Origin of the sequence: Rhodococcus sp. NPDC056743 (assembly GCF_042790355.1) — a bacterium.
Classification (GTDB): Bacteria; Actinomycetota; Actinomycetes; order Mycobacteriales; family Mycobacteriaceae; genus Rhodococcus_F.
On record NZ_JBHTZI010000006.1, the window covers coordinates 342614 to 399588 of the forward strand.

Sequence of the window (56975 nt, forward strand, 5' to 3'; positions counted from 1 at the left end):
TCGGATCTCCTTTCTCGCGAACCGCTCATAGGCTCGCAACAGGTCTTTCGGTTCGTAGAGTGCGCGCGCGACACCGAGCCGCCTTGACCGACCGAAAGGAAACACGGACTCATTCTCCGACACTGTCGATTCGGCATTTCACCGCACCGCTCGAACCCCCGATACAGTCGGTACGGCCATGTCCGAAAATTTCACCGGAGTTGATCAATGACACGCTGGGCCCAAACCGTCGTTTCCCGAAAATGGTGGGTGCTCTCGCTCGCAGTTCTCATCGTGCTTATCAGTGGCGTGTGGGGTCTCGGAGTATTCGGAAAGCTCAGCCAAGGTGGATTTGTCGACCCGGGAAGCGACTCCGCGAAGGTCGCAGCAATCGTCGAGGAGAACCTCGGACCACAAACCCCGGACATCATCGCGATCTACACACCGACCGAAGGCAAAAGCCTCGACGACATCGGCCCGGCCGTGACAGCCACAGTCGACGAGTTCACGGCCAACGTGCCGACTGCCACCGTGAAGTCGTATTGGAGCGCCGACGCCGCGACAAAGGCAAATCTGGTCTCCAACGACGGAACGATGGGCGCGGTCGCGATCACGTTGGCACCGGACTCCGGAATCACCGCCGCCACATTTTCCGATCTACTCCCCACGCTCGAAGTGGAAGGCGCGCAAGCACAATTCGCCGGAAATACGGTGGTGGGTGTCGCCTTCAACACCACGCTGGAGAAGGATCTTATTGTCGCCGAGGCGATAGCCATCCCGATCACCCTCGTGTTGTTGGTCTTCATCTTCGGCGGGCTTGTCGCTGCAGCCGTACCGGTTTTTGTCGGGGTCCTGAGCGTACTGAGCGCATTGGCCGTCCTGCGAGTTCTGACGTCGATTACCGAGGTCAGTTCGTTCTCGATCAACGTGGCCTCACTACTGGGGCTCGGCCTCGCCATCGACTACGGATTGTTTGTCGTCGGTCGATTCCGAGAGGAACTGAACTCCGGTTCCGAACCCGGCGCCGCAGCCACCCGCACAGTTCTGACGGCCGGTCGTACCGTGATGTTCTCAGGGCTGCTGCTGATCTGCGCGTTCAGCGGCATGCTCGTGTTCCCACAAGCTGTGATTCGTTCACTGGGATTCGGTGCCATCGCCGCCGTGCTGTGCGCTGCCGTACTGTCGTTGACCGCGGTGCCCGCCTTGCTTGCCATCCTGGGCCACCGCATCAATTCGTTGACGTGGCGTAAGGGCGCGGCCCAACGCGGAGAAGAACGTTCACAAAGGTTCTGGGGCCGCGTCGTCTCGTGGGTGATGAAACGACCTGTTGCCGTGTCCATCACGATTGTCACCCTGCTTCTCGTGCTGGCGTCGCCGCTACTGGGCGCACGACTGGGCGAACTCTCGTACACCGCATTGCCGGCCGACGACCCCGCCCGTACGGCAATGGACACGCTGGTCAACGACTTTCCCCAAACCGGCAACGGCGCGACATTGATCCTGCAAGCCGAGGGCGATACCGTACTCACCCCTGCCGAAGGCACGGCAATAGCCGAAGCCGCCGGCGAAGTCGAGGGCATCGCACAGGCTACCGTCGTCGCGAGTACCAATTCGCTGATCGCAATCCAGGCGTTCTACAGCGAAGGTTCCACGTCGCAGTCCCAAAGTAGCGCCGTCACCGATCTTCGCGAGATACCGGCGCCCGACGGTGCCGAATTGTTGGTCGGCGGCGGACAAGCCACCGTCGACGACGGCAACAACGCTGTCCTGCACTGGCTGCCGGTCATGATTCTGATCATGGTCGGTTCGACGCTGATCCTGCTCTTTCTCGCGTTCGGATCAATTGTGTTGCCCATCAAGGCCGTACTGATGGCTGCCTTGAGTTTGGCAACCACCTTCGGCGTCCTCACCTTCGTCTTCCAGGAAGGCCACGGCGTCGAACTTCTCGGTGTCAGCCAGACACCGCTCGAAGCAACATTTGTCGTCCTGATCCTGGCTGTTGTCTTCGGATTGTCCACCGACTACGAAGTGTTCCTCATGTCGCGCATGGTCGAAGCCAAGAACGACGGCGCGACAACGGAAGAGGCCGTCAAGTTCGGCACCGAGCGAACGGGCCGCATCGTGACGGCCGCAGCACTACTCCTCATCGTCGTGACGGGTGCTTTTGCGATGTCAGGTCTGGGAGTGATGAAATTCCTCGGAGTCGGCATGATCGTGGCACTGATCGTCGACGCGACCATCATCCGCATGCTCCTCGTTCCGTCCCTGGTGAAGCTCATGGGCGAAGCAAACTGGTGGGCGCCGGCGTGGATGAAGAAAATCCACGCGAAAGTCGGCATCGGGCACTGATCGCTCCTGGTTTCCCCTGATCGGGTAGTCATCCTCCGGGATGACTACCCGATCGCGTATATCGATCCCTGGGGCGATGTTCTTCGAGCCGCGCGTTGTCAGACTTGGAGCATGACAATTTTCGAGTGGATCCTCACTATCCCCGCCGTCGCCGTTGGCGGGGCATTCCTGTTCTCAGGCATCGTCACGGCGGGACTGGACTTCGATGCCGACGACGGAATCCTGTTGAACTGATGCACGATTCCGGCTAGTTCAGCATCAGGCCCGAACCCAGTTCACGAACGGACGTGGCAACAACGGGCCGAACCGGTTTGGGATCCGCCCCACAACTGGGTGGACGCGGAGCCAACTCCGACGTCCGCGTTTCCACTTCCCAACTCCGGCCGTCGGTGTGCTCGACAATGCACAGTTGACCGCCCAGATCTTCGACACTCAGATCATCGACGCCACAGGGAATGTACTGTCGGACAGCAATTTCCGCGACCTGGCCCACCGAGTTCCACTGACTCCGGCCCCGCAGCCCCGGAAGATGAACTTCACCGCGAACCGCCGACTCCGCCGCCGCAAGGCTTTCCGCCCCGGACAGCCGGCCATAGGTATAGCCACTGGGCAACAGGATCATGGACGGCGCAAACCGGTGACCGCCGGTATGCGAGCATTCCCACACGTTCTCGCCGAACGACGGAACCAACTCCGCTGCAATCGGCCTGCCCAGAACCGCGCAACACTGATCACGTTTTCCGTGCGCGCACACCAACACCACCGGTTCCTCGACCCTGACGCCCAAGCCTGGGGCCGGCCCACCGAGCAGCGCGAAGTCGATGTCGAGAAGATCGAACGGCGAATCGATCTGCAATCGCTCGCACCACGAATCGTCAGGATCGGAACGCGCAAGAAGCACCGTGTGACCGGCAGACAACGTCTCGTGTCGACCGGGATGCCTGATGAACATCACGCGCACGTCTGCAGCGTCCGCGCGCCGACTCAGTTCAGTGGCAAGCTCCTCCCCGAGAGCTGTGCCGTCGAGAACATCCCGTCCCCAGGCACCGACAAACTCGAGGCACACCCAACCACGCACAACGGCCGCTGTGCCTTCCAACGGTTCGTCGACGGCAGACAGCGCTGAGCAGGTCTTGGCTTCGGTCACGAGTGCCATTGTGTCAGCCCACGTCAGTGAAACTTCTTGCCCTCCTCGAGTTGGCTGATGAAGTTCTGTATCCGGCGGGTCCTGGTCTCGGGACGCTTCGCCTCCTGCAACCGATAGAAGATCGTGAACCGATTGGTCGAATTCAGCGTTTCGTAGAAAGCTTGCGCCTGCGGATTCAAGGCCAATGCGTCGAGAAAATCCTGCGGCACCTCGGCTTTCGCGGAACCTTCGTACGCGCGTTCCCATCTGCCGTCGGCCTTGGCTTTCTCGATAGCCGCAACGCCCGCGGGCTCGAGCAATCCTTCGCTCTCGAGCCTCGCAACAATCTCGACATTACGTTTCGACCACGGGCTACGAGGCGTACGCGGTGAGAACTTCCGCAGAAAGAAGTGGTCGTCAACCTTCCTCGGCAGGCTGTCGATCCAGCCGAAACACAGCGCGACATCAAGTGCCTGGTCGTAGTCGATGGACGAATGGGGTGACGTCTTCTTGGCCATTTTCAACCACACCCCGGGACTCACCTCATGGTGTTCGGACAACCACCGACGAAATTCCTCACCGTCCGCGAAGTATTCGATATCCAGTTCCGCCGCCATCAGTACTCCTCATCGTCGAGTTATCAATACCGAGTTATCCATACTCTGACAAACCCCTGCGACAGATATCCGAGAGTTCCCAGCGCAAGCACCCATTTGCTGATGCTCACCGCTGTGGTGAGCCGCACCGTCGTATCGGTGATGCTGCCCCGGTTGTCGAGCAGATGCAGTCCGACAACGTTCTCGACGTAGTCACCGGCAGCGGACAGTACCGGCGCCACCGCAAGGGCCTTGCGAACCGTCGGCGAGAGCGGCGTGCGCTCCCCCAACCTTCGGCCGGCGGCGCGCAATGCCATCGCGTAGATCGCCGGATGGACAAAGTCCGGGTAGTAGTGACTGCGGAACCGCCCCGTCTCCGCGCCATCCATCTTCGCCAGAACCTCGTGGTACCGACGTGCGGAGAATGCTGTCTGCACCTCCAGGACCCGCGGACCCACCGGCCCCAGCAGTCTCACGATGTTCGCCTGGGAGAGAACAAATACCGCGGACCAGACGGCCATGGATCGCTGACTCGAGGTTCTGAACATGTCGGCAATCTTGCCAGCTGCATGGCTACGGCGTCGTCGTCGACGTACCGGGTGAATGAGTTGAGCAAAATTGGGCATCCCCTGACGATCAGAGCTGATCGATCACAGGAGAACACATGCCCACTGCCGCCAAACCGACGGTCCTTTTCATCCACGGATTGTGGATGCATCCCAGCGCATGGGAGCCCTGGACCCAGGTCTTCACCGAACGTGGGTACGGCACCATGGCACCCGGATGGCCCGGCGACGGCGCCACTGTCGGAGAATCCCGAGAACACCCGGAAGAAATCGCAGGACACGGAATCGACGAGATCACCGACCACTACGGCAAAGTGATCGCCGATTTGGATACTCCACCGATCGTGGTCGGTCATTCCTTCGGCGGACTTATCGCACAGAAGCTTCTGGGGCAGAACTTAGCCTCCGCTGCAATTGCAATCGACCCCGCACAACCAAAAGGTGTGCTGAAACTCCCCCTCGTGCAACTCCGCACTGTCCTCCCGGTCTTGTCCAATCCCGCCAACTACCGGAAGACTTACTCGCACACCAGAGATTCCTTTCACAGATCCTTTGCCAGTGCGATCACCAAGAGCGAATCCGACGCACTGTACGAGCGGTACGTGATTCCGGCACCCGGGCAACCACTCTTCGAAGCTGCACTCGCCAACTTCAATCCCCACAGCCCCGCACACGTCGACTTCAATGCCGAACGCGGCCCGCTGCTGATAATCGGCGGCGGAAAAGATCGAATGGTCCCGAAAGCCAGCACGGACAGCTCGTTCAAGATGTATCACAAAGCGCCAACAGTCAACGAGTACAGGGTATTCGACGACCGTGGCCACTCCCTCACCATCGATCACGGTTGGCGTGAAATTGCGGACTACAGCTTGGCATGGTTGAGCCGCAACACAGCAAGCACTCAGAACGGTGGCGGGTCGTTGCCGTAGTCGACGGGTTTGTGGGGCGCGTGTTTTCGGGGTGTGGGTCTCGCGCGAGTTTTCCGTCGTTTGCGTTCGGCCCGGATGCGGGCAGCCTTGTTCTCGAGTCGAGTTCGCCGTCGGGTGCCGCCGTCCGGTGGCGGCGGTTCCTGCCTTCCGGCGAGTAGTCCGGCTGCTCGGGTTCGGTAGCGATGCCCGGTCTGTGAGGTCAGGGTGATGCTGCGATCCGGATTCGGGGCGAGCTGCCAGGATCCGGAATGCTTGAGGCGGTGATGGTTCCGGCAGAACGCACTCAGATTCGACGCCACCGTCAGCCCACCGTTCGCGGGATCGGTCTGGTTGAACGGAACTCGGTGGTCGAGGTCGCAGTTCCAGGCCGGGACATCGCAGTGCGGCCACTGGCAACTGCCCGCGAGGACGCGTAGCCAGGCATCGAGGGCGGCGCCGGGACGGTACACAAACGCCGACACGGTCTCAGGTTCGGGTGTTTCCGGTACTCGCACTTCCCGCACCTGTGCATTCTTGGCGATGTCGCGGGCATGCTCGGCGCTGATCACGCCGTACCCGTCCAGATGGGCCGGCTCATCCGAGTCCGTATCCAGAGTGGTTTCGTACATCACCACATGCACCAACGGCCGACGCACAACGATCAGACCACTGCGGTCCTGCGGACAATCATCCCGGCCGCAATCACACACCAACACCGTCGACCCACCCACCAGCACACCCAACGCGTCAGCCCGGCGCTGCTCATACGTCCGTGAATCATGGCGGCACACCGACATCGCCAATTCCCGCAACCGTCCGTCGAACGCCCTTGCTTGTTCGGCCGGGATGCTGCCCAGGATGCGGGCCATGCCGTCCTCGGCGGCGCTGACCCCGACGAACCTGTCGGCGAGGGCGCGGCGTCGGCGTTCCCGCAGTCCTTCCGGGTCGACGCGGGCGACGATCCGGTCGATCGCCGCCGTCAACCGCCGCCCAGTCAACCCGGTCCCACCGTCCACGGGCGGGGCCAACACTTGCTCGAGGAGTAAGCGTTCGACCTCGTCGATCAACTCGTCACCGACATTCGCCGTCGCCGACTCGATCAACGACACCCGGTAGAAGTCGAGTTCCCCGCGCGCCATCGCCGCCCGTGTCCGATGCAACCGCGTCCTCAAAGCAAAACCCAACCCGATGAGCTTCCCCGCCGCGGCGCGCCCCATCGTGAGCACCGCGCCGACCTCGGATTCGGCCAACTCGTGCGCCGACGACGACCAGGCTCCGCCCTCGACATGCCCGGCGCTACGGCGGGTGAAGAACTCCGCCACCACCGCCAGCTTCCGCTCGACCAGCATCGCCTCACACGCATGCAGTTCGGCCATCAAATCAACGAGGGCACAGTCGGTTTCGGTACCACTCAGCTGCGCCGAGCGACCGAAAATCCCCACCCCCGGATCGAACATTCCCCAACTCTATTCGAAACTATGTTCGGAGACAACGGTCACAATCAAATCGGTCGGAAAAGTCCGAATACTGACGGAAAATTTTGGGCGGCTTAGCTTTTGACTCTAGCTACCGGCTTCACTCATCACCGCCGCGTCTTCAGCCCCGAATTTCTCCTCGAGAGTCTCGGGTGAGTAGTCGAGGTCGATCTCGGCCACGTCACGCCCACGCGCAGACTCGATTGCCGAAAGCCTCCGCTGCGCACGATCAGCCGCATACTCGAGAAACTCCTGGTTATCGAGGCCAAAGGGCTGGACTTCGAATTGATCGTTGACCCAGTTGATGAGACCAAGAGCCATCGGCATCAGCTCACCCATGCGTTCCTGCACGACATCCCACAGGGCGTCGTCCGCAGCCACGTGCCGACGGCACGTGAAAGTCCCCCATGCCATGTGGCGCCGCTCGTCGTCGCCGATCTTTTTGATCAGCTGCTGCATTCCGGGCAGGATTCCCCTTGTGGCACATACCTTCTGCCAGGCGTAGTAGCCTGACAACGCAAGGCTGCCCTCGATGACATGGTTGTAAGTGACGCTCGCCCGCACTTGGTTGACCGGACTGGGGTCGGTCTGGAGAATCCGCAGCGATGCCGGCAACTCCTCGTAGAACAGTTGTCGGTAATACGGATTATCGGCGACGTAGGAATGCAGGTCGTCAGTGAGCCCGACCTCATCCATCCACAGCCGGAAAACCTGAGTGTGCTTGGCTTCCTCGAAGCAGAATTGGGTCAGATACATCTCGTCGCTGAACCGGCCTTCAGCGGACATTGCCTGCATGAACGGTTGGATATCCTCTGTCACTGCTTCTTCACCGGCGATGAACTGCGCGCACAGATACGTTGCGCTGCGCTGCTGCTCGCTGGTCAACTCCTGCCAGTCCCGAGCGTCTTTCGAAAAATCGAGGTCTGCCGGGTTCCAGAATTTGGCATTTCCTTTTGTGAACAATCTGAGGGGAAAACAATCCCAGTTCAACCCTCCCGATCGGAGGGAACTGAATCCTTCTCGCCCCGGCGAGGTGACGGTCATGACAATCCTTCTTCCCGAAACGAAGACATATGTCCATCAAGAATGCCCGGAGAACCGCACCCTGAATCAGTTTTGCGGAATATTGCTCGACTCGGCCAGCGAAACACCCTTGGCGTCCATCGTGGCAAAGAGTTTTGCATTCATCTCTGCGGCTTTTGCGGGTTGGTAAGACTCGGAATTGAACGGGTTGGCCAGGTTGTTCGTCTCCAGGGGATCAGCATTAAGATCGTACAGTTCGTATTGGGGCGCAGCACTTCCCGCCGGATCGAAGTACATCGTGTACTTCCACCGACTGTCCCGAATGCAGCGAATATGGTTCGGCGCCCTGACGATGTTCTGGCCATCAGGCGTCGCACAGTTCTGATCGTCGTAAGTGAAGAGAATCGTGTCCTGAACCTGCATGCTCGGCGCGTGTGGATACGCCGCCGCGTCTACGAGCACGGGAGTGAGATCGGTGCCGAGAAAGTTCCACGACGCACGGTCCGGCACCTGCGCGAGGGTTGCGAGCGTGGGCATCACGTCGATCAACGACGCCAAGGCGTCCGTCTGAACCGGTTGCGGGAACAACAACGGATTGCTGATCACCAGTGGGACGCGCAGAGTTTCCTCGTACGCGTTGAATACCTTCTGCCTCAAGCCTCCGTGCGACATCCCCATCTCACCGTGATCGGACATCCGCACGATGACGGTGTCATCGAGCAACCCCGGTGTGGCCTCCAAGGCGTCGAGAACGCTACCGATGCGCTCGTCCACGACCTTGTGCATGTAGGCGTAGAAGTTGATGTACTTCCTCGCCTGATCGGGTCCGAGTAGTGGGCCGAGTCCGGCGGCGAGCAACAACTCCGACTGCACCTGAGCACTCGGTTTGTAATTGAAGGCAAGGATTTCGTCATAGGTCGGCGGCAGTTCGATGCCCTGCTCGAAAGCGCCAGGCGCATCGGACCCGTAGTTGTCGCACGTACCGCTCATCGCATCCCACGACTGCGGGTACGCAAGGACGTCGTGCGGATTGACAAACGAAACGATCAACGCAAAAGGCTTGCCCCCTTTCGCATCCGGACCGGTGAGAAATTCGACGGCTTCCTCGGCAGCGCGGCGGTCGTGATCGGCACATCCGCCGCCGAAATGGTCGGGGTTGGTGTCCTGCCCGGCATCAGGTGGCGTCCACCCGCCGAAACCGAACGCTGCGACGTCGTCACTGGACGGATCGCCGCCGGACGCTCCCTTGCTCAGATGCCATTTCCCCCGGTACTGAACGTTGTACCCGGCGGACGCCAGCATCTTCGCCATGTTCTGTTCCGACGTCTGCAACTGTGGTTCGGTGGGAGAAACCGTGCCGCCCTCGGTCAGGGTTCTGGTCACGCCATGTTGCGCGGGATACAACCCGGTGAAGAACGTGCTCCGACTGGGAGAACACATCGCCGTGTTGCAGACGGCTTGGTCGAAAGTCAGTCCGTGACGCGCAATGCGTTGGCGGTGAGGAAGATTCCGCTCCGCCCACCCCTGCGGCCAGAACATCGGCCGCCGCTCCTGATCGGTGATGATGACCACGATGTTGGGCTGAGCGGGAAACGAATCACTGGGCGCTGCCCGCGAGGGCGTGACCGCGGCACCCGCCGACCCGATATCTGTCATTCCGGCCAGAGCCAGAGCGCCCATCCCACCCAAGAACATCCGACGCGGTAATCCGTGGCTGGACTGCGGGACGTTCGCGGGTTCTGGGCTCACGTGACGACGTCCTCTCGGAGTGTGTCTGCACAGAGTTGACCGTCGGCAGGTTCTCTACACATCTGGACGCCCGGTTTACGAAATAAAGGGCACCACTGCCGCCTCGAATTCACGGTAACCGTCACGATGCACGCTGTGACCGGTGCGAAATGACTTGACCTCGCAACGCTTGACCGTCGCCGTGACCTCACGAAGCCGGTCGGGATCCACCATGCCGCCGAGGCCACCGCGCAGGAACAACGTGTCCGCTTCGATCAGCGGCAACGATTCCCACCACAGTTGGTCCGGTTGACGGAACTGCGTCAGCGCCGATCCCGTCATCGACTTGTCGAAGGCCAGAGCAGCCCGCGGATGACGCACCAAACTTGTTGTTGCGTGCCACAGCTCGGACATACTCGGCAACGTGCGGGAAAATACCTGCTCCGGATCGCCCGGGCGAAGTGGGAGCGGTGCTTCCTCGATGACCAGCTTGCGAACGCCGCTCGTCCGCCGCTGCGCGATCAACGACGCCGCGTGCCCGCCGAGTGAATGCCCCACCAGATCGACGTGATCGAGCTCCAAGTGATCACACACATCCATGATGTCCTCGGCAAATTCCTCGAACAGGTACGACGACGCCCGAGCGCTGCGCCCGTGTCCACGAAGGTCCACCGAGACGACGCGCCGATCGCGTGACCGCAAGGCTCTGGCGAATCGGTCCCACGTGCCGCTGTCGCCGCCCATGCCGTGCACGAGGACGACGGGAGGCAGTTCGGTACTCCCGGAACCAGCCCCCGAATCGCGGTAGCTGATCTTGATTCCACCGGCACTGCGCACGTTAGCGATACTCACGATATTCCAGATTAGCCGTACTCACTCGTACACACCTTCCACAGACCACTCGCCACCCTCACAGATCATCAACAACGCGCGTGATTGTTCCAACAACACCTGCGCCCGCGCCGCCGTTCGCGCCGCGGCCGTATCCCACCATCGCTCGTCGACCGGCCACGGACCAGCCCACCCCTGCACCGCCCATTCCTTGCTCCCCCATTTCAGCCTCGCCGGATTCGAGCTGAACACTCCACGTTCCGTGACGTACACAGCTTTGCCCGACGCGTCTCCCAGCCACACTCGTGGATTGTCGACATACACCGATCCCGGCGACGGTTGCGGCAGCCGCCCCGGCCACGGAGCTTGCGGGTCATGCGCCGGCACCCGTTCATCACCCAAGGGCACCAGCGTAATTCGCTCTGATGGCCCCCTCCCGCCACTGAGGACACCCACCTGGACCGACTCACCGCCCAAGAGCCCCTGCACTCGTACCAGCGCTCGCTTCGCCCGTTCGTCCTCGTCGCCCACCCCGCCCCAGAGACCCAATTGCAGGGCCCCGGCATTGACCACCTCCACCGGTTCCAGACGCAGCACGGTAATTCCCGCCGTGGGCTTGTCCTCACTGCGACCGGTAAGCCATCCGTCGAGTTGCCACCGCACCCGATCGGCCGTTCCCTCCGACGTCAGCGGCTCGGCGCAGCGCCACGTACGGGACAGGTGCTCGCCGTTTCCCGTGCTCGCCGATATCAGCAATCGTGTGCAGGCGACGCCGGCAGCAGACAACGCGCCATGCAGAAGAACCGCCAGGGCGCGCCCGGCAAAGGCTGCGGCGTCCACTCGTTCGATGGGCGGATCGTAATGCTGCTCCACATCGAGATCCGGGGGCAATGCCCGGGCCGACGGTGGTCGTTCCGGTTCACCGCGCGCCGCCCGGTGCGCCAGCACGGCGTCGGTACCGAACCGCGACGCCACGTCGACGGCCGGCAAGTCCGCAAAGGCCCCGATGGTTCTGATCCCGAGTCGGCGCAGCAAATCCACCAGCTCACCACGATGCGGCGCGGACAAACTCGGCTCGGCCGCCAACTCCGACATCGGCAGCGGAGCAAGAAACCGAGCGCCCGCACCGAGCGGTACCAGCGCAGCTCGTCGTGCAGCAATCACCGCCGTCGACAACTGATCGGCCACCCCGATCTGGCATTCGACTCCCACGGCAGCAACCTGATCAACCAACCGCTCTGCCGCGGCCTCCTCACTGCCGAAATAGCGACTGGCACCGCGTGAACTCAGCACCAACAGCCCCGGACGAAGCACCTCCACGCCGGGTGCCGCCGCATCGACAGCCGCGGCAACCGGCTCGAACAACCGGGCATCCCGCTCTGGATCTGCCACCGCCACATACAGTTCCGGGCACCGCGCCTGCGACTCGCGTCGGCGCAGCCCACGACGAACCCCTTCCGATCGGGCCGTCGCGCTGCACGCAATCACCCTGTTGCCGGACGTCACCGCAACCGGGTGGGTAGCCGGAAGGTCGGCTACAGCAGCAGCTGCCACTGCCGGCCAGTCCGGACACCAGAGCGCCAGAACCCTACTCACAGCGCCACCACCTGAGCTGCACTCACCTCGCGAGCAGGCTTCCATTCCACCCGTCCCGCTGCGCTGCAGATGTCCAGACGTGTGGTGCGAGGCTGGAACGAACGCCCACGGGCACGCACGGCAAGGCTGAGCGATTCGAGTCGGCCCCGCCCCAACGCGCGTCCGCACCCGAAGCCACCGTAACCGTTGACCTGCGCCTCCAACCGCACCTCCACACCGTCCCAATGACCATCCGTCACAACAAGAGTGGAACCTTTACTGCGCGCGCGGGCCACCACTGCCCGCGCGCGCGACGGCGGCACAGACGCGCCCGCCAATCCCAGAATCACCAGATCCATACCGTCGAGCAGCACTGCGGCAACTTCGACCGGATCCGGCCCTGGATCCGGGACAAACGCGAGACGCTCCAACTGTGCACCCATCTCGTACGCGGCCAACACACCCAACTGCGGCTTGCCGACAACGGCAACATGCCCGCCTGACGCAGTCACCGTCGCCACTAACCCCACCAGCAACGACGCGGCCCCGGATACGGACACCACGGTTCCCCGCACCAATCCACCCTGCGGCAGCAACTCGGCGATACCGGCAGGCACGGGCAGGATTCCCGCCTTCCCGGCTCGGTTCTCGACCACTCCCTCCGCGGCCTCCCCCACTGTGACCCCGAGGGGCACCGACGACACAACGTGCCCGTCACCACGAGCAGGGATGGAGGCCATCCGGCTGCGGAGTTCCGCCAACCGATCCTGACGGGACATACCTGCCCCGTCGAATGAGGTCTCCACTACTGAGGTCTCCACTACTTCGGTCACCTCGTGCACATCCCCGTTCCGCGACATTTCCGTGATATTCGGAAGCCGGCAAACCACGGGGAAGTCGTGGTCTGACACACATCGAACAGACAACAGTCGAACATATTTTCGATTCGTTTCCCAGTAAAGCCTGACCCTGAGGACTCGTCAAGTAGCGACAAAAGTCCCAGTTCACACAAACCTCGAGGGTCACACCCGTATCAATCCTCTAACCTGGATACGTGACATCTCGAGAGCAGACAGGGCGGGGCATCGGCCCCGAATACCTGCTGGCAGGGCGGTACCGACTCCGATCCAAAATCGGCGGCGGCGGCATGGGCGCCGTCTGGCTGGCCCGCGACACCCTCCTCAGCCGCGACGTCGCGGTGAAACAGGTCACAACCACCGCCGGCCTCGACAACGAGAGCGCCGAGGAGATCCGCGCTCGAACACTTCGTGAAGGCCGAAACGCCGCCAAACTTTCACACCCCCACTCCATCGGCATGTACGACGTCGCTCTAGAGGCCGGCGAACCGTGGCTGGTCATGGAGTACTTCCCGTCCCGCAGCCTCGCGCAGGCCATGAACCTCGCCGACACTCTGCCGCCCCTCGAAGTTGCCCAGATCGGTGCTCAGATCGCCGCAGCACTCGCAGAGTCGCATGCCGCCGGAATCGTCCATCGCGACATCAAACCGGGCAACATCCTCATTGCCGATCGCGGCGACTCCCTGGGCATCGTCAAGATCAGCGACTTCGGAATCGCGCGCGCCAAGAGCGACGGATCGGACCGCCAAGACGAAGTCATCACCGGCACCCCTGCCTACTTCGCCCCCGAAGTCGCCCGCGGCGACGACCCCACCGAAGCCAGCGACGTCTTCTCCCTCGGCTCGACGCTCTTCACGGTGATCGAAGGTCAACCCCCCTTCGGAATCGACTCCGACGCAATTGCATTGCTGCACCGAGTCGCCAAAGCCGAGATCTACCGTCCCACCAAATCCGGACCGCTCACGGATGTCCTGCTCCAGCTTCTCGAACCGGATCCGACGCGCCGGCCCACCATGGCACAGGCCCGCGACGCACTCGCCGCGGTGGCAACCGGGGGCGGTTCCGTGGATCAGCTGATCGACATCCCCGTCTACTCATCCGACGGAGCGGTTCCGGCGTGGGCACACCGCACGACCCAGCTTCCCGACCCGCACCGACGCAATCGTCTGGTCGGCCCCACGGTCACCGGACTGCCTGCAGTGCAACAGAACACGCCACTCGGCTCGGTCCCCAGCCCGCTCGATCTGTTTTCGTGGCCGCCGCGGATACCCACCGGACCCGCCGACGCGAGCACCCGCGACAAAGTGGTCGCCTGGGCGCCGCTGGCCATGACCGCGATGGTGGCGATCATCATCGCGGCAATACTCATCGTGCTTGTCCTGGTGTTCACTGTCTAAGAGTCACCGGTCAAGACTCACTGTTTGAGCGCCGATGCAGCCGGCTGGATATTGGCGTTGAGATGAAACACGTTGTCCGGGTCATACTGTGCCTTGATCCGGGACAGGCGCGCGTACTTGCCCGTTCCGTAGGAGCTGCGAACCCGCTCTTCGTCCGCGTCGGTCATGAAATTGACGTAGCCGCCAGGATTGGTCGACAAGGGACGCAACGCTTCCCAGAGATTCCGCACCCACGTTCGATCCAGCTCCAGAGTCCCGGCATCCGTTGCCGTGGCCGTCATGTTGCACACGTAGTGCGGGGAGCGGGAACCACCGAACGCAGTATCCTCGTCGCCGACCGCGGTGAAGGCGCCCTGCAGCGGGAAGATCGGGATGAAGGACATCGGTGACGACTTCTTCACCGCATGTTCGGTCAGAACGCCGATCACCTCATCGGAGAGATCGCCCAAGTCCAAAGCCTTCTCGTACGCGTACGCACCCCACGGTTCGGCGTCGTCGAGCATCGACTGCAACCCCGTGTACGGGAGCGGTGTGACGAACTCGAACAACGGCGGCAATGCTTCCCTGATGGGCGCAATCACCTGTGCATGCTCCTGCGCGGAACCGAAACCTGCTACCAGCAAGGCATATCCGGGATGAAAGTGGAATTGCTCCGGCACAAAAGCCGCCGGCGGCGCGGACAGAGTGGAGGCAATCAACGCACCGACGTTACGGGGCAGAGCAGGCACCACGTCGCGGCACAAACGCAGCGCATCCGGCCCGTCGTCCATCCCCCAGAAGAAGAAACCGAGATGCACTTCCGGTCCGATCGCGCTCAGCCGATACTCGAACTCGGTCACCACACCGAAGTTGCCTCCCCCGCCCCGCAACGCCCAGAACAAATCGGGGTGGTCGTCTTGCGACGCGCGCACAACCTCACCGTCGGCAAGCACCACCTCCGCCGACGCCAGGTTGTCGATCGACAAGCCGAGTGTTCGTGTCAGCCACCCCATGCCGCCGCCGAGTGTCAGACCGCCCACTCCGGTATCGCTGATCACCCCACCGGTCACAGCCAGGCCATGCTCCTGCGTCGCGGCATCCAGGTTTGCCAAGGTTGCCCCGCCACCTGCTCGCGCCGTACGAGCCGACGGATCCACACTCACGGTGTTCAGCGCACTGAGATCGATCATCAGACCGCCCTCGCACACCGAAGCCCCACGATACGAATGCCCACCACCGCGCACAGACACCTCCAGATCGTGTTCTCGCGCATACCCCAGCGTCGCAGCCACGTCCGCCGGCGAGAGGCATCTGGCGATCCCAGCCGGTCGGTGATCGATCGAGCCGTTCCAGATGGCCCGAGCGTCGTCGTAGCCCGAATCTTCCGGGCCGAAAACCGGGCCGGTGACAGACGATCTCAACGGCTCGATATCGATGCTTGTCATGACGTACTCCTGACACCTGTGACGAGTAAGTACTCCCAGCCCATGCCGGGGGAATCCCCTCCTACCATGTACCTTCGAGCCAAGTCGACAAGATCCCGGTCGAGGGCCTCCGTCTTGGCGTCGTCGTCGGCAATGTTGCGGTAGACGGCGATAGTCGGCCCGTAATTCTCCTTGAAAAAGTCGCGGAAGTCCTCCGGATCGCGGAACCTGCTCACCGGCAGCACTTCTCGTCGCGTCGTCAGGTCGCGAACCCGATCACCGAACAGCTCACGAACATGACTCTCCTCACCCCACAACGGCGGCGGCTGCGAACCAGGGGGCGGGGCCGGTGCATACGGCTTCATAGCCTTGAACATCTCTCCGATGAAACCTGTTGGCGTCCAATTCAGTACAGCAATTCTCCCGCCTTCCTTGCATACTCGAACAAGCTCATCCGCTGCTCGCTGGTGATGCGGCGCGAACATGACCCCGACGCACGAGAGCACCACATCGAACTCACCGTCTGCAAAAGGTAGATCCTCGGCATCAGCCTCCCGCCACTCGAGTTCGACACCCAAGCCGGACGCCATCTTCCTTCCCACATCGAACAATTCGGGAGTCAAGTCGGTTGCCACCACCTGCGCTCCGAGCGCCGCCGCGGGAATAGCCACATTGCCGGAACCCGCCGCAATGTCGAGAACCCGATCACCGGCGCGCACGCCACCGGCCGCCGCTACAACAGGGCCGAGTTCCGGGATCACCTCTGTTGCCACCGCCGGATAATTGCCCAACCCCCACATCACTCTGTGCTTGGACTTGAGGGCTCGATCCGCCTCCACTGATTCAGATTGTGCTGCCTCAGTCATTGTCGTTCTCCTCCATCAATTTTCGAAGTACCGATTTTTGCTCTGACCTCGACGTTACGACCATCGAGCGTCACCGATCCAGTACTGGATCTGTACCGGCCCCACCTATCGGCCTACGATTGACAAGTGGGGTCGTCGTACCGCCAGTTCTGCCCCGTCGCCAAGGCGATGGAGCTACTCGACGAGCGCTGGACGCTCCTGGTTCTGCGTGAACTCATGATGGGAAGTACCCATTTCAACGACCTACGACGCGGCCTCCCCCGTATGTCGCCGACATTGTTGTCCAAACGTCTGCACCAACTCACTGCCGCCGGAATCACCTACCGAGACAACACCGACGGAGCCGTCACGTACCGCCTCACGGATGCCGGGCGCGAACTCCGCCCCGTTGTCGAAGCACTGGGAATCTGGGGCACCCGCTGGATCGGCGAACTCGGCGATCAGGATCTCGATCCCAAGCTCCTGCTGTGGGACATGCATCGACGGGTAGATCACTCCGCTGTACCCGACGGAAAAACAGTGGTCCACTTCATCTTTTCCGAAATCGATCGACATTCACGAAATTGGTGGCTGGTCATCAACTCCGACGACGTCGAGGTCTGCGACCTCGACCCGGGATTCGACGTCACCGTGTCCGTATCTGCCGGGCTCAGGCCACTGACGGAGATCTGGCGCGGCGACCTGACGTGGTCCGACGCCATCCGATCCGGTGAGGTCACCATCTCCGGGCCGGAGTCTCTGCGTCGCAGCCTGCCGTCGTGGTTCGAACTCTCCACCTTTGCCGCAACTCCCCGCCCCGCCTAGCGCACGCCCCACCAGCCCCGTTCCATCTCGTTACAGAGTTGTTGCACACCGTGACACCGTCGACGAACAGTGACCACCTGCCGGTGACACTGACCGAGCAGTCTCGTGTGCATGCCCAGCCACCGCGGAATCATCCGCATCCTCGCACTCGGTTCAGTCGTACTCGGGGCGCTCACGCTCAGCGCGTGCTCGTACACCGAATCAGCTGAACCCAGGCGCGGTAACTACCTTGCCACTCAGCCTGATTCAGGGCCCTCCGGCGGTGAGATCGAAAACGGTGTCAGCGTGGAGGACACTCATGTACCTGCTCTGGCCCGTCTCGATTCCGCGCTTCTCACAGCGCTACAGTCAGCGGCAGTCGATGCACGGGAGTCTGGGGTGGACATGCACGTCACGTCCGGGTGGCGATCCGCCGCCTACCAACAGCGACTGTTCGACGAAGCCGTTGTCAGGTACGGAAGCGCGGACGAAGCGTCCAAGTGGGTGCACACCCCGAGCCTGTCCAAACACGTCAGCGGACAGGCCGTCGACATCGGTCCGACAGACGCTGACGACTGGCTCATCAGGCACGGCAGCGACTACGGCCTCTGCCAGACCTATTCCAACGAGATGTGGCATTTCGAATTGGCCACTGCCCCCGGTGGGGAATGCCCGCCCCAACTGAGCAACCCTTCGGACGAGCGAGCGGAAGGCTGACCATGACACGAGTCAAACCAGCGAGACTGATTGCCGCACTGGCACTCTTGATCCTCGGAGTCATCGAATTCGAAGTAGCGGTCAACACGACGGGAGGTCAGATCGTCGACCAACAACTCATGGTGGGCGCGGCCACATCCGGAGGACTCGGGGTGTTCTCCACCGAGTTCATCGGCCTCGTCACCCCAATTCTGTTAGTGGGAGGAGTGCTCGTGGTACTCATGATCACGTTGCGCAACAACCCGATTGCGCTGGCACTACGCGTTATCGTCGTAACCCTCGGTCCCATCACGACGGCCTGGGTCCTCAAACAATCGCTGGATCGACCGGACCTGAACGGTCTGGTGATGCACAATTCTTTTCCCAGCGGGACTCTGACGGCTATCGCCGCACTCGTCTGCGCGATCGTGCTCGTCACGCCCACCAGATGGCGGGCACTCGTCGCCGTCAACGGCGCGCTGATCACCATCGGGACCGCGATCTCCGTAGTCGTATTGCAATGGCACCGACCGAGTGACGTTCTCGGCGCATTACTCCTCGTCGGTTGCTACACCCTCGCAGTGTCGGCATTTCCGTTGAACACCACCGCCGCACGGCACGCGGTACTGGCAAACTCCGGCAACGAACGACTCTCGAGTGTGTGACACCTGTACCGTGGGCTGACCGAGACTCCGACCACGGAAGGCCTGAGCTCATGGTGAGCATCCTGTTCATAGAAGACGATCCAGCGGTGGCCGAGGCAATCACGTTGGGACTGAACCGACTCGGGCACAATGTCAGCCATCGCCCCGACGGTAACGGCGATTTCGACGACGCCCTGGGCACTACAGATCTCGTCTTGCTCGACCTCGGACTCCCCGGGGCTGACGGTTACGAGATCTGTCGACGCATCCGCACTCGCAGTTCGATCCCGATCATCATCCTGACCGCACGATCCGACGACATAGACACCGTTGCCGGTCTCGAGGCCGGCGCCGACGACTACGTCGTCAAACCGGCCAGTCCGCGTGTCCTCGATGCTCGGATCAAAGCCGTCGTGCGGCGCTCGGCGCCCACAACGACGCGTCCAGACGTAGCGCCGGGTGCAGAGACTTTCGGTGACCTGGAAGTGGACCGGTCGTCATTGCAGATTCGCAAGGCCGGGACGCTGGTGACGCTCACCCCGACAGAACTGCGACTGATACTGGCACTGACCGAGAATCCCGGGCAGGTCCTCAGTCGCCGACAGTTGCTGTCCGCAGCCTGGGACCAGGAATACCTGGGCGATTCCCGAATCGTCGATGCAGCGGTGCAACGACTGCGCGGAAAGATCGAGGACGATCCAGCCGCACCGACTGTTATCGAGACAGTGCGCGGTTTCGGCTATCGCTTCAACACCGGCTCAGCTCGATGAGACCGACTTGGCTTCGGGTCGACGGCCTGCGCACCCGGCTCGTGCTCGTGTTCATCGCGATCGTCGTGATCATCGCCGGAGGAACAGCCGGCGTCGTATCGTTCATGGCGCGGTCATGGATCTACTCCAATGCTCAGGACGTGGCAACAGCACAATTTCGCGACGAACTACAGTCGCTGAACGGCATGTCGGTGGACGGATTGACACCTGCCAACCTCTCCCAGGTCTTCCCCTCCGACATGACACTGATCTCGGGCGGTGACGTAATCCTCCAAGGATCGGTCGATCCCTCGACGATCCCGCCGAGCTTCGACAGCGGTTTGGACAGTACCAAACTCATTCGATTCGAACGGCTCGACTCCCAGCGCATTCTGCTGGGAATGTCCGTCTACGTCATGGACACGAGCTCGGAGGACGGTTACGACGATCAGACACTCGTGAAGGCTGTCACTGTCCGGCCACTGGTAGGAGTGCAAGACAAGTTCGACGACTTGCTTCGGGCTGTCGGCCTCACCCTCGCCGCCGGCGTGTTGGTGAGCGGTCTGCTCGGACTCTGGATCGCGTCGACGCTGGTGCGGCCGCTGAAGCGTCTGGACGATGCTGCCGCCCGCGCCGCCGACGGCGACCTGAGCGTCCGGCTCCCCGAAGACGGAGTAGCCGAACTCGCCCAGGTGACAACAACATTCAACAACCTGGTGGCCCGCAACGAAGCGGTGATCACCGGGCTCGAAGAATCGGAAGAGCAGGCGAGACGGTTCGTCGCCGACGTCTCTCACGAGCTTCGGACGCCGCTGGCCGCATTGGTGCCGGTCAGCGAAATACTTCGCGAAGAGATCCCCAATCTTCCGCCCGACGCCGCCGCTGCCGCGCGCATCGTGAGCAGTGAGATCGGCAAACTCGCTCGACTGGTCGAAGACCTGATCGAAATGTCTCGCCACGACTCACAACAGGCAAAACTCGTCCTCGACGACGTCGACCTCGTCGAACTGGCCGAGCGCACTCTTGCGAGCCGAGGCTGGACCGACACCGTCGAACTGGACGCACCCGAAAGCATCAGCGCCAGAGTGGATTCGCGTCGAATCGACGTAGTCGTCGCCAACCTTGTCGGCAATGCACTGCGTCACGGTTCACCCCCGGTACGCGTCGAGTTGAGCGCCGAGTCCGGCTACGCCGTCATTGCCGTCGTCGACCACGGTCCCGGGATTTCGCCCCAGGACCGGCAGGCGGTATTTCGACGGTTCTACAAGGTCGACACCGCACGCGGACGGAGCGAGGGCAGTGGGTTGGGACTCTCACTGGCTGTCGAGAACGTTCACTTGCACGGCGGCACCATCGGCGTCGACCAGGTCGATGGACGCACCGTCTTCACTGTGCGACTCCCCATCGACAACCAATACCCATGACCACATTTTGGGATTGAAGTTTCAGCATGTGAAATAGCCGGAGTACCGTCAGAGCCCTCGGCTAAGAAGAACGGGGAGGCTCACCATGACGGAGGCGTCACGGCTGGAAAAATCGGTAGTCACACCGCGGGCCTGGACGATGCTTGCCCTCGGTGTTGCCGCCCAATCCGCCGGAACCGTCTTCGTCAGCACACCTGCCTTCCTGATCCCGCTCCTGCATTCCGAGCACGGACTCTCCCTCGCGCAGGCCGGAACACTTGCTGCAGCACCCACTTTCGGCATGGTTCTCACACTCGTCGCGTGGGGCGCGTTGGCCGACAGATTCGGTGAGAAGTGGGTCATCTCGATCGGACTTGCGTTGACGGCAGTTGCCGCTCTGGCGGCCACCACCACCGACAATTACGGGTTGCTCGGTATCGCGTTCCTGGCCGGCGGTATGTCGGCCGCCGCCGCCAACGCCGCCAGCGGGCGCGTGGTTGTCGGGTGGTTCCCCAAGGACCGCCGCGGATTGGCGATGGGCATCCGGCAGATGTCCCAACCCTTGGGCGTCACGATCGCGTCGATCACGGTCCCAACACTGGCTGCTCACTCGGGAATCGCTTCGGCGATTGCTCTGTCCGTGGTTCTGAACGGTGCACTCGCACTTGTCTGCGCACTTGCCCTGGTCAATCCCCCGCGGCCCACTGCCACCGCGCACGCACCCACCGCGGCCGTCAACCCCTACCGGTCGAACTCGTTCTTGTGGCGCATTCATCTGGCGTCCGCTCTGCTGGTGTTCCCGCAGTTCACACTGTCGACCTTCGGACTGGTCTGGCTGATCAACGAGCAACAGTGGGAGGCCGCACCTGCCGGTCTGCTGATCGGCGCATCGCAGTTCGTCGGGGCACTGGGACGCATCGTCGTCGGGATGTGGAGTGACCGTGCCGGCAGTCGGGTCCGGCCGCTGCGCCTGGTGTCGATATCCGCTGCCGTCGTCATGCTGGCCATGGCCGCCGCCGACGCCACCCCCTGGGGAATCCCGGCGCTGGTCCTGCTGATCGCTACCACCGTCAGTGTTGCGGACAACGGCTTGGCATTCACCTCCGTCGCCGAAGCGTCCGGGCCGCAGTGGCAGGGAAAAGCGTTGGGCGCTCAGAACACTGGACAATTCATTGCCGCGTCCGCTGTGGGACCGGTAGTCGGCGCACTCATCGGTGCAGTGGGGTATCCCATCGCGTTTGCGATAGTCGCGGCCTTCCCTGCCGCGTCAATCCCGTTGATACCGAGCCACGATCGAGATATCAGCGTCTAGTCTCGTCTAATTCTCGGCCGGATTCGGTTGTACTGCAGGCCCCGTCAGATCACAGTGGGGTTTGCAGGCAACCGAATCCGTTTCGGGCATCGGCGGCGCAGCCGGAGCCCGGATCAGGACCGCCGCAATAGCCGCCCCGAGCAACAACAACCCAACACAGATGTACATCGCGATCGTAAACCCGTCCGAGAACAGCTCCGGATCCGCCAGCGCCTCGGTGCCTATCCCCGCAATTCCCGGCAACGCCGCAACAGCCAGAAGTTGACTGGTGCGGGCAACGGCATTGTTCACACCCGACGCAATGCCCGACTGTTCCACCGGAACCGAACCCAGCACAGCCGCGGTCAGCGGCGCCACCATCACCGACAACCCCAGACCGAACACGAGCACTCCGGGCAACACGTCGGTGAGGTACGACGCGTCGACGCCGATCCGCGTCATCAACACCAATCCCACTGCTGCCACTGCCGGGCCGGCAGTCATCGGCAACCGGGGTCCGTGAGTTTGCGCGTACCTACCGGCGCGCGACGAAAAGACCAGCAGCGCCAGCGTGATCGGCACCGTCGCGACTCCCGCTGCCACCGGCGAATAACCCGCGACCAGTTGCAACTGCAGCACCAGCAGGAAGAACACGCCGCCCAACGCCGCATACACCGCGAGGGTCACCAGATTGGCGGCGACAAACATTCTCGATCGGAACAGCGACGGTGGCACCACCGCACTAGGCGACCGCCGCTCCACAACGACAAACAGGCACAACACGAGCCCGCCCACCACTCCCGCGACCAGATTCATCTCGATCAACCCGTAGGTCAATCCGCCGAGACCGAGTACCGCACAGGCAGATCCCAGTGCATCCAGACGTTCCGGCGGATGCGGGTCACGGCTCTCCGGAACGTGCCGCACACTCGCCCACACGACCAGAGCAGCCAACGGCAAGTTCAGGAAGAACACCGAGCGCCACCCGGCGACCTCCACGAGCCAACCACCGAACAGCGGACCTATCGCTCCCGCAACACCCCCGAGCCCAGACCACAAACCGATTGCGGCGCCCCGATCCTCCTCCCGCAACGACGCCGAGATGATGGCCAGGCTGCCCGGTGTCAGCAATGCCGCACCCACGCCTTGCAGGATTCGGGCCACCACGAGAAACGTGATGTCGGGAGCAATGCCGCACAGCAACGACGCCACCGCGAACCACACCGTGCCCCACACGAACACCCGGCGCCTGCCCCACCGATCCCCGAGAGCGCCACCGAGCAGAATCAACGACGCCAAAGCCAACGTGTATCCGCTGACCGTCCACTGCAGGCCCGCCACCCCGGACCCCAACTCTTCGCCGATATGCGGTAGCGCGATATTGACCACCGTGCCGTCGAGAAGAGCCATGCTCGAACCGAGAACCGTGGCGGCAACAACCCAGCGTCCCTGTCTCGACGCCAGCGCCAGTGGTTCCGTCATGTGGTCCATGGTGCGCGTTCGCGGACGCTCGCGGAAGAGTTCAGTCGATCTGGCGGCGATGAGCCCAGCGTGTCAGGGCATTGCGATTGGACTGCTGGGTCTTTCGCAGGACGTTGGACGCATGTGTCTCGACGGTCTTCACGGAGATCACCAGTTCTTCCGCAATCTCGCGGTAGGTGTACCCCCGCGCGAGCAACCGCAGAACCTCGAGTTCACGGGGAGTCAGTGAATCGAGTTCCGGATCGAGTTGAGGTTCCGGTGCGGCAGATCGACCGGTGAAGGAGTCGAGCACAAACCCCGCCAACCGGGGTCCGAAGACGGCGTCGCCGCCCGCGACCCGGCGGACACCGTCTGCCAGTTCCGATCCGGAAATCGTTTTGGTGACGTAGCCCCGAGCGCCTGCCCGGATCACCGCGATGACGTCCTCAGCCGCATCGGAGACACTGAGCGCCAAGCACACCGGACCGGAATCTATCCCGCGCAGCACGGCAACCCCGCCGCCGTCCGGCATGTGTACGTCGAGCAGGACCACGTGCGGTTTCATCGAATTGATCCCGGCAATCGCCTCGGCCACACCGCCGGCTTCGCCGACAATCTCCATGTCGTCCTCGCGAGACAATTCGGCCCGAACCCCGGAGCGGAACACCCCGTGATCGTCGACCAGAAAAACGCGATACGGGGGCGTGGGCGGAACTGTCACTGGGGCGCTTCCTCCGGGTTGTCGACATGATCTGCAGGCTCGTCCCACTGTAAGTCAGAGTCGGTGCTCGTCTTACCTCCGAGCGGCATGTGCACCCGAATTTCCGTCCCCTTGCCGATGGTGGAGCGAACCACGACGCGGCCACCACGACGCTCGATCCGGCCGCGAATCGACTTGGCCAGACCTTGACGGTCCTCAGGCACCGCGTCGACGTCGAATCCCACGCCGCGATCCCGAACGAAGATGCTCACCTGATCACCCTCCACCTCGGCAAACAGGTTGATCTCCTTCTCTCCGGAATGCTTCGCGGCGTTGACCAGAGCCTCCCGCGTCGCACCGAGAAGAGCCGTGAACGCTTCCTTCGGCAGACCGTCCTCACCGTCCAACTGAACGTCGCCCACCGTCACCGGCCGAACCGTCACGCCGTGCTGATCCTCGACCTCACCCGCGATGATCTTGAGTCCCTCGGTCAAGCTCGTGTGGTCGATCTCGCCGCCACTGAACAACCACTTCCGCAGCTCGCGCTCCTGCCCACGGGCAAGCCGCGCCACCTCCGCCGGATTGTCGGACTGCTTCTGGATCAACGCCAGCGTCTGCAACACAGAATCATGCAGGTGCGACGCGATCTCTTCACGCTCGTCGTTGCGAATTCGAGCGGCTCGCTCGGCGCCGAGCGCCCGCCACATCCGCAACCACAACGGAACGGTCAACAAGCCCGCACCGATCAACGTCACGACGACGGCCAACAACGACGACCGCAACGCGTCGATGTCGACCTGCGCCAGCACCACCACGGCCAGACCCAGCACAATCATCGAGGCGCCGCCGACCACACGCGTCCACGTCAGGACGGTCGGCCGCGCCGGCAACCCGATGACGGTACGCGGGCCGTCGGAATCGAACTCCCGCCACACCAGCGCCGCACCGACGGCAACAACAAAGAACGGCGCCAGTACCGACCCCGCCGTGCCACTGAACAACCACGACAATGCCGCCGCGCCGCCCAGACCGAGTGCGGCCAGACCGTAAGCACGCTGACGCTCCGCCGCGCTCGGCTTGTCGGTGTCGGTACCCGCCGAAACGAAAACCCAGAGAATTCCGTACGCCACGATGCCCGCACCGGCCATTGCAGCCAAAATCGCAAACGCAACACGGACCTTCAGCGCGTCGACGCCAAGGTGATCCGCGATACCGCCGGCAACACCACCCACAATTCGACCGCCGGAGCGCCGCTCCAACTTTCGTATCGGCAGCGGCGCACTCACGAGCGCGGGATCAGACACAGATTGCACATAGTCGATACTGGCACGAACCATGCTCGAACACATCAGGGTCCAACCCTGAAGTCAGGCTCGCAGCGAGCCAAAGATCAGGGTCCACCCCTGATGCGGCAACACCACCGAACACACCACGATGGAGCCATGAGTAATCCGACCTTCCAGGAACAGATCAACGATCTGTGGCGGACCCGCCCCGTGCGTCTACCGGACCAGGGTCACGTTGCCGGCGTATGCGCAGGAATCGGATACCGATACGGTGTCGACCCCATTCTCGTGCGCGTCGCCTTTGTCATCTCGACCATCTTCGGCGGCTCCGGAATATTGCTGTATGTCGTGGCCTGGCTGACCTTCCCCCGCGCCGACATCGGCCACACCGCAGCAGTGCCCGCACGCCGCCACGGCTCGGACAAACACACCAAAACCATCGTCCTGGTGGTAGCTCTCGCCATCGCCGCGACCACTATCGGCCCTCTCGGCGCCGGCCAGGGCGGTTCGGGGCTGATCGGCGTCATACTGATGCTCGGTGGCCTGTGGCTGCTCTACCAACGCCAACCCGTCCCACCGGTACTGCCACCGTCATCAACGCAGCAGATCGGCACCGGAACAGCCTTTCCCGGAACAGGATTCACCCCCGGTCCATTCACCCCCGGATACTTCGCCCCTGGTAACTTCGCCCCGAACCAGCCACCGACGTACACGCCGTACACCAAACTTCCCGACAGCTACGTTCCCACCGAACCGGGCACAACGGGAGCGTCGGAATCCGCACCAGCAGTTGATCTCTCGAAGAACGAGCCCACGATCACTCCCCCTGCGTGGGATCCACTCGGCGTCGCCCCCTTTGCCTGGGATCTTCCCGACCCTGTGACCAAAAACCCACCCCTACTACCACTTCCACCTCGGCGTCGACGCTCCCGCTGGACCCTGACCGTCCTGGGGCTTGCCATCATCGCCGCCTCCGCAGTCGGAGCCGCGGGCGCCGCAACCGGCAACGACTGGTTCACCCCAGGCCGCGTCGGCGCAGTCGGACTTGCCGTGATCGCACTCGGGTTGATCTTCGGAGCATTCTTCCGCAAGGGATACGGACTGCTGATCGTGACCGGACCACTCGTCGCCTTCGTGATCCTCGCGTCGCTGGTGTATCCCCTCGAATTCGACGCGTCGGGTGAACAGAAATGGACGCCGGCCAGTGTGTCCGAGATCGAGTCGTCGTACTCCGGCGGCTTCGGCAGCTTCACCCTGGATCTGAGCAAGGTCGCGTTCACCGAGGACAAAACCATCGACGTCTCAGCAGCATTCGGCGAATTCAAGGTCTACGTGCCGGACAACGTCAAGGTACAGAACGACTGCACAGTCGTGATGGGTGACGGATCCCGTTGCCTCGACGGTGGTGTCCACGCGGGCGCTCAGGCCGGACCCGATGCCCCCACCCTGACGATCAATGCCAAAGCCACATTCGGCGCCTTGGAGGTACACCAGTGATGAGCGACTACGACGACATCGGTAACAGCACCGAAGAGCACGAGGAAACCCCGAAGTCCAAGCGCCCGTCCGCACTTCTGCTCATAGCGGGAATCGCGGCATTCCTGGTCAGCGGATGGGCCCTTCTCGGCCCCTTCTCCCTCGCGCCGGCCGGAGACATCCAATTCCGGTGGCTGTTCGTGGGAGCAGCAGTCATCGCCGGCCTGCTGCTGGTAATTCTGCCGAACCGCAAATAGCGCTGTGCGCCTTTGTTAACCGCGGGCGGTTAACAAAGGCGCACAGCAATCAGCTCACTCCCACTCAATCGTTCCCGGCGGCTTGCTCGTCACGTCGAGAACAACGCGATTGACATCCGGAACCTCGTTGGTGATGCGGGTGGAGATTCGTTCGAGGGTCTCGTACGGCAAACGCGTCCAGTCTGCGGTCATGGCGTCTTCACTCGACACCGGACGCAAGACGATCGGATGACCGTAGGTACGGCCGTCTCCCTGCACACCCACGCTGCGCACGTCGGCGAGGAGGACAACCGGGCACTGCCAGATCGTCCCGTCGAGGCCCGCGGACGTAAGTTCTTCACGCGCAATGGAATCCGCCTGGCGGAGGATTTCAAGGCGATCACGGGTGACCTCACCGATGATGCGAATACCCAGACCCGGTCCGGGGAACGGCTGGCGTCCGACGATCTCTTCCGGCAAGCCGAGCTCGCGGCCGACTGCCCGGACCTCGTCCTTGAACAGCAGTCGCAGCGGTTCGACCAACTTGAACTGCAGATCTTCCGGCAGGCCACCGACGTTGTGGTGGCTCTTGATGTTTGCGGTCCCGGTGCCGCCACCGGACTCCACGACGTCCGGGTACAGGGTGCCCTGAACGAGGAAGTCGACAGTTGCACCCTGAGAAGCGTTCTCGCCCAGGACATCACTGACAGCGCCTTCGAAGCTGCGAATGAATTCGCGGCCGATGATCTTGCGCTTGGTTTCGGGGTCGGTGACACCCGCCAGTTCACCGATGAAGGTGTCGGCGGCATCGACCGTGATCAGGCGAGCACCCGTCGCGGCAACAAAGTCCTTCTCGACCTGGGTACGCTCACCGGCACGCATCAAACCGTGATCGACGAACACACAGGTCAACCGGTCGCCGATAGCGCGCTGAACCAACGCGGCGGCAACAGCGGAGTCGACGCCACCGGACAGCCCACAGATCGCGTGGCCGTCGCCGACCTGCTCGCGGACCTGCTCGATGAGCGCGTCGGCGATATTGGACGCCGTCCACGCAGCCGGGATACCGGCAATCTCGTGCAGGAAGCGGCTCAGGACCTGCTGCCCGTGCGGGGAATGCAGAACCTCGGGGTGGTACTGGACGCCGGCCAGCTTACGAGCGCGATCCTCGAACGCCGCGACCGGAGCACCATCGCTGGTCGCGGTGACCTCGAAGCCCGACGGCGCTTCGGTGACGGCGTCGCCGTGGCTCATCCACACCGGCTGCGTCGTGGGAAGTCCGTCGTGGAGCAGGCCACCGGACACCGAGATGTCGGTGCGGCCGTACTCACGGGTTCCGGTCTCGGCAACGGTTCCACCGAGGGCTCCGGCCATCGCCTGGAATCCGTAGCAGATGCCGAACACCGGAATGTCATGGTCGAACAGGGCCGGATCGAGCTTCGGAGCGCCGTCGGCATACACGCTGGACGGCCCGCCGGAGAGCACAACAGCCAAGGGCTTCTTGGCCACGATCTCCTCAACGGTCATGGTGTGCGGAATCACCTCCGAGTAGACCTTGGCCTCACGGACTCGACGCGCGATCAGCTGCGCGTACTGCGCACCGAAGTCGACGACAAGAACTGGTCTCTGCTGCTCGATATCTGCCACACGTGCAGTCTAATCGCCCCAGCTAGCGAACCCGCGCACCCCCGGACTCTGCGCAGCATACGAGAGCCCGGGGGCGACGAAGATCACCTCGCTACGCCACTCCTGGCGCAGTGGCCTTCTTTCCGCCCGTGATCTTCACAATCGGAAGTACCAGCGCAGCCGGTGCCGACGCCGGAACCACCGGCGACTTGGGCGCGATCGGAGTCAACCGCTCGTAGCCACTGCCCTGAGCCGGACGCAGGTCCGCCTCCCCCTTGTTCGGCCAGAGCGACGCCGCGCGCTCGGCCTGAGCGGCAATGGTCAACGACGGGTTCACACCGAGGTTCGCGGACACTGCCGCACCGTCGACGACGCTGAGCGTCGGATAGCCGAAGACGCGGTGATACGGATCGATCACGCCGTGGTCGGCATCCTCCGCGATAGCGCAACCGCCGAGGAAGTGCGCCGTCAGCGGGACGTTGAAGATCTCGCCCCACGTGCCACCGGCGACACCGTCGATCTTCTCGGCAACCCGACGTGTCGCGTCGTTGCCCTCGGGGATCCACGTCGGATTGGGCTGACCGTGGCCCTGCTTGCTGGTGACCTTGCGGCGGCCGAACAAGCCCTTCTTCGTGTAAGTCGTGATGGAGTTGTCGAGATTCTGCATGACCAGGGCGATGATCGTGCGCTCACTCCAGTCCTTGACCGTCAACATGCGCAGCATCTGGTACGGATTCTTCGCGACCACACCGAGGAACTTGACCCACCGCGGCTTGTTTCCGCCACCGTCGGTCATCAGCGTCTGCAGCAAGCCCATCGCATTGGAACCCTTGCCGTAGCGAACCGGCTCGATATGCGTGTCCTTGCTCGGATGGAACGACGACGTGATCGCAACTCCGTGGGTCAGATCGAGGGCGGGATCGACCTTGTATTTGCCTGCGCCGACAATGGATTCGGAGTTGGTGCGCGTGAGCTCGCCGAGTGTGCCGGACAGCTTGGGCAGCGCTCCGGTGTCTTTCATGTCGAACAACAGGTGCTGCGTGCCCCACGTTCCGGCCGCGAGAATCACATGAGCGGCCGTGTACGTCCGACGGTTCTTGCGCGCGTATGCGCCGGTGCGTTCGGTGAACACATCCCAGCTGCCGTCGCGCTGTTCGCGAAGGCCCGAGACGGTGGTCAGGGGAATGATGTCGGCGCCGGCGCTCTCGGCCAGGCCGAGGTAGTTCTTGAGAAGCGTGTTCTTGGCGCCGTGCCGGCAGCCCGTCATACACTCTCCACACTCGATACACCCGGTGCGTTCCGGACCGACACCACCGAAGTACGGGTCGGCGGCTTTCTTCCCCGGCTCACCGAAGTACACCCCGACCGGAGTCTGGATGAAGGTGTCGCCGACGCCCATGTCGTCCGCAACGGATTTCATGATCTCGTCGGCCGGCGTCATGTGCGGGTTCTGCACAACACCGAGCATCTTCTGAGCCTGCTCGTAATACGGCGTGAGCTCACTGCGCCAATCGGTGATGTGCGCCCACTGCTTGTCCTGGAAGAACGGCTCCGGCGGCTGGTACAGCGTGTTCGCGTAGTTCAGAGAACCACCGCCCACACCCGCGCCGGCCAGAATCAAGCAGTCACGCAGCAGGTGAACCCGCTGAATACCGAAGCAGCCGAGCTTGGGCGCCCACAGGAACTTCTTCAGATCCCAGCTCGTCTTCGCGAACTCTGCGTCGGCGTACCGTCGGCCCGCTTCGATGACACCGACCTTGTAGCCCTTCTCCACCAGACGTAGCGCACTCACACTGCCGCCGAATCCGGACCCGACAATCAGTACGTCGTAATCCGTCGCGCGTTGTTTGCCCATCCGGACACCTCCACCGTGAAAACGTAGTTACCCGTCAGTATGCACCCGAATGTTGTGACTGCCACCACAAGGGTGCCCTAAGCGTAACCATAAGTATCACCAACGCGCGAAAATCCTGCACATAGACCTGTGGCCCCGGTTCCGCTGGGAAGCCGGGGCCACAGATGCAGACAAATCAGGCGCGAACTGTCAGTCCGACCTTCTGGAACTCCTTGAGAGTGGAGTAGCCGGCCTTGGCCATGGAACGACGCAATCCGCCGACGAAGTTCAGCGAACCGTACGGATCGTCGGACGGCCCGGCCAGAACCTTGTCCAGTGACGGCCGCTCACCGTAGGAAACCGGGAGGAGCGCACCGCGCGGAACCGAAGGATGGGCAGCAGCGGACGGCCAGTACCAACCGCCGCCGGCAGCTTCAGCCGACACAGCCAACGGCGTGCCGAGAACAGCAGCGTCCGCGCCACACGCGATCGCCTTTGCCAGGTCACCCGACGTCGCGATGTCACCGTCGGCGATGACGTGGACGTAGCGTCCACCCGTCTCGTCGAGGTAGTCGCGGCGAGCCGCAGCGGCGTCGGCGATAGCCGTAGCCATCGGCACACCGATACCCAGAACTTCACCCGTCGTCGTCGCACCCTCGGCAGATCCGTATCCGACGATGACGCCCGCAGCACCGGTCCGCATCAAATGCAGAGCCGTACGGTGATCACTCACGCCACCCGCGATAACCGGAACGTCGAGCTCCGAGATGAACGTCTTGAGGTTGAGCGGCTCTTCCTCCGTGCGCACGACATGCTCGGCCGAGATGATCGTGCCGTGAACGACCAGCAGGTCGATTCCCGCCTTGATCAACGCCGGCGTCAGCGCGCGCGCATTCTGCGGGCTGACGCGAACCGCCGTCGTGACACCCGCGTCACGAACCTGCGCAACCGCTGCTGCCAGCAATTCCGCTTGCAACGGCGCCGCGTGCAGTTCCTGCAGGTACCGGATCGCGGCGTCGACGCCACCGTCGGTTTCCGCGATTTCGACAAGACGAGCCAGCTTTGCCTCGACGTCGGCATGACGGCCCCACAGGCCCTCTCCGTTGATGACGCCGAGCCCGCCGCGCTTACCCAATTCGATTGCGAACGTCGGCGAGACCAACGCGTCGGTCGGGTGAGCGAGGATGGGAATGTCGAACCTGTACGCGTCGATCTGCCACGTCGTCGACACCTCCTTCGACGAACGAGTCCGCCGGGAGGGAACGATGTTCACATCGTCCAGTTCGTAGGTACGACGGGCCGTACGACCCATTCCGATTTCAACGAGGTCGCGCACGCGCGCCCCTTTCTCGTGACTGGTGAACTAGCGAACTGAACTTAGCGGGCGGCGTAGTTGGGCGCTTCGACCGTCATCGTGATGTCGTGCGGGTGGCTTTCCTTGAGTCCCGCAGCCGTGATCTGAACGAACTGAGCGTTCTGAAGATGCTCGATCGTGGCAGAGCCCGTGTAACCCATTGCCGCGCGCAATCCGCCGGTGAGCTGATGCGTCACCTGCGAGAGCGGTCCGCGGAACGGAACCCGACCCTCGATGCCCTCCGGAACCAACTTGTCCTCGGAGAGGACGTCGTCCTGGAAGTAGCGATCCTTGGAGTACGACTTGGCCTCACCGCGCGACTGCATCGCACCCAGTGAACCCATACCGCGATAGCTCTTGAACTGCTTGCCGCCGACCAGGATCAGTTCACCCGGCGATTCGGCCGTACCAGCGAGGAGCGAGCCGAGCATGGCCGTCGACGCACCGGCAGCAAGCGCCTTGGCGATGTCGCCGGAGAACTGCAGACCACCGTCGGCAATGACGGGGACACCGAGCGGCTTGCACGCGGCAACCGCTTCGAGGATGGCTGTGACCTGGGGCGCTCCGACACCGGCGATGACACGCGTCGTGCAGATGGAACCGGGACCGACGCCGACCTTGACCGCGTCGACACCCGCTTCGACGAGCGCCAGCGCGCCGGCCCGGGTTGCGACATTGCCACCGATGATCTGTACGCGATCACCGATCTCGGCCTTGAGGCGACGAATCATGTCCAGAACACCGACGCTGTGGCCGTGTGCGCTGTCCACCACGACAACGTCGACACCGGCATCGGTGAGAGCCATCGCACGCGCCCAGGCTTCATCTCCGGCACCGACAGCGGCACCGACCAGCAGACGGCCGTCGCGGTCCTTGGTTGCGAACGGATGCTGTTCGGTCTTGACGAAGTCCTTGACCGTGATCAGGCCGGTGAGCTTGCCGTTGCCGTCGACGATCGGAAGCTTCTCGATCTTGTGGCGACGAAGCAGACCCAGCGCGACGTCAGCGGTGACGCCTTCCTGCGCGGTGATCAACGGCATCTTGGTCATGATCTCGGCGACCGGACGATTCTGGTCGACCTCGAAACGCATGTCACGGTTCGTGACAATGCCGACCAACTGTCCGGCGTCGTCGGTGACCGGCAGACCCGAGATACGGAAGCGAGCGCACTTCGCGTCGACCTCACCCATCGTGTCCGACGGCTTACACGTCACCGGATCGGTGACCATGCCGGCCTCCGAACGCTTGACGGTCTCGACCTGGCCGGCCTGAACCTCGACGGACGAATTGCGGTGCAGAACACCCATTCCGCCTGCGCGAGCCATGGCAATGGCCATCCGCGACTCCGTGACCGTGTCCATCGCCGAACTGACCAACGGGATTCGCAGACGGATATCGCGGGTCAGCTGACTCGACGTATCGACCTGACTCGGAATGACATCGGACGCCGCAGGCAACAGCAGTACGTCGTCGTATGTCAGCCCGAGCATCGCGACCTTGTTGGGGTCGTCTCCTCCGGTGTGTACATGCCCTGCAGAACTAGTCATGCGGTCAGGACCCTCCATGGACCTAGATTCGCCTGTTCGGTGGTTGCTGTAGCAGCCACCTCGAAGCGGATTACGAAAGCTGGATATCGGATAGAAGGCACCTGCACAGAAAGATATTCCTGGCACCTTTTCCCGGCGTTGAACACCATGGTATCGGGCCGCACATTGGTCCGAACCATCCCACCCACGCTGCAAGTACGCGTAACGAGTGGCGCTGACCCCCCTGACCTGCGTACCGTGGTGCTGTGCGTGATCAACTGCCTCCCGGTCTGCCGCCAGATCCCTTTGCCGGCGACCCCGCTGACCCTTCCGCGGCTCTCGATGCCATCGAGCCGGGTCAACCACTCGACCCCCAAGAACGGCAGGCGGTCGAGGAGGATCTCGCTGACCTGGCCGTATACGAGGCCCTCCTCGCTCATCGTGGCATCCGCGGACTAGTGGTGTGCTGCGAAGACTGCCAACAGGACCACTACCACGATTGGGACATGTTGCGGGCAAACCTGCTTCAACTCCTCGTCGACGGCACAGTCCGGCCTCACGAACCTGCCTACGATCCCATGCCTGAGGCATATGTCACGTGGGACTACTGCCGCGGATACGCCGACGCATCCATGAACGAAGCGATGCACGGCGACGGATTCGACGCCTGACACAGACCTACAACAGTGGGCCGGCAAGCATGACGCTTGCCGGCCCACTGTTTTTGATTGCGAATCTGTTTTTGATTGCGAATCGCGTGGGGTGCTGATCTACCTTGTCGCTGATTACGTTGCTACTGATTTACGTTGGTGCCGAACAGGTCTCGCGACGCTCAGGAGGGCGTGTTCACATTCGGCGACGTAGTCGTCGTCTTCGATGACGACGGGGTAGTTGTCGTCGGCAACGTTGTCGTTGTTGTCGTCGTCGGGTTCGACGAGGGACTCGGGATGGTCGACGACGGCGGCACGATCGCAGGATTGGGCGTCGATGTTGTCGGACCCGTGCCAGGCAACTCCGAATCGGAGGTCGGGCCAGGCAACACCGGAATCGAGGTAACCGACGGCGGCTCGAACGTTGTCACCCCATCGGTTGTGCTCGACGGCGGCGGAGCAGCCTGGGTCGTTGTCTCCTGAACCTGGGTCATCAGCTTGCCCCAGCGTTCGACGAGATCCGTCTTCGCCTGCGAATCCTTCACAGCACCGGCACGCTGAGCGGCGTTGTCCAGAACCTTCTTCGCTTCGGGAATGTCTCCGGCAGCCAACAGCCGCTCGGCCTTCTCGAGCTCGGACGTGGTGTCGATCTTCGCGACTGTCGAATTCGCTTCTTCCGAGAAGACAACCTGCTTCACACCCCACAGTGCGTCGCCCGGTTCAGCCCCGTACGTGAGCATCGAGCCGCCACCGATCACTACCGCAGCGATGGCTGCCGCAGCGGCAACGGGACGCAGCAGCCGAAGACGTGAACGGGAGCGTTCGCGATCGGCAATGCTGGGAGGTGCCGATTCGATAGCTGCGATCACATCGTCGAGAAGTGGACCTTCCGGCATCGGAGTCGAAACGACGTCATCGCGCCACTTCGACAAGATCAACGCCAGTTCGTACTGCTCAGTGCTATCGGTTGCTACCGGTCCACCATGCGAAATTGCCTCGATCAGCGCGTCGTCGCGCCGAACCGCAGCCAGATCCACCGGTGCACCGTCGTCGGCGAGACCGGCTGCGAGGTCATCGCGATCGGAAGAATCACGATTCTCGTCTCTAGCCATAGCTCTCACCCGCTTTCGTTACTACTTTTTTCAGTTTCGCGATCGCCCTGTGCTGGGCGACTCGTACAGCTCCGGCGGTACTCCCGACGGCGGCGGCCGTTTCTTCAGCCGACAGTCCGACAACCAACCGGAGAATCAAGATCTCTCGATGCTTCTCCGGCAAGGTGCCGAGCAGTTCCTGCATGTGCCGGCTGGATTCCGAATCGAGTGCTCGCTGCTCGGGTCCATCGTCAAGTGCAATTACATCCGGTACTTCGGCTACGGGCTCCGACTTGTTACGGGCGGAGCTTCGATGGGCGTCAGCAACCTTGTGTGCAGCAATGCCGTACACAAAAGCCATGAAGGGACGTCCCTGATCTTGATAACGCGGCAACGCGGTCATCACGGCGAGACACACCTCCTGCGCGACATCGTCGGCCGATAGGTGGCCTCTCTCCGCCGCACCCACCCGACCACGGCAATAGCGCACCACCATGGGTCGAATGTTTTCCAAAACCAAAGCTAGAGCTGTACGGTCGCCCTGCGCTGCAGCGGCGACCGCGGAGTCCAACTCATCGCTCGTATTTGTCATCGTCAGCGAAAATCCTGGCGTTACAGTGGCACTTCCCGAGCGGGTGTGCTTCCACTCTCAGCGGAACCCTATAAGAGTAACCATCCAGACCGACTGGTCCGCGCACGCCTGGCCAGCCGGCGCAATGTTTCGACGTGTACAACTTGCCGGCTACCACGTGGCACACCTCACAGTGACATATCGCGGAATACTCCCCCACGCGCTGCAACCGCAGCGCCCAGCGCTGCCGAATCCGGCGACGTGGCGATCCCGCTCACACCCTCGATCAGCATCGAAGACGCCCACGCCAGAGGCAACAACCCGGACGAACGACAATCATCGAACACTTCACGTGCAAGCGTTGCCGCCTGGCCCGGATCGAAACCTGTCAGCGCGGCGCATCGCAGAAGGTTCGACTTGACCCTGTGCCTGAGCGATTCACAACCGGCGGCGAGTTCGACGGCGCGGTCAGCGTGCCCCAGCGCCGCAGTGAAATCACCGCCGGCGAGTCCTAGTTCAGCCGAGACCCACTCGAGTCTGATCAACTGACGCCACAGCTGCGCCGACCAGCTTTCCGACCGGTGTATCCGCGCTGCGCACAGCTCCAACAGGCGCCATCCCAGCGCCAGACGCCCCTGACCGAGCGCGTCGGCCGCCAGTCCGGTCAACGCGTCACAGACGGCAGCGACCAACTCGGGAGAGTCGCCACACCCTGCGACAATGGCAAGGGCGCGCCCATCGTCGTACGACGCCTTCCGATGCCAGCCCGTTTGCCTCAGGAACGACGCCCGGGTGCTTGCGGACAGCGAGGCGTACACACGGTCGCCATCCCCGGCGAGGCCGGCAGTGCGACGATCCACCACGTTCAAGGCGGCCCGCGCCTGCGCATAACGCCCCTGCCCGCCGAGCGCGACAGCCGTCAACCACCAATCTTCGATCGTCACCGGAGCAGAAAGCAGTGCATATCCGGACTCTGCCCCGAATGCCACGGACTGAAGAGTTATCGCCACAGCCAAATCATTGCAGTGCCTCCAATCGCAGAGTGTTGCGAGGGGAGCACGATGACGCGACGCCTGTCATTTCGCAGCCATTCACCAAATGTTCAACTGAAATTGAAAATTGCATTTTCTCGGAATATTAACGAATGCATATCCATTACGTTAACTACGGGTTACTTATTGGACAAATGTCCAAAGTGCGATATGGGAACTTAGTCCCAATTCAGTCATTCGAAGGTCTTGCGACGACGCCGACGATCACAGACATTCACGAGCGATTCCCCTTTGTCCATAATACGAATACTCTGCCTGATCTGCCACTTCAGGCGAAAAATATCTGCAGAACTTTACACATCACTCCACACTGTCAATTAGCCGCAAGGGAATCACTTACACACGAGCCGGCCGAAATGTAAATATTTCTCTCGTTAAATCTTGCTTTGCGAGATATGCCGCTCGCCACGCATCGAGGCTATTGACGCGATTTACTCAGCACCCTTACGGTTAGCAAGCGTGAACGATAGAAAGCCCGGATAATCTTCGGGCTACTTGGTCCGCTCGTTGATCACGACGAGCTTGCAGTAAGGAGTCAACATGCCTGCACCGAATCATCTTCCCGGGCCGAACGCAGACATCTGGGACTGGCAGATGCACGGGCTGTGCCGCGGAGTCGACTCCTCGATGTTCTTTCACCCGGACGGCGAACGCGGACGAGCCCGAGCGCAACGCGAAACACGAGCCAAGGAAATGTGCCACCAGTGCCCTGTCCTGATTCAGTGCCGCTCTCACGCACTGACAGTCTCGGAGCCGTACGGCATCTGGGGCGGGATGTCGGAAACCGAACGCGAACTGCACGCACGACACCGACGAAGCGGCCGCCTGGCGTCGTAACACTTCGTACCTGAATCAACGTCCGCACAGCACCCCCGCACAGCACTGCACGCCCTGCTGCTTACCCGCAGACCGAGACCAGAGAGCCCCCGACGAACTCGGGGGCTTTCTCGTGTCTCGAGGTCTTTTTGCGTGTCTCGAGGTCTTTTTGCGTCTCGACCCATCCGTCGCACTGCCGCCTCCGAATGCCTTGTACGGAACGTGCACACCGGCACTTCATCTACGGAAGGCAGACCCATGAACACCTCCTCTCGAGTTCTGGCAGTCACGGCAGCAGCATCATTTGCACTCGTCGGCGTTGTCGGTTGTTCCTCCGACAGCAATGATTCGTCGGATGCCACCTCCAGCGCTGCGACAACGACCTCGAGCATGTCGATGTCGACGACCAGCGCCATGGCAGAGCCCGCATCGGATCTGGTCGGGGCAGGTTGCGCGGACTACGCCGCGGCAGTGCCCACCGGCGCCGGCTCGGTCAGCGGAATGGCTCAGGACCCGGTCGCGACAGCGGCGTCGAACAATCCCCTCCTCACCACGCTGACCGCTGCGGTATCCGGTCAGCTCAATCCGGACGTCAATCTCGTCGACACCCTCAATGGCGGTGAGTTCACCGTCTTCGCCCCCGTCGATGCCGCATTCGCGAAAATCGATCCGGCCACCATCGACAGTCTCAAGACCGACAGCGCAACGCTGACGAAGATCCTCACCTACCACGTGGTTCCCGGTCAGATCGCTCCTGCCGATATCGACGGCACCCACCCCACCGCCGAGGGCGGAACGGTCACCGTCACCGGATCGGGCGACAACATCAAGGTCAACGACGCGACCGTCATCTGCGGTGGCGTCAAGACCGCAAATGCCACCGTCTACCTCATCGATTCGGTGTTGATGCCGCAGTAATCCCCCTGCTGTGCGCCTTTGTCAACCGCGGGCGGTTAACAAAGGCGCACAGCGGTCACGGCGGGCCAACAGAAAAGAACCGGACATGCACGCTACGGTTGTACTCGATGAAACAAGACGAATCTTCGGGGCGGGAATACTCAGCGCGGGTGAGCCACGCGACGTGAGTGAACCGAACGAGACCCCAGAGCACACCGACGCTTGTCCGATCGACAATTCTGCCGCCCGCACCGCCCGGACCACGGAATCCCGCGAACTCGCGCTGATCCTCGAGAATGTCGCTCGTGGCGATCAATCGGCATTCGCCGAGTTCTACGATCGGACCTGTACCCGCGTCTACGGGATGGTGCTCCGAGTTCTCCGCGATCCGGGGTTCTCCGAAGAAACCGTTCAAGAGGTGTATCTCCAAGCCTGGAAATCCGTGGACACGTTCGATCCGGCACGTGGGTCGGCACTGTCCTGGCTGATCACCCTCGCTCACCGCCGAGCCGTAGACCGGGTGCGGTCCGAGCAATCGAGTACAGATCGCCAAGCCCTCTACGACACAACAAACTCGACACCCGAATTTGACGTCGTCAGCGAAGAAGTCACCCGCAGAGACGAACATCGCGCCGTCACCGACTGTTTGGAATCGGTGACGGCAACCCAGCGAGAAGCATTGACACTGGCGTACTACGGCGGGCGAACGTACCGAGAAGTAGCCGAAGACCTCGGCGTGGCGATTCCCACGATAAAGTCACGAATCCGCGACGGACTGCTGCGGTTGCGAAAATGTCTGGGGGTGAACTGAGATGGACGAAGAGCTGATCGGCTGGGCGTACCCCTATGCGATCGATGCCCTCGACCCCGACGAGCGTCGGGCCGTCGACGTTCTCCTGGAAGGCACTGACGCGGCCACCCGGGCGGAATTCGAGTCTCAGGTCCGGCTCGCCGCCGACACGATGGCTGCATTGAGCATCCTGGACGCGGTCGAACCTCCGCCGGGCCTTCGTGGACGGTTGCTCGACACTATTGCCGAGATACCTCAAACCCCGGAAGTGGCTCCGCCTGTCTCCCTTGCCAGTCGCCGCAAGCGTCGACGCCCGTGGACCGTCGCTCTAGCTGCCGCTGCTGCGGTGGTCATCGTGGTCGGAGGAATCGGGATCGGTAGCCGAATCAACGACAACCCTGTCTCTCCGAACTCCGTGTCGGAGATCATGGCGGCACCCGACGTACACACCACTACTTTGGATGTCCCTGGCGGCGGCACCGCGACGACGGACTTCTCGCCTTCCGAGGATGCTGCGGTGTTGACGATGAGCGGCGTGACTCCCCCGAGCCCGGACAAGGTCTACCAAATGTGGTTGGTCGAGAACGAAACCACGATGACACCGGCAGGCACGATGGCCCCCGCCGATGTCAAACCCACCACTCAGGTCGTCCTCGACAGCATCGGTTCCAACACGAAATTGGCGTTCACGGTCGAACCTCCGGGAGGCTCGGCTCAGCCGACCAGCCCTCCGTTCGCGGTCATTCCCCTGGTGTGAGCTGTAACTGAAAAAAGAGATCCCCCACCAACTTTCGGTGGGGGATCTCTTTTCGTGCGCGAAACCTAGTGGCTGTGACCGTGTCCGGTGTCAGCTTCTTCTTCGGTCGGCTTCTCGACGACAGCGCTCTCGGTGGTGAGGATCATCCGAGCAACGGAAGCGGCGTTGACCACTGCCGAGCGGGTGACCTTGACGGGGTCGATGACGCCGTCGGCGAGCAGGTCGCCGTAGGTCAGGGTCGCGGCGTTGAAGCCGTGGCCCTTGGGGAGGTCCGCAACCTTGCTGACGACGACGGAACCGTCGACGCCGGCATTGGAGGCGATCCAGAACAGCGGCGCGTTGAGTGCTGCGCGGACCACTGCGACGCCGGTGGCTTCGTCACCGGTGAAGCCGAGGTTGTCGGCGAGCTCGACGCCGGCCTGAACGAGTGCGGATCCACCGCCGGGGACGATGCCCTCGGCAACAGCAGCCTTGGCCGCGTTGACAGCGTCTTCGACGCGGAACTTACGTTCCTTGAGGTCGGTCTCGGTGGCTGCGCCGACCTTGATGACCGCAACTCCGCCGGACAGCTTCGCCAGACGCTCTTCGAGCTTCTCGCGATCCCAGTCGGAATCGGTGTTCTCGATCTCGCGGCGAAGCTGAGCAACGCGGGTCGCGATGTCGTCTGCCGAGCCTGCACCGTCGACGATGACCGTCTCGTCCTTGGTGACGACAACGCGGCGTGCGCTGCCGAGCAGGTCGAGTCCGGCTTCCTTGAGGGAGAGTCCGACGTCGGTGTTGATGACGGTGCCTGCGGTGACAACGGCAAGATCGTCGAGGAACGCCTTGCGACGGTCACCGAAGAACGGTGCCTTCACGGCGACGGCCTTGATGGTCTTGCGAATGGAGTTGACCACCAGGGTGGAGAGAACTTCACCCTCGACGTCCTCGGCGATGATCAAGAGCGGCTTGCCGGATTCGGCAACCTTCTCGAGCAGCGGCAGGAAGTCGGGCAGTGAGCTGATCTTCTCGCGGAAGAGCAGGATCAATGCGTCTTCGTAGATTGCCTTCTGCGCATCGATGTCGGTGACGAAGTAGGGCGAGAGGTAGCCCTTGTCGAACTGCACACCTTCGGTGACAACGAGTTCGGTTGCGACGGTGGAGGATTCCTCGACCGTGACAACACCGTCGGTGCCGACGCGGGTAAGCGCTTCGCCGACCATTTCGCCGATTTCCTCGTCACGCGAGGAGACGGTGGCAACCTGAGCGATGGATTTCTTGCCCTCGACCGGGGTGGCCGCGGCGATGAGTGCCTCGACGACCTTGTCTGCGGCGGCGTTGATTCCGACGCCGAGCGCCATGGGGTTTGCGCCCGCGGCGATGTTCTTCAGACCGCCGCGCACGATCGCCTGAGCGAGGACCGTAGCGGTGGTGGTGCCGTCGCCGGCAACATCGTTGGTCTTGGTGGCGACGCTCTTGACGAGCTGTGCGCCGAGGTTCTCGAAGGGATCTTCGAGGTCGATCTCACGGGCGATGCTCACACCGTCGTTGGTGACGGTGGGGCCGCCGAATGCCTTGGCGAGCACGACGTGGCGTCCACGCGGGCCCAAGGTCACCTTGACGGCGTCGGCGAGCTTGTCGACACCTGCTTCGAGAGAACGCCGTGCGGTCTCGTTGAACGCAATTTGCTTGGACATCTGTTCTGTCAGCTCCTGAATCTTCGGGGCGTGAACGCATTCCGCCCCGGGATCCTGTGTGGACTCCGGGGCGGATCACGTGTGTCTTACTTGGAGACGACAGCCAGCACGTCGCGTGCCGACAGAATCAGGTACTCCTGGCCGGCGTACTTGATCTCGGTTCCGCCGTACTTGGAGTAGATGACCGTGTCACCCTCCTTGACGTCGACCGGGATGCGGTTGCCCTGCTCGTTGACGCGGCCTTCGCCGACTGCAACAACGGTGCCCTCCTGGGGCTTTTCCTTGGCCGTGTCAGGAATGACCAGGCCGGAAGCCGTCGTCGTTTCAGCCTCGTTGGCCTGGACGAGGATCTTGTCCTCGAGCGGCTTGATGTTGACGCTCGCCACGATGAGCCCTCCACTTTGGGTATGTGCGCCCGAGGGTTGCTCGAGACGCGATTGGGTTTGACGTTTACGGCACGTCACTGCAGTCCCGTCGTCGCGGGTGCCGGAACTCGATCAGCGCCAATTGGCACTCTATACGTGAGAGTGCCAACGCTCAAGGACTGGGCGCGTTTTTTCTCTTCGTCCTGAGCGAAATCAGACCCACGTCCAATTTGTTCACCTATTGTTCATTCGTGACGAACATCAACCGCCGTAGTTTCCTGACCTTTGCCGGACTCGGCGCCGTGGGCGCAGTAGGCCTGAGCGCCAAGCCATGGGGACTGCAATACGCCGGCGCCGCTCCCCTGCCCACCTCGGGCGCGGGCACCACACTCGAATCGGTCGCGACGCCGATCGGCAGCAGCGGCTACCGCAAGCTCGGAGCCGGGCCCGGCTGGGCGAACATCGTGCGCGGAGAACTCGCCGAACCCAAGTCCGGACGCGAAGACCGTCGCACCGCACTGGCATCTTTTGTGCAGTTGACCGACGTCCACATCCTCGACGCACAGTCGCCGATGCGCTTCGAATACGTCCACCAGATCACCGGTTCAGCTTTCCGCCCTCAGGAAACCCTGACTGCGCACGGCCTGATTTCTCTTGTCCGACGGGTCAATTCCATCGGATCCGGCCCGCACACGGCACGACCGTTCGACGCGGTGGTCACCACCGGCGACAACACCGACAACAAGGAACATGCCGAACTCGACTGGTTCCTGACGGCGCTCAACGGCGGCACGATCGTCGCGAACACCGGCGCGAAGGACCGTTACGAGGGTGTCCAGAACTCCGGGGCCGATCTGTACTGGAACCCTGAATCCCCGATGCTCGACATGTACAAGAAGGCCGGCTTCCCCGAGATTCCCAATTTCTTCGGCGCCGCCTTCACTCCGGTCTCGAGCCCTGGCCTGAACACTCCCTGGTACTGCGTGTTCGGAAACCACGACGATTCGGTCTCCGGCACCGTTCCCAGTGGCATCCCGCCGCTCGAGGCCATGTACACCGGATCGCTCAAGTTCGAGGTTCCCGGCTCACCCGAGCAAGCCAAGCAGATCGACATCGCCACCAAGTTCGATCCGAGTGCGATTCCGGGCATTCTGTCCGCCTTCACGACGCCGCCGCGACAGGTCACCCCCGACCCGGCACGTGCCCCTTTCACTCCGAAGCAGTTCATCGCGGCGCACCTTGATCCGGCGCATACCGGTCCGGGCCCGGTCGGTCACGGATTTGCACCGGACGCCGATCACACCGGCATCGGTTACTACTCGTTCGAGATAGCTCCCGGCGTCGTCGGCATCAGCATGGATTCCACCAACCGCGCCGGCTTTGTCGACGGTTCACTGGGCGCGGCGCAGTTCCGCTGGATCGAAGACACCCTCCGCGGCGGCAGCAGCACGTACTACGACGCAGCGGGCTCGCGCGTCACCGAGTCGCGCAGTGACACCTACTTCGTGTTGTTCAGTCACCACACGAGCGACACGATGGACAATCTCATCCCCGATCCCGAGAACATCCTCGAACCCCGCTTCCGGGGTTCGCAGCTTCTCGATCTGCTGCACCGCTTCCCGAATGTTCTTGCCTGGGTCAACGGCCACACCCACGAGAACAAGATCACCCCGTGGCCCGGCGCTACGCCGGAGCAGGGATTCTGGGAGATCAATACCGCCTCACACATCGACTTCCCGCAACTCGGCCGAATCATCGAGATCGCGGACAACGCCGACGGCACAGTCTCGCTGCTCGCGACGCTCTTCGAAGCCGAGAGCCCGTACTCGGTCGATCACAGCAACAAGACACCGGAAGGCCTGGCGTCGCTGTATCGCGAACTGTCGTTCAACGACATTCATCGCGACCCCAAGCTGACCGGCGCCGGTGTCGATCAGAATGTCGAGCTGCTGGTTCCTGTCATTCGGTAGCGTCACCCGCCTTCTGCTGCCGTGTCCTGTGTTTCTTCGACCAGGACACGGCGGCAACAACAAAGCGGACGCCGAAGCCGATCAGCACCAGGTTGCAGACGATCTGAAGTGACACCAATGCCCTGGCCGGATCGGTTCGGGCGGCAATGTCCCCGAACCCCACCGTCGAGAACACCGAGAGCGAGAAATACAGCGCAGCCATTCTCGACAGGGGTTCGGTGAAGCTTGCCGGGTCGGCTCGGGCGACGACGAAGTACGTGATCGAGACGAGTAGAAGGTACGTCGGCATCACCACCGATACAGCCTCGACGGCCTGCAGCGACGGGACATCCGATTTCAGGATTCGACTGATCTGCCACGAGGCCACCGCGACAACCGCAACCCCTCCTCCGATCAACAGAGCGAACCCCCCAACGGAATGCGCATCGGTCCACGGCAACAGGAAATACGCGCTTCCCAATGCGATGACGGTCAGCATCGGCCGCAGTAACGCCTCGGCGATCAATCGACGACGTTGACGCGTATCCATCGACCGAGATTCGACTTTTTTCCGCATAATTCAATATTCGGCAATCGTGCTGGTAAAACCACCCTTTCGGTCCGAAAAGTTCACCTTCTTGCAGAAATCCACTGAGCAATCATGACGATCGTTCTGTAACGTTCATGTAACGACGACAGATAGGCCGTCACAGAAACGCCTGCGAGGAGGTGCAAGATGAGTTCATCACTGGGAATGTCGGCGGGGTCGTCTGGCGTCTACTCCGCGCTTGTCGACACCGATTCCGCAGAAGCTACACCCGGCAGTTTGCCGGCCGAAACACGATTCGTCTCCGCCGATCAGGTCAACACCAACGTGGGCGATCTGGTGCGTGCGTCGATCAAGCTGATGACCACTCAGGTCTCCGATCGCGCCGCTACGCCGCGATCCATCGGGGTCACGTACTCGACCGACCAACAGCTCGCGAGCATCCGATCCTCGCTCGCTAAATCGCCGAATCTCGTTCGGCTCATCCCCGAGCCCGCCGCAGTGCATGCCTATCTGGCCGAAACCGGCAAGACCGCCCGATACGGCACCACCGCGCAGATAGACCTCGGCGACAACGGCCTGAGCGTGTCCGTGATCGATCACAGTGGAGAGGTTCTCCTCGCCGAGCGCACCGAGGCTCTTGCCGGCGCCGGCATCGACCGCGCCCTCGTCGCATTTGTCACCGACAAGTACCCCCATCCCCTCGGCCGGCACACCGACACCGAACTACTGGTGTCGCGCTGCCACGTCGCCAAGGAACAACTCTCCACTGCCCGCAGCGTCACGATCGACCTGCCACGTGGGCCTGTGACGATCACCCAGGTCGAGTTCGAGGACATCATCACCGCAGATGTCGAGCGCGCCGTCACCCTGATCCGCAGCGTCTTGAGCGCGGCGCCGCAGCCCGTCGAGGCCATTGTTCTCATCGGCGGTGGCGCCCACATCCCCTCGGTGCGTGCGGCAATCGCCGACGCCGCCCGAGTTCCCATCGTCGAGTTCGACGAGCCCGAAGCAGCTGCCGCGAAAGGCGCTGCACTACTTGCCGACTCTGCGGTGTCGCTGCGGTATCCGTTGGCCGGCGCGGAGACGTCCGAGCGCAGCCGCCCCGCCGCCAAAGCGTCGGGGGCATTGATCGGCGCGCTGGTGGTCGGCGGGCTCGTATTGGGTTACGCCGCCAAAGAATTCGTGCCAACCGACAACACACTTATTTCGCCGGTCGGCACCGGATCGACCACGCTGAACACCACAACCGACGTCGTTCCCAGCACCGGTTCCACGGTCATCCCGTCAAACGACCCGGTGCCCACGGTTACGCACCCACCAGTGCCTTATCAACCCCAGCCCTACGTAACACAGCCGTACGTAACACAGCCGTACCAGACACAGCCGTACGAGACGCATCAGTTCACGTTGTCACCTGCGCCGCCGTCGGACACGTCCACACCAACGCCAACCGTTCCGCCGACAACCACGACCACCCCAGCCCGGCCGATCCTTCCTGGCATCACGTTGCCCGACACACCGTCGTGGTGGCCGGAGAACCTGCCACAGATACCAAGCGGACCGACGGAAATCGCGCCGGGCGAAGGCGGAAACACCGGTTCCGGTACGACCGAAACCACGGCCCCTACTCCCACCGAGTCCGTGTCACCGGAGCCGACACCCCCAGAGAGCGCCGCGCCGTCCGAGAGCGCTGCGCCGACCCCCACCGATCGAGTGCCCCTACCGGTCGGCTGACCTAGCGCAGAACTTGACTGATCGAGACGGACAATCCCGGATCGGTTGCCACACTCAGTTCCGACGGCCCGGCTCCCGCACCGATGAGGTGCGCGGCCAGTGAAGCGATCATCACTCCGTTGTCCGTGCACAGTCGCGGCTTCGGGATTCGCAGCGTAAGACCGGATTCGGCGCATCGCTGCTCGGCGAGGCTACGGATGCGAGAGTTCGCGGTTGCTCCCCCACCGAGTACCACGGTGTCGACTCCGACATCCTTGGCGGCCCGGACCGCCTTCATCGTCAGAACGTCGGCAACGGCCTCCTGGAACGACGCGGCGATATCCGGAATCGAAAGAGCTTCTTCTGCACGCTGTTTCGACTCGACATAACGGGCCACGGACGTCTTGAGTCCGGAGAAGGAGAAGTCGTGGCGCGAGTCGCGTGAGCCGGTCATACCGCGAGGGAACGGGATCGCGTTCGGATCACCTTCCTGCGCAGCAGCATCCAATGCCGGTCCACCGGGGAACCCGAGACCGAGAAGCCGCGCAACCTTGTCGAACGCCTCGCCGGCGGCGTCGTCGACGGTTGTTCCGAGTTCGACGATCGGCTTGCCGAGATCCTCGACGTGCAACAAATGCGTGTGGCCGCCGGAGACCAGAAGAGCGACGCACGACGGCAACGGGCCGTGCTCGAGGGTGTCGACCGATACGTGGCCGCCCAGGTGATTGACCGCATAGAACGGGATGTTCCACGCTGCCGCATAGGCTTTGGCTGCCGCCACACCCACCAACAGGGCTCCGGCCAGTCCGGGCCCGATCGTCACGGCAAGAGCGTCGGGCTTCTCGATACCCGCCGCTGCGAGGGCACGCCGCATGGTCGGAACGATCGCCTCGAGATGAGCGCGCGATGCCACCTCCGGCACCACGCCGCCGTACCGGGCGTGCTGATCCACACTCGACGCCACTTCGTCCGCCAACAACTCACAGGTTCCGTCACCGTTCCAACGAACGATGCCGACTCCTGTTTCGTCGCACGAGCTTTCGACACCCATGACGATCATGCTTGCTGCTCCTCATTCTTGCGAACACCCGCGGCGGGCCGCCGCATCGTGAACGCGTCTGCCCCGCTGGGCTGGTAGTACTTCTTTCGGGTTCCGACGATCTCGAATCCCTCACGCCGATACAGAGCGATTGCCGGTTCGTTGTCGATGCGCACTTCCAGGAACACTTCCGCTCCCCGGTCGTCCGCGAGAGCCAAGAGCGTATCAAGCAAAGCCCCGCCGATACCGCGGCGCTGCGCATTCGGATCCGTCCCGATGGTGTGCACTTCGGCTTCGATGTTGGGCGGCGCACCCAGCAATGCGACTCCGGCGTACCCCAGAACGTGACCGTCAGGCTCACGTGCCACGAAGTAGTGATTGTGCGAGCCGGCCAGTTCGGAGACAAACGCCTGCGCGGTCCACGGCCCATCCCCCGCGAAGAGGGCACGTTCCAACTCCGCGCAACGCTCCGCGTCGCCGACCGTCATCGGCGTGATGGTGTAACTCATTTGCCGCGTTCCGCCAAGGTCTTGGCGTCAGGGCGGCGCAAATACAGGGGCTCGAGCGGCTCCGGAATCGCACCGGCCAGAATGTCTTGCGCTGCAACAGTGACCAAACCAGCCGGCGACGGCGTCTCCGCAGGCTCGACCCGGAGATCGAAAAGGTCGACGTGCGAAGCAGATCCGGCCACAATCGTCGATGGAGACGCATCCACGTCGCCCGGGGAATTCACCGCGGGGCCTTCCACTCGAACACCCGCATCGTAACGGGCCCAATAGATTTCGCGTCGACGCGCATCTGTCACGACAAGCAGGTTGCCAGACGTCTGCACTGCCGCGGCAATAGCGTCGAGGCTGCACGCACCGTAGACCGGGATGCTCAACGCGTCACCGAACGCGGCGCCGGTCGCCATCCCCACCCGCAGGCCCGTATACGGACCCGGTCCCACACCCACTACGACGGCAGCGAGGTCGCCCGGGGTGATCGAAGCCTCGGCGATGCATTCGAGAACGTGCGGAGTGAGCACCTCGGCATGCGCGCGGGGGTTCACTGTCACCCGGACGGCGAGCGTCGAAACCTCACCGAGAGGCGAGAGTGAGACAACTCCGGCAGTGACGGCCGGTGTGGAGGTATCAATCGCGAGAACAAGCACGATAACTCAGGGTACTCGCACGTGAAGAACTACTTTCACCAGTGGGAGGAGTGTCACGACGTCCATGCCCAACTGGCCGTCCGGACATCCGACTCCGGTTCACGGTGAAGTTGCACTCGCAAGTGACGCTCGACAAGTCGCTCCACTACATCGCCGCCCCACTCGACCACGACCACGGCGTCGGCGAGGTCGGTGTCCAGGTCGAGAGCGTCGAGTTCGTCGAGAGCGTGCGGGCCACTGTCGCCGAGACGATACGCGTCGACGTGAATCATCCCGACCGGTGTTCCTCCGCCGGGCCGAACGCCGGGGCGGTGCTCACGAGCGATGACAAATGTCGGTGATGTCACCCGCCCCTGCACACCGAGGCCGGCACCGATACCGCGGGTCAGGGCAGTTTTTCCGGCACCGAGTGGGCCGTCGAGAACCACGAGATCACCGGCGACAAGCCCGGCCGCCAGCCTGCGACCGAATGCCTCCGTGTCCTCCGTCGTCTCCAGAGTGACGGTTCCTGATTCAGGGAGGGTTTCAGCCGACATCAGACCTCAATTGAGTATGGGTGCGTGAGACGAGACGCTCGATCGCCTCCGTGACAATGGCTGGGAACTCCAGCTGAATCAGGTGACCGGCACCGCGAACCCGCACCAAATCGGACTCGGGCAACGCATCCGCCAACAACTGCGAGCTGGCAAACGGAATCATCATGTCCTGATCGCCGCAGATCACCACGGCCGGAGTGTGCGCGAGGACGGGCAGAGACTCACTCTCGTCATGCAATTCGAGGGTCCGCAGAAAATTGACGATGGTGACAACCGACGTGCGATCGAGCATCCCGTCCGACAGCTCGTGCAGCCGGGGACTCACGTCCGTGCCGTACGACGCGGCCCGCAGAATCGGCGTGATGAGTACGCGCGCAGCGCCACGGGCATGCTGCACGACGCCCGGAGACGTCCGGACAGCCAATCGGAAACCGTCGATGATCGGATTCTGCAGATTGCGAGTGAGCCCGGTTTCGGCGAGACCTGCTGCCGTCGTCGATACCAACCCGACACCGACAACGCGGCCACCGGCGAACCACTCCGGTCGCTGACCGGCCAGGGCCAGCACTGTCATGCCACCCATCGAATGACCGACAAGCACAACCGGGCCTATCGGCACCTTGGCTTCGATAACCGACGCCAGATCACGGCCGAGCTGCGAGACCGTGCAACTCTTTGCGCGGGGCATACCCGAATCTCCATGTCCGCGCTGGTCGTAGAACACCATCCGAACGTCGTCGCCCCACCGCTCGGCGAGCTCACGACGCTGAAAATGCCAGGACAACGCGCTCAGACAATATCCGTGCACAAAGACAACCGTCAGGGGAGCGTCGTCCGGCCCGACTTCGCGGACAGCCAGATCGACCCCGTCGTCGGTGCGTACAACACTCGCGCGGTCGCGGGTCATCAGGTCGAAGTCTTCGTCTGCGTAGATCTCACGCCCCGGCCGAGCGACCGTCTTCAATGCGTTGACTCCGGCCATGGAACCGAGTGCGACCGCGCTGAGGAGCCCACCGAGGATGCTCATTCGCCCTGCAGTCTTCACGAGACACCCTCCCCACCGATGTACGTACGTTCGGTTCGCCCCCGCAGGCCGGTCACGATCTCGTAGTGAATGGTGTCCAGCGCTTCGGCCCAGGCTTGCGCGTTGGGTTCGCCCTGATCGCCGTTACCGAAGAAAATGGCGGTGTCGCCTTCGCGAACGCCGTCACCGTCCGGTCCGATGTCGACCATCACCTGGTCCATGCAGATCCGTCCCACGGCTTGGCGACGCTTTCCGCCGAGTTGGACCTCGAAGCGCCCGCTCAGCGAGCGCGGAAGCCCGTCCGCATATCCGACGGGTAGCAGCGCCAGCGTGGTGTCGCGCGGCGCGGTCCAGAGGTGTCCGTAGGAAACCCCCTCGCCGGCGGCCACCTTCTTCACCAGAATCACCTTCGCTCGCAACGTCATTGCCGGTCTGAGACCGAAATCGCCCATCTCCGGTACTGGCGACAACCCGTATATCGCAATTCCCGGCCGAACCATGTCAAATCGCAGGTCAGGACGGGTAACTGTCGCTGCCGAGTTGGAAAGGTGTACAACATCGGGTTCGAATCCGTGTGCCCGGACGTCGGCAACCGCATCGATCAGACGCTGTTTCTGGTGATCGATGACATCGTGATGCGGTTCGTCCGAGTGCGCTAGATGCGAGAACACTCCGCGTAACCGGATCGTGCCCTCGTCTCGCGCCGCGACCAGGTCCGCCAGCATCTGCGGCCAGTCCGTCTGCGAGACGCCGTTGCGATTGAGCCCGGTGTCGACCTTCAACGTCACCGTGGCAGTGCGTCCGAGCTCCCGCGCCGCGGCTACTACCGCCGCCAGATGGCGCGGTGACGACACTCCGATTTCCACATCGGCGGAAATGGCCGCGGCAAAATCGGCGTCGACGCCATGCAGCCACGCCAGTACCGGCGCGGTGATCCCCGCTGCCCGCAGGACCAGAGCCTCACCGATCGTGGTGACGCCGAGTTCGCGGGCACCGGCAGCAAGCGCAGTGCGTGCAACAGCGACGGCGCCGTGGTTGTACCCGTCAGCCTTGATAACCGCCATCAGTGCCGCGTCCCCGGCGAACTCACGAAGAACGCGCACGTTATGGGCGATGGCATCGAGGTCCACGACCGCCTCGGTCTGTGGACCTCCCGTTGCCGTGACGCTTGCCGATTCCCCTTCTTCTGGGTCTTTCGGGGCTCTTCCTTCGGCAAGCTTCATGGCGTCAATCCTGCCACTCCCGCAAATTCCGACACCAATTCGGGTTTGAGATCACTCAATTTCGGGCAACGGTGCGAAGCACTCGAACCGCGTCACGCACACTTGTCAGCAGCGGCGATGCGGAGATCGGTGCGCCTGCGACGTCTGCGAGACCGCCGGCGGCCGCCAAGTTCGCGGCCAGCGAGTGTGTCCTGGCTCCCACTGCCGCAGCGTCGAGTGGCGCAAGTCCGGCAGCGAGCAGCGCCCCGATTATTCCGGACAAAACGTCACCCGATCCGGCCGTCGACGCCCACGAGCCACCGGCGTCGTTGAACAGGACCTTTCCATCCGGATCCGAAATCACCGTTGTGTGGCCTTTGAGGAGCACAGTCGCACCGAGATCCGACGCCAAGGCGCGCGCGGCACCCACCCGATCAGACCCCACTTCGGTACCCGCCAACCGTGCGTACTCACCCGCGTGCGGGGTCAGCAGCGTCGGTGCGGTGCGCCTCCGCACCAGGTCCAGATTTGCTGCCAGCACTGTCAGCCCGTCCGCGTCGACCAATACCGGGACATCCGTCGCGAGAACAGACGCGAGCAGAGCCGCCGCATCGGCATCGGTCCCCATTCCCGGGCCCACCACCCACGCCTGCACCCGCCCCGCGTCGTCGAAGGTCGCGCTCGCGATCACTTCGGGGAAACGTGAGAGCACCTCGGCCGCGCCGTGACCCGCATAACGCACCAGCCCCGACGTCGCCGTGACCGCGGCCCCCGTGCACAACACACCGGCCCCCGGATACTGCGCGCTCCCCGCAATCACGCCTGCAACACCCTGCGAATACTTGTCGTCACTCGGCCCCGGAACCGGCCAGAGCACACCCACGTCCACCGGATCGAGGGAACCGAAAGCCGGCTCGCCGAGATCCAGCCCGATATCGATCAACTCCACCCGACCGCACCGCTGCGGCGCCAACACGTGTACCGGTTTGAGCGCGCCGAACGTCACGGTCACCGCAGCCGTCACAGCGGGCCCGTCGACGCCACCGGTATTCGCATCGACACCGCTGGGCAGATCCACCGCCACTATCGGGCAGCGGACCTGCTCCACCACAGCAGCCGCCTCGCGGCGCAACGAACCGCGACCCGAGATCCCGACAATGCCGTCGATCACCAGATCCGGTGTACCGAGATCGGACTCGACGCGTCCACCCGCTCGGCGGAAAGCCTCGAGGCCGCGCTGATGCGCGCGCTCCGGGTCGAGCAGCACCGCACGCACAGCCACTCCGCGCTTACGCAGGAACACTCCGGCCCAGAGCGCGTCACCGCCGTTATCGCCGCTGCCCACCAGCAGAGTCACCGAACGGGATGCGAGTGATCCTGTGTACAAACGCAATTCGTCGGCAACAACTCGCGCAAGTCCGTACGCGGCCCGGCGCATCAGTACTCCCTCGGGCAACGACGCCAGCAACGGCGCCTCCGCTTCGCGAACCTGATCTGCCGTGTAGTACCCGCGCATGCCGGAACCCTTCGTTTGCCAGTCGCTACCCTCGGAACCATGAAATCACGTCTCGTCCCGATGTTCGCGGGCCTCGTTCTCACCGCCGGCCTCGTCGGGTGCAGTTCCAGCACGGATTCCACCCCCGCCGCGCCCGAAACCACGGTGAGTGGCCCCGTCGTCACCGTCACCAACATGGCCTACTCCCCCAACTCCATCACCGTCAACGTCGGCGACACCGTCACCTGGGTGTTCGACGACGGAGGAATGGCCCACGATGTCAAAGGCATCGGAACATCCCGAAGCCTGCTCCGTAGCCCGCTCAAGAAGTCGGGAATCTACACAGTCACCTTCGACGAACCCGGAACTTACGACTACACCTGCACACCGCACCCCGATATGCGTGGCACGGTGATCGTTCAATAATCGTGCGACACAGATGAGGCCCGCAACCAAGGAAGGTTGCGGGCCTCATTGCTGCCTGTGCCGAAAACTATTCGACGGTAACCGATTTCGCCAAGTTACGCGGCTTGTCGACGTCGTAGCCACGTGCCGCCGCGACCTCCGCGGCAAAGATCTGCAGCGGTACCGTCGACAGCAGCGGCTGCAACAACGTCGGAGATGCCGGAATCTCGATCAAGTGATCGGCGTGCGCACGAACCGCGTCGTCGCCTTCCTCGGCAATCACGATCGTCGTCGCACCACGCGCCTTGATCTCCTGAATGTTGGACACCAACTTCGAGTGCAACACCGCACGCCCCTTCGGCGACGGCATCACGATGATGACCGGCAGGCCCTCCTCGATCAACGCGATGGGCCCGTGCTTGAGCTCACCCGCCGCAAAACCCTCGGCATGCATGTACGCAAGTTCCTTGAGCTTGAGCGCACCCTCGAGCGCAACCGGGTACCCCACATGACGCCCCAGGAACAGAACCGTCGACGCATGCGCAAACGTGCGTGCCAATTCGCGGATCGGCTCCGCCTTCTCGATGACCTTGGCCACCAGAGCCGGCATCGCCTCGAGATCCGCGTACTCACGAGCAACTTCGTCCGGATACTTGGTGCCACGCGCCTGCGCCAAGGCCAACCCGACCAAATAATTTGCCGTCACCTGCGCCAGGAAAGCCTTGGTGGACGCGACGGCGATTTCCGGTCCCGCCCGCGTGTAGAGAACAGCGTCGGCCTCACGGGGGATCTGCGCACCGTTGGTGTTGCAGATCGCGAGAACCCGCGCCTTCTGATCCTTGGCATGCTTGACCGCTTCGAGCGTATCCGCGGTTTCACCCGACTGCGAGATGGCAACAACCAGCGTCGAACGATCCAGAACCGGATCCCGGTAACGGAATTCGCTCGCCAGTTCCACCTCGACGGGAAGCCGAGTCCAATGTTCGATCGCGTACTTCGCCAACAAGCCGGAGTGATACGCACTGCCACAGGCCACGACAAACACCTTGTCGACGTCGCGCAGTTCCTGATCGGACAACCGCTGCTCGTCGAGAACGATCTTGCCGTTCTCGAAGTGACCGAGAAGCGTGTCCGCAACCGCTGTCGGCTGCTCCTCGATCTCCTTGAGCATGAAGTAGTCGTGACCGCCCTTTTCGGCAGCCGCAAGATCCCAGTCGATCCGGAACGGGCGACCCTGCGCTTCGTTACCGGAGAAATCGGAAATCCTGTAACTGTTCGCGGTGATCACCACCGCCTGATCCTGCCCGAGCTCCACCGCATCGCGCGTGTGCTCGATGAACGCCGCCACATCGGAACCGAGGAACATCTCACCCTCACCGACACCCACCACCAACGGCGTCGCACGACGCGCAGCAACAATCGTGTCCGCATGATCGGCGTGCGTGAACAGCAACGTGAACGCACCCTCGAGACGACGGACAACCGACAACGCGCTCTCCACGAAATCACCCGCAGTCGGGCCCTCCGCATACGCGCGAGCCACTAGATGAACCGTCACCTCGGTATCGGTATCGCTGAGCAGTTCGATGCCCGCAGCCTCGAGCTCAGCGCGCAGCGGCGCGAAGTTCTCGATGATGCCGTTGTGGACCACCGCAAGCTTCCCACTTGCATCACGATGCGGGTGAGCATTCCGATCGGTCGGCCGGCCATGCGTCGCCCACCTGGTGTGACCCATACCAGTGGAACCGACAAAGCTATCGGCACCGATCTCTTCCAACTCGGCTTCGAGGTTGGCCAGCTTCCCGGCCTTACGCTCGATCTCAACGCCACCCACTCCATCGAGAATCGCGATTCCCGAGGAGTCGTAGCCGCGATATTCCATTCGCCGCAAAGCCTCCACCACAACACCCAGAGCTGGGCGGTGGCCGACGTATCCCACGATTCCGCACATGGTGAATCAGGGTACTTGGACACCCGTCGCACGCGCATTCTGCGGTTGCCAGGGCACGCCGACGTCCGCATCGGATAACGTCTTGATCCGTGGCACCGAAACTGAAGACACTGACCCGTGAGCTGTCCAAGCGCGGACCGCACCGTGTTCTGCGCGGCAACCTCGCTCTGGCCGGTCAACCAGGCGTCGTCTACACCCCGGAAGCGGGCTTCAATCTCCCCGCCGTCGCCTTCGGGCACGGCTGGATGGTCGGCGCACATAAATACGAACAGACACTTCAGCATCTAGCTTCCTGGGGAATTGTCGCCGCAGCACCCGAAAGTGAGCGTGGCCCCGTCCCCTCGCACCTCGGATTGGCCGCAGACCTACGCTCGACTCTCGACATCTGCGTCGGCGTCCGACTCGGTCCCGGACAGATCAGCGTCCATCCCGACCACGTCGCATTCGCCGGACACGGAATGGGCGCCGGTGCCGCTGTCCTCGCTGCCGCACAACGTGGAAACGTCGCAGCCGTCGCCGCACTCTTCCCCGCACCCACAGCCCCCAAAGCCGAGAACTACGCGTCCAAGATCACAGCCCCTGGATTGATCCTTGCCGGCGAAGACGACGTCGACTCACTCACCAGCAATGCCCGTCCGCTTACCCGCGAATGGGGTGGCCCCGTAATCGGGCGAACCATCGACGACGCCCAGGACGCCGGTCTCATCGAAGGGCGGCGCCTTCTGGGAGCCCTGGGCCTCGGCGGATCCGAACGCAAAACACAGGCCACGACGCGATGCCTGCTGACAGGATTCCTTCTCTTCCACCTCACTGGCGACAAGCGCTACGAAGCATTTGCCGACCAGAACACCGAATTCCCCCACACCTCGCCCATGTTCGACGCCGATTCCGAGTCCGATTCCGACTCTCAGTCCGATGCGCGCCGGAGCCAGGCAGTTTCCCGGTAGTCGGCCATCAAATCTCCGGTCGGGTGGCCGGGCATCGCGGTCCCTGCGGGGGTCGCGGTGTCGCCGGGCATCGACTCGGACGCTGACCGAAGAAACGCACCCTGCTCGACAGGCGCGTGCCCGAACTTCTCGGCCCCGGTAGACACCACGACGTCACCGAATTGTGCACACCGCTGTTCGTCATCACGTTCGGCAGCAGACCGTCGCTCGCGAAATTCGGCGAGCTGCGAATCCATGACCGCATTGATCGCGTCGAATTGCGACACACTCATATCGGACCCGCCCCCGCCAATTCGGCTCCGGTCGTATCCGGTTCGTTCAGTGGCTCAGGAACCACTAGCGGTGCAGGATCCGCTGTCAGTGCAGGATCCGCTGTCGGTGCAGGGTCCGCTGGTGTCGGATTCGGGGGTTGGTACGGCTGCGACACAGGCTCCGGCACCTCGGAAACAATGGGAGCGGCATCCGTATCCACCGCGATTGTCGGCCAGCCGCGCTCGTCCAATTCCACAGTGACAGTGACGGACTCCCCCGACAGGTCGCGAACTTCGAGACTGATCCCGCGTCCGTCCGGCGCAACGGAGAACCCCCAGGTATCGGTACCG

55 protein-coding genes (1 of these 55 cut by a window edge) are annotated in these 56975 nt (G+C 62.8%); 21 read left to right on the forward strand and 34 right to left on the reverse strand.

From position 1 onward, the window contains the following. The first annotated feature begins 207 nt into the window (after window positions 1–207). Window positions 208–2328 (forward strand): MMPL family transporter, encoded by a 2121-nt coding sequence (locus ACFRFQ_RS16065; protein ID WP_378659368.1) that lies wholly within the window; start codon window positions 208–210, stop codon window positions 2326–2328. A 111-nt stretch (window positions 2329–2439) separates the two neighbouring features. Then, window positions 2440–2562: a hypothetical protein gene (locus ACFRFQ_RS16070; RefSeq protein ID WP_378659372.1), complete on the forward strand. Its 123-nt coding sequence runs from the start codon at window positions 2440–2442 to the stop codon at window positions 2560–2562. 13 nt (window positions 2563–2575) lie between these two features. Here the strand turns inward: ACFRFQ_RS16070 and ACFRFQ_RS16075 are convergent, their stop codons facing one another. The 3 genes from ACFRFQ_RS16075 to ACFRFQ_RS16085 are packed head-to-tail and all read right to left on the reverse strand — an operon-like array spanning window position 2576 to window position 4598. Beyond that, window positions 2576–3484, reverse strand: coding sequence for a sucrase ferredoxin (locus tag ACFRFQ_RS16075; RefSeq protein WP_378659375.1), 909 nt, complete (start codon window positions 3482–3484; stop codon window positions 2576–2578). 14 nt (window positions 3485–3498) lie between these two features. Beyond that, window positions 3499–4071 carry a YdeI family protein gene (locus tag ACFRFQ_RS16080; RefSeq protein WP_378659378.1) on the reverse strand — a complete coding sequence of 191 codons (573 nt, stop codon included), beginning with the start codon at window positions 4069–4071 and terminating at the stop codon, window positions 3499–3501. A gap of 23 nt (window positions 4072–4094) precedes the next feature. Further along, window positions 4095–4598, reverse strand: a complete 504-nt coding sequence (locus ACFRFQ_RS16085) for a hypothetical protein (protein WP_378659381.1) — start codon at window positions 4596–4598, stop codon at window positions 4095–4097. Window positions 4599–4714: 116 nt separating this feature from the next. Between ACFRFQ_RS16085 and ACFRFQ_RS16090 the strand changes: the two genes are divergently transcribed. After that, window positions 4715–5545 carry an alpha/beta hydrolase gene (locus ACFRFQ_RS16090; RefSeq protein WP_378659384.1) on the forward strand — a complete coding sequence of 277 codons (831 nt, stop codon included), beginning with the start codon at window positions 4715–4717 and terminating at the stop codon, window positions 5543–5545. Here ACFRFQ_RS16090 and ACFRFQ_RS16095 read toward each other — a convergent pair. The 6 genes from ACFRFQ_RS16095 to ACFRFQ_RS16120 all read right to left on the reverse strand — a co-directional run bounded on the left by ACFRFQ_RS16095 (window position 5518) and on the right by ACFRFQ_RS16120 (window position 12989). Further along, window positions 5518–6981, reverse strand: a complete 1464-nt coding sequence (locus ACFRFQ_RS16095; RefSeq protein WP_378659386.1) for a DUF222 domain-containing protein — start codon at window positions 6979–6981, stop codon at window positions 5518–5520. The genes ACFRFQ_RS16090 and ACFRFQ_RS16095 overlap by 28 nt on opposite strands. A 105-nt stretch (window positions 6982–7086) precedes the next feature. Then, the gene (locus tag ACFRFQ_RS16100; RefSeq protein WP_378659388.1) at window positions 7087–8043 is read right to left on the reverse strand and encodes a R2-like ligand-binding oxidase; all 957 of its coding nucleotides are present in this window, start codon (window positions 8041–8043) and stop codon (window positions 7087–7089) included. Between the two features lie 66 nt (window positions 8044–8109). After that, the gene (locus ACFRFQ_RS16105) at window positions 8110–9717 is read right to left on the reverse strand and encodes a sulfatase-like hydrolase/transferase (protein ID WP_378659680.1); all 1608 of its coding nucleotides are present in this window, start codon (window positions 9715–9717) and stop codon (window positions 8110–8112) included. 129 nt (window positions 9718–9846) lie between these two features. Beyond that, window positions 9847–10602 (reverse strand): alpha/beta fold hydrolase, encoded by a 756-nt coding sequence (locus tag ACFRFQ_RS16110; RefSeq protein WP_378659391.1) that lies wholly within the window; start codon window positions 10600–10602, stop codon window positions 9847–9849. 21 nt (window positions 10603–10623) lie between these two features. Beyond that, complete coding sequence (locus ACFRFQ_RS16115) at window positions 10624–12177, reverse strand: DNA polymerase Y family protein (RefSeq protein ID WP_378659394.1); 1554 nt, start codon at window positions 12175–12177, stop codon at window positions 10624–10626. Next, the gene (locus ACFRFQ_RS16120) at window positions 12174–12989 is read right to left on the reverse strand and encodes a hypothetical protein (protein ID WP_378659396.1); all 816 of its coding nucleotides are present in this window, start codon (window positions 12987–12989) and stop codon (window positions 12174–12176) included. Before ACFRFQ_RS16120 ends, ACFRFQ_RS16115 begins: the two co-directional genes overlap by 4 nt. A gap of 221 nt (window positions 12990–13210) precedes the next feature. Between ACFRFQ_RS16120 and ACFRFQ_RS16125 the strand changes: the two genes are divergently transcribed. Continuing rightward, complete coding sequence (locus ACFRFQ_RS16125; protein ID WP_378659399.1) at window positions 13211–14410, forward strand: serine/threonine-protein kinase; 1200 nt, start codon at window positions 13211–13213, stop codon at window positions 14408–14410. Between the two features lie 17 nt (window positions 14411–14427). Here the strand turns inward: ACFRFQ_RS16125 and ACFRFQ_RS16130 are convergent, their stop codons facing one another. Beyond that, the gene (locus tag ACFRFQ_RS16130; RefSeq protein ID WP_378659402.1) at window positions 14428–15834 is read right to left on the reverse strand and encodes an FAD-binding oxidoreductase; all 1407 of its coding nucleotides are present in this window, start codon (window positions 15832–15834) and stop codon (window positions 14428–14430) included. Then, window positions 15831–16679 carry a class I SAM-dependent methyltransferase gene (locus ACFRFQ_RS16135; RefSeq protein WP_378659405.1) on the reverse strand — a complete coding sequence of 283 codons (849 nt, stop codon included), beginning with the start codon at window positions 16677–16679 and terminating at the stop codon, window positions 15831–15833. Before ACFRFQ_RS16135 ends, ACFRFQ_RS16130 begins: the two co-directional genes overlap by 4 nt. Window positions 16680–16805: 126 nt before the next feature. On the opposite strand from ACFRFQ_RS16135, the gene ACFRFQ_RS16140 reads away from it, so the two are divergent. From ACFRFQ_RS16140 to ACFRFQ_RS16165, 6 genes are all read left to right on the forward strand, one after another. Further along, window positions 16806–17483, forward strand: coding sequence for a winged helix-turn-helix transcriptional regulator (locus ACFRFQ_RS16140; RefSeq protein WP_378659408.1), 678 nt, complete (start codon window positions 16806–16808; stop codon window positions 17481–17483). A 111-nt stretch (window positions 17484–17594) separates the two neighbouring features. Next, window positions 17595–18179, forward strand: a complete 585-nt coding sequence (locus ACFRFQ_RS16145) for a M15 family metallopeptidase (protein WP_378659411.1) — start codon at window positions 17595–17597, stop codon at window positions 18177–18179. Between the two features lie 2 nt (window positions 18180–18181). Then, complete coding sequence (locus tag ACFRFQ_RS16150) at window positions 18182–18823, forward strand: phosphatase PAP2 family protein (protein ID WP_378659413.1); 642 nt, start codon at window positions 18182–18184, stop codon at window positions 18821–18823. 50 nt (window positions 18824–18873) lie between these two features. Beyond that, window positions 18874–19572, forward strand: coding sequence for a response regulator transcription factor (locus ACFRFQ_RS16155; RefSeq protein ID WP_378659683.1), 699 nt, complete (start codon window positions 18874–18876; stop codon window positions 19570–19572). Then, complete coding sequence (locus ACFRFQ_RS16160; protein WP_378659414.1) at window positions 19569–20975, forward strand: sensor histidine kinase; 1407 nt, start codon at window positions 19569–19571, stop codon at window positions 20973–20975. The genes ACFRFQ_RS16155 and ACFRFQ_RS16160 overlap by 4 nt, the downstream gene beginning before the upstream one ends. A gap of 85 nt (window positions 20976–21060) precedes the next feature. Beyond that, window positions 21061–22266 (forward strand): MFS transporter, encoded by a 1206-nt coding sequence (locus ACFRFQ_RS16165; protein ID WP_378659417.1) that lies wholly within the window; start codon window positions 21061–21063, stop codon window positions 22264–22266. A gap of 6 nt (window positions 22267–22272) precedes the next feature. On the opposite strand, the gene ACFRFQ_RS16170 is transcribed toward ACFRFQ_RS16165, so the two are convergent. The 3 genes from ACFRFQ_RS16170 to ACFRFQ_RS16180 are packed head-to-tail and all read right to left on the reverse strand — an operon-like array spanning window position 22273 to window position 25743. Further along, a complete protein-coding gene (locus tag ACFRFQ_RS16170; protein ID WP_378659419.1) occupies window positions 22273–23727 on the reverse strand; it encodes an MFS transporter in 1455 nt (484 codons plus the stop codon). Between the two features lie 40 nt (window positions 23728–23767). Then, window positions 23768–24427: a response regulator transcription factor gene (locus ACFRFQ_RS16175; protein ID WP_138869484.1), complete on the reverse strand. Its 660-nt coding sequence runs from the start codon at window positions 24425–24427 to the stop codon at window positions 23768–23770. Next, complete coding sequence (locus ACFRFQ_RS16180) at window positions 24424–25743, reverse strand: PspC domain-containing protein (protein WP_378659422.1); 1320 nt, start codon at window positions 25741–25743, stop codon at window positions 24424–24426. The genes ACFRFQ_RS16175 and ACFRFQ_RS16180 overlap by 4 nt, the downstream gene beginning before the upstream one ends. 105 nt (window positions 25744–25848) lie before the next feature. Here ACFRFQ_RS16180 and ACFRFQ_RS16185 point away from each other — a divergent pair, with 105 nt between their 5' ends. Continuing rightward, the gene (locus ACFRFQ_RS16185; protein WP_378659425.1) at window positions 25849–27189 is read left to right on the forward strand and encodes a PspC domain-containing protein; all 1341 of its coding nucleotides are present in this window, start codon (window positions 25849–25851) and stop codon (window positions 27187–27189) included. Beyond that, complete coding sequence (locus tag ACFRFQ_RS16190) at window positions 27189–27425, forward strand: hypothetical protein (RefSeq protein WP_378659428.1); 237 nt, start codon at window positions 27189–27191, stop codon at window positions 27423–27425. The genes ACFRFQ_RS16185 and ACFRFQ_RS16190 overlap by 1 nt, the downstream gene beginning before the upstream one ends. Before the next feature lie 54 nt (window positions 27426–27479). Here ACFRFQ_RS16190 and guaA read toward each other — a convergent pair whose 3' ends face one another. The 4 genes from guaA to guaB form a co-directional block, all read right to left on the reverse strand. Further along, window positions 27480–29051 (reverse strand): glutamine-hydrolyzing GMP synthase, encoded by a 1572-nt coding sequence (gene guaA / locus ACFRFQ_RS16195; protein WP_138869488.1) that lies wholly within the window; start codon window positions 29049–29051, stop codon window positions 27480–27482. 91 nt (window positions 29052–29142) lie between these two features. Further along, window positions 29143–30885, reverse strand: coding sequence for a GMC oxidoreductase (locus ACFRFQ_RS16200; RefSeq protein WP_378659432.1), 1743 nt, complete (start codon window positions 30883–30885; stop codon window positions 29143–29145). 175 nt (window positions 30886–31060) lie between these two features. Then, entirely contained in the window at window positions 31061–32200 is a 1140-nt protein-coding gene (locus ACFRFQ_RS16205) for a GuaB3 family IMP dehydrogenase-related protein (protein ID WP_378659434.1), read from the reverse strand. Window positions 32201–32241: 41 nt separating this feature from the next. After that, window positions 32242–33765, reverse strand: coding sequence for an IMP dehydrogenase (gene guaB, locus ACFRFQ_RS16210; protein WP_378659436.1), 1524 nt, complete (start codon window positions 33763–33765; stop codon window positions 32242–32244). Window positions 33766–34010: 245 nt separating this feature from the next. Between guaB and ACFRFQ_RS16215 the strand changes: the two genes are divergently transcribed. Then, a complete protein-coding gene (locus ACFRFQ_RS16215; RefSeq protein ID WP_033231326.1) occupies window positions 34011–34415 on the forward strand; it encodes a DUF5319 domain-containing protein in 405 nt (134 codons plus the stop codon). A 161-nt stretch (window positions 34416–34576) separates the two neighbouring features. On the opposite strand, the gene ACFRFQ_RS16220 is transcribed toward ACFRFQ_RS16215, so the two are convergent. The 3 genes from ACFRFQ_RS16220 to ACFRFQ_RS16230 all read right to left on the reverse strand — a co-directional run bounded on the left by ACFRFQ_RS16220 (window position 34577) and on the right by ACFRFQ_RS16230 (window position 37066). Next, a complete protein-coding gene (locus tag ACFRFQ_RS16220) occupies window positions 34577–35506 on the reverse strand; it encodes an anti-sigma-D factor RsdA (RefSeq protein WP_378659440.1) in 930 nt (309 codons plus the stop codon). Continuing rightward, window positions 35499–36077 carry a sigma-70 family RNA polymerase sigma factor gene (locus tag ACFRFQ_RS16225; protein WP_033231328.1) on the reverse strand — a complete coding sequence of 193 codons (579 nt, stop codon included), beginning with the start codon at window positions 36075–36077 and terminating at the stop codon, window positions 35499–35501. The genes ACFRFQ_RS16220 and ACFRFQ_RS16225 overlap by 8 nt, the downstream gene beginning before the upstream one ends. Window positions 36078–36244: 167 nt before the next feature. Next, window positions 36245–37066 (reverse strand): hypothetical protein, encoded by an 822-nt coding sequence (locus tag ACFRFQ_RS16230; protein ID WP_378659443.1) that lies wholly within the window; start codon window positions 37064–37066, stop codon window positions 36245–36247. A gap of 582 nt (window positions 37067–37648) precedes the next feature. On the opposite strand from ACFRFQ_RS16230, the gene ACFRFQ_RS16235 reads away from it, so the two are divergent. The 4 genes from ACFRFQ_RS16235 to ACFRFQ_RS16250 all read left to right on the forward strand — a co-directional run bounded on the left by ACFRFQ_RS16235 (window position 37649) and on the right by ACFRFQ_RS16250 (window position 40368). Continuing rightward, window positions 37649–37945: a WhiB family transcriptional regulator gene (locus tag ACFRFQ_RS16235; protein WP_378659445.1), complete on the forward strand. Its 297-nt coding sequence runs from the start codon at window positions 37649–37651 to the stop codon at window positions 37943–37945. Between the two features lie 237 nt (window positions 37946–38182). Continuing rightward, on the forward strand, window positions 38183–38842 hold the full coding sequence (locus ACFRFQ_RS16240) for a fasciclin domain-containing protein (protein ID WP_378659447.1): 660 nt from the start codon (window positions 38183–38185) through the stop codon (window positions 38840–38842). Window positions 38843–38927: 85 nt separating this feature from the next. Beyond that, window positions 38928–39632 (forward strand): sigma-70 family RNA polymerase sigma factor, encoded by a 705-nt coding sequence (locus ACFRFQ_RS16245; RefSeq protein ID WP_378659449.1) that lies wholly within the window; start codon window positions 38928–38930, stop codon window positions 39630–39632. Window position 39633: 1 nt separating this feature from the next. Continuing rightward, on the forward strand, window positions 39634–40368 hold the full coding sequence (locus tag ACFRFQ_RS16250; RefSeq protein WP_378659452.1) for an anti-sigma factor: 735 nt from the start codon (window positions 39634–39636) through the stop codon (window positions 40366–40368). A 65-nt stretch (window positions 40369–40433) separates the two neighbouring features. On the opposite strand, the gene groL is transcribed toward ACFRFQ_RS16250, so the two are convergent. Both groL and groES read right to left on the reverse strand, forming a co-directional pair. Next, the gene (groL, locus tag ACFRFQ_RS16255) at window positions 40434–42044 is read right to left on the reverse strand and encodes a chaperonin GroEL (RefSeq protein ID WP_378659454.1); all 1611 of its coding nucleotides are present in this window, start codon (window positions 42042–42044) and stop codon (window positions 40434–40436) included. An 86-nt stretch (window positions 42045–42130) separates the two neighbouring features. Then, window positions 42131–42430, reverse strand: coding sequence for a co-chaperone GroES (groES, locus tag ACFRFQ_RS16260; protein WP_003940763.1), 300 nt, complete (start codon window positions 42428–42430; stop codon window positions 42131–42133). 230 nt (window positions 42431–42660) lie between these two features. Here groES and ACFRFQ_RS16265 point away from each other — a divergent pair, with 230 nt between their 5' ends. After that, window positions 42661–44379 carry a TIGR03767 family metallophosphoesterase gene (locus ACFRFQ_RS16265; RefSeq protein ID WP_378659457.1) on the forward strand — a complete coding sequence of 573 codons (1719 nt, stop codon included), beginning with the start codon at window positions 42661–42663 and terminating at the stop codon, window positions 44377–44379. Here ACFRFQ_RS16265 and ACFRFQ_RS16270 read toward each other — a convergent pair. Beyond that, window positions 44369–44908, reverse strand: a complete 540-nt coding sequence (locus ACFRFQ_RS16270) for a potassium channel family protein (protein ID WP_378659460.1) — start codon at window positions 44906–44908, stop codon at window positions 44369–44371. The two genes, ACFRFQ_RS16265 and ACFRFQ_RS16270, sit on opposite strands and share 11 nt — an antisense overlap. Before the next feature lie 186 nt (window positions 44909–45094). Between ACFRFQ_RS16270 and ACFRFQ_RS16275 the strand changes: the two genes are divergently transcribed. Then, on the forward strand, window positions 45095–46642 hold the full coding sequence (locus tag ACFRFQ_RS16275) for an Hsp70 family protein (RefSeq protein ID WP_378659463.1): 1548 nt from the start codon (window positions 45095–45097) through the stop codon (window positions 46640–46642). A gap of 1 nt (window position 46643) precedes the next feature. On the opposite strand, the gene tsaD is transcribed toward ACFRFQ_RS16275, so the two are convergent. The 7 genes from tsaD to ACFRFQ_RS16310 are packed head-to-tail and all read right to left on the reverse strand — an operon-like array spanning window position 46644 to window position 53091. Then, window positions 46644–47681, reverse strand: coding sequence for a tRNA (adenosine(37)-N6)-threonylcarbamoyltransferase complex transferase subunit TsaD (tsaD, locus tag ACFRFQ_RS16280; protein WP_378659466.1), 1038 nt, complete (start codon window positions 47679–47681; stop codon window positions 46644–46646). Further along, complete coding sequence (gene rimI, locus ACFRFQ_RS16285) at window positions 47678–48169, reverse strand: ribosomal protein S18-alanine N-acetyltransferase (protein WP_378659469.1); 492 nt, start codon at window positions 48167–48169, stop codon at window positions 47678–47680. Before rimI ends, tsaD begins: the two co-directional genes overlap by 4 nt. Beyond that, window positions 48166–48813 carry a tRNA (adenosine(37)-N6)-threonylcarbamoyltransferase complex dimerization subunit type 1 TsaB gene (gene tsaB, locus ACFRFQ_RS16290; protein ID WP_378659472.1) on the reverse strand — a complete coding sequence of 216 codons (648 nt, stop codon included), beginning with the start codon at window positions 48811–48813 and terminating at the stop codon, window positions 48166–48168. The genes rimI and tsaB overlap by 4 nt, the downstream gene beginning before the upstream one ends. A 53-nt stretch (window positions 48814–48866) precedes the next feature. Next, window positions 48867–49349 carry a tRNA (adenosine(37)-N6)-threonylcarbamoyltransferase complex ATPase subunit type 1 TsaE gene (gene tsaE / locus ACFRFQ_RS16295; protein ID WP_378659475.1) on the reverse strand — a complete coding sequence of 161 codons (483 nt, stop codon included), beginning with the start codon at window positions 49347–49349 and terminating at the stop codon, window positions 48867–48869. Continuing rightward, window positions 49339–50394, reverse strand: coding sequence for an alpha/beta fold hydrolase (locus ACFRFQ_RS16300; protein ID WP_378659478.1), 1056 nt, complete (start codon window positions 50392–50394; stop codon window positions 49339–49341). The genes tsaE and ACFRFQ_RS16300 overlap by 11 nt, the downstream gene beginning before the upstream one ends. After that, window positions 50391–51596 carry an alanine racemase gene (gene alr / locus ACFRFQ_RS16305; RefSeq protein WP_378659481.1) on the reverse strand — a complete coding sequence of 402 codons (1206 nt, stop codon included), beginning with the start codon at window positions 51594–51596 and terminating at the stop codon, window positions 50391–50393. Before alr ends, ACFRFQ_RS16300 begins: the two co-directional genes overlap by 4 nt. Window positions 51597–51651: 55 nt before the next feature. After that, the gene (locus ACFRFQ_RS16310) at window positions 51652–53091 is read right to left on the reverse strand and encodes an NAD(P)H-hydrate dehydratase (protein ID WP_378659484.1); all 1440 of its coding nucleotides are present in this window, start codon (window positions 53089–53091) and stop codon (window positions 51652–51654) included. Window positions 53092–53130: 39 nt separating this feature from the next. On the opposite strand from ACFRFQ_RS16310, the gene ACFRFQ_RS16315 reads away from it, so the two are divergent. Then, entirely contained in the window at window positions 53131–53496 is a 366-nt protein-coding gene (locus tag ACFRFQ_RS16315; RefSeq protein WP_378659487.1) for a plastocyanin/azurin family copper-binding protein, read from the forward strand. Window positions 53497–53563: 67 nt separating this feature from the next. On the opposite strand, the gene glmS is transcribed toward ACFRFQ_RS16315, so the two are convergent. After that, window positions 53564–55426, reverse strand: coding sequence for a glutamine--fructose-6-phosphate transaminase (isomerizing) (gene glmS / locus ACFRFQ_RS16320; RefSeq protein ID WP_378659490.1), 1863 nt, complete (start codon window positions 55424–55426; stop codon window positions 53564–53566). A gap of 89 nt (window positions 55427–55515) precedes the next feature. Here glmS and ACFRFQ_RS16325 point away from each other — a divergent pair, with 89 nt between their 5' ends. Beyond that, a complete protein-coding gene (locus tag ACFRFQ_RS16325) occupies window positions 55516–56373 on the forward strand; it encodes a dienelactone hydrolase family protein (RefSeq protein ID WP_378659493.1) in 858 nt (285 codons plus the stop codon). Here the strand turns inward: ACFRFQ_RS16325 and ACFRFQ_RS16330 are convergent. Both ACFRFQ_RS16330 and ACFRFQ_RS16335 read right to left on the reverse strand, forming a co-directional pair. Then, entirely contained in the window at window positions 56334–56645 is a 312-nt protein-coding gene (locus tag ACFRFQ_RS16330; protein ID WP_378659496.1) for a hypothetical protein, read from the reverse strand. The two genes, ACFRFQ_RS16325 and ACFRFQ_RS16330, sit on opposite strands and share 40 nt — an antisense overlap. Continuing rightward, on the reverse strand, window positions 56642–56975 hold the final stretch of the coding sequence (locus ACFRFQ_RS16335; RefSeq protein ID WP_378659498.1) for a hypothetical protein. Its footprint extends 935 nt past the window's final position; 334 of the gene's 1269 nt are visible here — the last part of the coding sequence; its start codon lies off the right edge, out of view; it ends in the stop codon at window positions 56642–56644. Before ACFRFQ_RS16335 ends, ACFRFQ_RS16330 begins: the two co-directional genes overlap by 4 nt.

Excerpts from the sequence above, each read along its gene's own strand:
- ACFRFQ_RS16275 (WP_378659463.1), top strand. The coding sequence starts at position 45,095 with ATGAGTTCATCACTGGGAATGTCGGCGGGGTCGTCTGGCGTCTACTCC.
- ACFRFQ_RS16075 (WP_378659375.1), bottom strand. The coding sequence starts at position 3,484 with ATGGCACTCGTGACCGAAGCCAAGACCTGCTCAGCGCTGTCTGCCGTC.
- rimI (WP_378659469.1), bottom strand. The coding sequence starts at position 48,169 with ATGAGTTACACCATCACGCCGATGACGGTCGGCGACGCGGAGCGTTGC.
- ACFRFQ_RS16070 (WP_378659372.1), top strand. The coding sequence starts at position 2,440 with ATGACAATTTTCGAGTGGATCCTCACTATCCCCGCCGTCGCCGTTGGC.
- ACFRFQ_RS16225 (WP_033231328.1), bottom strand. The coding sequence starts at position 36,077 with ATGACAAATACGAGCGATGAGTTGGACTCCGCGGTCGCCGCTGCAGCG.
- ACFRFQ_RS16245 (WP_378659449.1), top strand. The coding sequence starts at position 38,928 with ATGCACGCTACGGTTGTACTCGATGAAACAAGACGAATCTTCGGGGCG.
- ACFRFQ_RS16185 (WP_378659425.1), top strand. The coding sequence starts at position 25,849 with ATGAGTAATCCGACCTTCCAGGAACAGATCAACGATCTGTGGCGGACC.
- glmS (WP_378659490.1), bottom strand. The coding sequence starts at position 55,426 with ATGTGCGGAATCGTGGGATACGTCGGCCACCGCCCAGCTCTGGGTGTT.
- ACFRFQ_RS16190 (WP_378659428.1), top strand. The coding sequence starts at position 27,189 with ATGAGCGACTACGACGACATCGGTAACAGCACCGAAGAGCACGAGGAA.
- ACFRFQ_RS16085 (WP_378659381.1), bottom strand. The coding sequence starts at position 4,598 with ATGTTCAGAACCTCGAGTCAGCGATCCATGGCCGTCTGGTCCGCGGTA.
- ACFRFQ_RS16155 (WP_378659683.1), top strand. The coding sequence starts at position 18,874 with ATGGTGAGCATCCTGTTCATAGAAGACGATCCAGCGGTGGCCGAGGCA.
- ACFRFQ_RS16315 (WP_378659487.1), top strand. The coding sequence starts at position 53,131 with ATGAAATCACGTCTCGTCCCGATGTTCGCGGGCCTCGTTCTCACCGCC.
- ACFRFQ_RS16150 (WP_378659413.1), top strand. The coding sequence starts at position 18,182 with ATGACACGAGTCAAACCAGCGAGACTGATTGCCGCACTGGCACTCTTG.
- ACFRFQ_RS16130 (WP_378659402.1), bottom strand. The coding sequence starts at position 15,834 with ATGACAAGCATCGATATCGAGCCGTTGAGATCGTCTGTCACCGGCCCG.
- ACFRFQ_RS16330 (WP_378659496.1), bottom strand. The coding sequence starts at position 56,645 with ATGAGTGTGTCGCAATTCGACGCGATCAATGCGGTCATGGATTCGCAG.
- ACFRFQ_RS16080 (WP_378659378.1), bottom strand. The coding sequence starts at position 4,071 with ATGGCGGCGGAACTGGATATCGAATACTTCGCGGACGGTGAGGAATTT.
- ACFRFQ_RS16135 (WP_378659405.1), bottom strand. The coding sequence starts at position 16,679 with ATGACTGAGGCAGCACAATCTGAATCAGTGGAGGCGGATCGAGCCCTC.
- groL (WP_378659454.1), bottom strand. The coding sequence starts at position 42,044 with ATGTCCAAGCAAATTGCGTTCAACGAGACCGCACGGCGTTCTCTCGAA.
- ACFRFQ_RS16220 (WP_378659440.1), bottom strand. The coding sequence starts at position 35,506 with ATGGCTAGAGACGAGAATCGTGATTCTTCCGATCGCGATGACCTCGCA.
- ACFRFQ_RS16235 (WP_378659445.1), top strand. The coding sequence starts at position 37,649 with ATGCCTGCACCGAATCATCTTCCCGGGCCGAACGCAGACATCTGGGAC.
- ACFRFQ_RS16270 (WP_378659460.1), bottom strand. The coding sequence starts at position 44,908 with ATGGATACGCGTCAACGTCGTCGATTGATCGCCGAGGCGTTACTGCGG.
- alr (WP_378659481.1), bottom strand. The coding sequence starts at position 51,596 with ATGAAGCTTGCCGAAGGAAGAGCCCCGAAAGACCCAGAAGAAGGGGAA.
- guaB (WP_378659436.1), bottom strand. The coding sequence starts at position 33,765 with ATGACTAGTTCTGCAGGGCATGTACACACCGGAGGAGACGACCCCAAC.
- ACFRFQ_RS16105 (WP_378659680.1), bottom strand. The coding sequence starts at position 9,717 with ATGTTCTTGGGTGGGATGGGCGCTCTGGCTCTGGCCGGAATGACAGAT.
- tsaE (WP_378659475.1), bottom strand. The coding sequence starts at position 49,349 with ATGTCGGCTGAAACCCTCCCTGAATCAGGAACCGTCACTCTGGAGACG.
- tsaD (WP_378659466.1), bottom strand. The coding sequence starts at position 47,681 with ATGATCGTCATGGGTGTCGAAAGCTCGTGCGACGAAACAGGAGTCGGC.
- ACFRFQ_RS16065 (WP_378659368.1), top strand. The coding sequence starts at position 208 with ATGACACGCTGGGCCCAAACCGTCGTTTCCCGAAAATGGTGGGTGCTC.
- ACFRFQ_RS16200 (WP_378659432.1), bottom strand. The coding sequence starts at position 30,885 with ATGGGCAAACAACGCGCGACGGATTACGACGTACTGATTGTCGGGTCC.
- ACFRFQ_RS16100 (WP_378659388.1), bottom strand. The coding sequence starts at position 8,043 with ATGACCGTCACCTCGCCGGGGCGAGAAGGATTCAGTTCCCTCCGATCG.
- ACFRFQ_RS16180 (WP_378659422.1), bottom strand. The coding sequence starts at position 25,743 with ATGGTTCGTGCCAGTATCGACTATGTGCAATCTGTGTCTGATCCCGCG.
- ACFRFQ_RS16145 (WP_378659411.1), top strand. The coding sequence starts at position 17,595 with ATGCCCAGCCACCGCGGAATCATCCGCATCCTCGCACTCGGTTCAGTC.
- ACFRFQ_RS16310 (WP_378659484.1), bottom strand. The coding sequence starts at position 53,091 with ATGCGCGGGTACTACACGGCAGATCAGGTTCGCGAAGCGGAGGCGCCG.
- ACFRFQ_RS16170 (WP_378659419.1), bottom strand. The coding sequence starts at position 23,727 with ATGACGGAACCACTGGCGCTGGCGTCGAGACAGGGACGCTGGGTTGTT.
- ACFRFQ_RS16090 (WP_378659384.1), top strand. The coding sequence starts at position 4,715 with ATGCCCACTGCCGCCAAACCGACGGTCCTTTTCATCCACGGATTGTGG.
- ACFRFQ_RS16165 (WP_378659417.1), top strand. The coding sequence starts at position 21,061 with ATGACGGAGGCGTCACGGCTGGAAAAATCGGTAGTCACACCGCGGGCC.
- ACFRFQ_RS16240 (WP_378659447.1), top strand. The coding sequence starts at position 38,183 with ATGAACACCTCCTCTCGAGTTCTGGCAGTCACGGCAGCAGCATCATTT.
- ACFRFQ_RS16250 (WP_378659452.1), top strand. The coding sequence starts at position 39,634 with ATGGACGAAGAGCTGATCGGCTGGGCGTACCCCTATGCGATCGATGCC.
- ACFRFQ_RS16095 (WP_378659386.1), bottom strand. The coding sequence starts at position 6,981 with ATGTTCGATCCGGGGGTGGGGATTTTCGGTCGCTCGGCGCAGCTGAGT.
- ACFRFQ_RS16160 (WP_378659414.1), top strand. The coding sequence starts at position 19,569 with ATGAGACCGACTTGGCTTCGGGTCGACGGCCTGCGCACCCGGCTCGTG.